Origin of the sequence: Silvimonas soli (genome assembly GCF_030035605.1) — a bacterium.
GTDB classification, from domain to species: Bacteria; Pseudomonadota; Gammaproteobacteria; order Burkholderiales; family Chitinibacteraceae; genus Silvimonas; species Silvimonas soli.
Map to the genome: position 1 here is coordinate 1,441,789 of NZ_CP106736.1, position 57,057 is coordinate 1,498,845.

The window sequence follows — 57,057 nt, forward strand, 5'->3', positions numbered from 1 at the left end:
CAATGTCATGCTGAAACTGTCGAGCGGCGGCGGTGGCCTGGTCCGGATCTTTATTGCCGATCATGAACACCAGGTGACGTTCACCCTGCGCGGCAAGCGAGCGCAACGCCGCTTCGGCCATCGGGTTGCGCTGGTCACGCGGCAATAGCGCAAACAGATCGGTATCGAGCCGGTGCGGCAGCGTATTGCGTTCCAGCAGCAAGGTACCAGCCAACGCCAGCACCACCAGCAACCAGATCGCAGCGAGCATCTTGCTTACGCGCATGCGGCACTCGCGCAGATCAACGTTGTGCCAGGCTTATTCAAAATACGCGCTCTCGGTCGGGGTCAGCGCGGGCGCGGTAGTGACGTCGTGCATGTCGATCTGCGTTACATCGCCGCTGGCTGCGTTCAGCTGGATATGTTCAACCGTGCCCGAACCTTGCAACTGGATACCGGAAATCAGCTTGCCCAGCGCAGCGTCTTTGGGCGTGAGCGAGAGTTTCCAGTTTTTGCCGGTCACACTGCCGTCGGCATTAAACAAGCGGCCCAGCGCGCCCACATCGCCCGAGAACAGCGAGAACAACAAACCGCTGACGGTTTTTACGGTCGGCTCTTTATCGCCCGACAGTTTCATCATCACCTGGTCGCCATTCTTTTGCAGAATCTCGCCACGGGTCACGCGCAAGGTGCTGGGGAAAGGTTTTTCAGCTTTCCAGATCACACCGCGCTGTTTGTCGACCAGGAACGAACCGGTCGAGGTCAGCGGTTTTTTCACACCAACCAGTTGCCGCGCCTGAGTGAACTGGCCATGAATAACCGGTGCGTCAATCAGTTTGCTCTGGATATTCTTGAACAGCACATCATCGGCGTGCGCCATGCCAGCGAGCAGGCACAAGCCAAAAAACAATGATTTCACGGGTGAGGTACTCCGAGTTTTTCAAACAGGATGGCGGGCGAGACAAAGCACATTTCACCACTGGTCATATTCACCGCCACTTGTACGGTGTGGCCGCGTGTCAGGCGTTCGCCACTAGCTACATCGCGGATTTCGTAGCGTACTTTCAGGCGGTTTTCCCACTCCACAATCGCGGCGTGGATTTCAATTTTTTGCTGGTAAACCAGCGGTCGGGCATAGCGCACGTTCAGTTCGATCACCGGCCAGGCAAACCCGGAATCGCGCATGGCAGGCACGTCGTAATCCAGTTGCTGAAACAGCGCGGTGCGGGCGTGTTCAAAGTAGCGGGCGTAGTTGCCGTGCCACACCACGTGCATCGGGTCCAGATCATGAAACGGGATGACCACGGTGACACTGGCGCTATGCAGCGGCTTAGTCATAGACGCTCCAGGCCTGATCGCTGATGCGCGTCAGCAGTTGTCGCAGCAATGGTTCGAGCGCGACATCTTCATCAATAAAGGCAATCTCCGCTCCCAGTTGCGCCACAAAACCGCTGGCTTGGGCCGACAACGCCACCGACGAGCCGCCGTCTCGTTCACGCAGCGCCACGCCCTGGCGCACGGTGATCAACATGGCCGCCAACACTTGTTCGGTCAGTTGAAGCACGCGCAAACAATCGCGCGCCGCAATCGTGCCCATGCTGACTTTGTCCTGATTGTGGCACTCGGTGGAACGCGAGAAAACGGAAGCGGGCATGGTCAGCTTGAGCGCTTCTGCCGTCCATGCCGAGACGCTGATCTGCAGCGCTTTCAAGCCATGGTTAATGGCGGCGCGCGGGCCAGTGGCACCGGACAGATTGGCTGGCAAGCCATGGTTGTAACGGGCATCGACCAGCAGCGCCATTTGCCGATCCAGCAAATCCGCCACGTTGGCGACCAGGTTCTTCAGGCTGTCCATGGCAAACGCGATATGGCCGCCGTAGAAGTGGCCGCCGTGCAGCAAGCGCTGTTCTTCCGGGTCGATCAACGGGTTGTCATTGGCGCTGTTGAGTTCGTTTTCGATGGTGGTGCGCAAAAACGGCAGCGTGTCTTCAAGCACGCCAATCACATGCGGCGCGCAACGCAAGGAATAGCGATCCTGCAAACGTTGTTCGCTGCCGATATCCGAGATATCGCCGCGAATCCGTGCGGCCACGCGCTGCTGCCCGGCGTGTGGTTTGGCAGCAAACAGCGCCTCATCAAAGTGGTACGCATTGCCGGCAGCCGTTGCCACTGCAAGGCTGGTGATACGCGTTGCCAGTTCGCTCACGTAATTGGCTTTATCCCACGCCAGACAGGCCAGCGCAGTCATGACCGCAGTGCCATTCATCATCGCCAGGCCTTCTTTGGGGCGCAGGCGCAGTGGGGTTAGCCCGGCGGCATTCAAAGCTGCGGCGGCAGTGAGTGTTTCGCTTTTGACGCGCGCCTCGCGCTCGCCACACATGACGGCGACCACATACGACAGTGGCGTCAGATCGCCACTGGCGCCCACTGAACCCTCTGCGGGCACCAACGGCAAGATGTCATGCGCAATCAGACCTTGCAGTTGCGCCAGCAAATCCCAGCTCACGCCGGAATAACCACGGGTGAGCGATGCCAGGCGGGTGGCAAGGATGGCACGGGTTTGCGGGGCGTCGAAATGTTCGCCCAGGCCGCAGCCGTGATAGGTATAAAGGTGATGCGGCAACTCGACGACCAGATCCATCGGAATGCCGACGGTGCAGGAGTCGCCATAACCGGTGGTCACGCCGTAAATCTCACCCTCTTCAGCCAGCAACCGATCCAGAAACTGCGCACCGGCGCTGATGCGCTGGGCAAACGCCGGGCTGGCATCAAGTTCAGCCACGGCCTGGCGCCGTGAAATCGCCACGATGTTTTCAATGGTCAACCGCGCCGGGCCGAAAGTGATTTTGTGCAAAGCGTCGCTCATCAGGCTTGGGCCTCGGTCATGCGGGCCTGCGCCCAGAATGGGAAGAAATTGAACCACTGTAATGGTGCGAGGTGACATTCAGCTGCCATGAGGTCGGCAAACTGTTGCGCCAGCAGTGTCGCTCCAGCTGTGCGGTCGGCCCGGGGCAGATGCACCGGGTCCGCCAGTTTGCGGATGGTGATGTGCGTATCGCGGCCGCGCTTGCTGGCAATGACGACCAGCAGCGGACATTTAAGGATACTGGCGATCAGATACGGCCCCATCGGCAGCAGCGTCGGACACCCTAGAAAGTCTACCGGCACCATGCGGCCTTGATCCGACACCGGCACCCGGTCACCGGCAATCACCACAAACTCACCGCGCTCGACCCGCTCGGACAACAACACGGCGGTGGCGGATGACAGGTCGGTGACCTGAATCAGATCAACCTGGCTATCTGGCGCCAGCTCGCGCATCAGCCGGTTGAATTGTTGCGCGTGGCGGGTGTGGGTAAAGATGGTCAGCTTGAGCGCGGAGCGGCGCTGTTTGGCCATCGCCCGGCAAAGCTCGAAATTGCCGATATGCGAGGCCACAATCACCCCGCCCTTGCCCTGTTCCAGCAGATCAATCAGTGGCTGGCCGCCATCAACATGCACGCCGCCGACACTTTCCGGTGCGCTCCACACCAGCAGCTTATCCAGCAAGGTTTCGGCAAAAGCGCCGAAATGCCGCAACACGCTCAGCAAGTTTGGTGCTGGTGAAGCACCCGCCGTATCTTGATGCAGCCGGGTCAGGTAATCACGCGAGGCAGCGCGGGCGTCCGGGCGCGTGGCCACATACCACGCCAGCACTGGATACAGCGCAGCGCGGAACGGCCAGCGGCCAAACCAGCGATAAACCGTGAACAGGATTTTCATACCGGAAACAAACCCGGCTTCGCCCACTTTGGACCAGTGAATGGCACGTTCCATCAGGCGCTCCGCATTCCGCCGTGACCGCGCAAAACGCGCCACAGCAATTTGGGCAAGCGCGGCAACATGCCGAGGAACAGCCGGGTGTGCATCAGGCTGATCAGCATGTTGTCGTGCCACAAATTGAAGTGCGAAACCCCATCAAGCGGGTAACGCACATGCGTAGGCACGTTGATGATCGGCACGCCGCGCCAGTCCAGCCGCACCAGGATTTCTGCGTCGAAATCCATGCGCCGGCCAATATGCACGCGATCGACCAAAGCCAGCGTGGCAGGCAGCGGGTAAATGCGAAAGCCGCACATCGAATCTTTAATGCGCAATGACAATGTGTTGATCCACACCCAGATATGCGTGGCGTAGCGGCCGTAGTAGCGGGATTTGGGTACTGATTCATCGTAGATCGGGTAGCCGGCGATCACTGCGTCCGGGTACGCCTGCGCTGTGGCGACGATATGTGGCAGATCACCAATGTCATGCTGTCCATCCGAATCAATCTGCAAGGCATGGGTATAACCCAGCTTGCCCGCCAGGCGCATGCCGGTAATCACCGCGCCGCCTTTACCCTGATTCTGCTCATGCCGGCTCAAGGTCACGCCCGGCCAGGTCGCCAGATCATCCAGCACGTGGGCGCAGGCGGCGGTGCTGCCGTCGTCGACCAGAATGACCGGTAAATTGTGGGCCTGCAGCGCCTGCACCACCTGACCAATCGCTTGTTCGTGGTTATAAACCGGGATGACCGCACACAGCTTCATGTCTCATCCCCAAAAACAATACGTCCGCTGGAATGCACGCGCTCGCCCGAGCTGTAGCTGAACGACAATTGCTGTTTGTCGGTGCGATAACGCAGCGTCAGGGCGACTTGCGCATCCGGCAGGATCACGTTCTGGAACTTGACTGCATCCATGCCTTTAAAGGCGGGCGGCATCTTGAACAGCGTGCGGCCAAAGTGAATGGCCCAGTGCAGTTGCGCCACGCCCGGTAGCACGCTGGCATGCGGGAAATGGCCATCAAAATGCGCCAGATCAGCCACGATGGCGAGTATCAACGTGGTTTCATCATCGTGCTGCTGCGTAGTCAGAATTTGTGGCAAACGCGGTCGCTCAAACAACATCCGTACATCCTGTTCCGGGGTTTTGCCCATACTGGTTTGCGGTAAGGCGTCGACAAAACGCCAGCGGCGCGGCAGCCCTACCCGTTCAAAGCTTTGCGCCAGGTGATCGCGCAGCCAGCGCGTCAGCGCCATACGCCCGTCGTTATGCAGACGGTCTGCGCCGACGCCGTTGAGCACCAGCACGGCACCCAACTCCACGCGGGCACCGTCCAGCACCACCACGCGAACTTCGGTCACGAGGCCGGTGGCCTGCAACGCTTGCTCCAGCGCGGTCAGCGAAATTCGTTTTTCTTCAATCTTGGCAATGCGGTCTGCCCGCCCCAGCAAGCGAAAGCGGCCATCGGCGAGGAACTCGGCGCGATCAGCCGTCTGGAACCAATCGGCACTGGGCAGATAAGGCGAACGCAGGCGCAGCAAGTCTTCTTCACCCGCTGCAATTTCAACACCTGGCAGCGGTTGCCACGCGGCATCCGGGTGATCACGCCAGGCAATGCCGCCCGTTTCCGAACTACCAAAGATTTCACGCACAGCCACGCCGGTACGTTCGCGCATGGCCAGAGAAGCAGCGGCGGGTAGCGGACCACCCGAAGAGAAAATCGCCCGGCAGCGGTGCGCCAGGCCAGACAGATTCATCTGTTCCGGCAGCCGCTTGAGAAAGGCCGGGCTGCTGACTAACACCAGCGGCTGCTGCCCGCTCAGATGCACCAGTTCTTCCGGAAAAGCCAGGGCTTTGGCGGCAAACGCGCGCCCGCTCACCAACGGCCAGACAATGCGGAACAACAAACCGTAGACATGTTGCTGCGATACCGTGGCCACGATACAGGCATTCGCGGGGATATCAGCCCCGAAGACGCTTTCCTGGGCGCGCATTTCGTCGTCCAGCTGCGCCAGCTTTTTGGGGATGCGGCCCGGTTCACCGGTTGAGCCAGAGGTAAAAACTTCGACCGCTCGCAAATCACCCGACAATGGGGCCAGCGTGCCGGTTCGAGCATGCTGCCAGTCGGTGACCGTGGGTTCGGCAAATTCACCGATCAGCGCGACAGACAATGCCCGCACGCGTTCAGTAGTGGTCGGCGTATTGTCGCCCGGCAAAATCACGCAACGCCCGGCGTGCCAAGCCGCCAGCAACCAGACACAGCAACGGTAGCAATCGGTCTCGAACAGCGCCACATCACCAGCGGGCAATGCGCCGATCACACTGGTGGCGCGAGCGACGTCATAACGCCATTGCGCGCGGGTAATGATCTGCTCACCAGCCATTGCCAGCGGTAAATGATTCGGGCCAGCCAGCGCCCCTTGCAGCAAACTGAAACACTCAGCCATGACGGCGCACCCGCTGGCGAATCAACCATTCGCCACCCAACATCAAGCCGATCAACACATAGGCAATCAGGCCGTTATAAATAGTCCAGACTCTGGCGTCGTTGTAGAGCACCGTCGCCAGTGCAATGCTGCCATTGATGGCAAAGAACAGGCACCAGGCAATGGTGACGCGACGCGTATAACGTACGCCGGATTCCGGCAGATCAGGTTCAGTGAGCCGAGCCATGCGTTCGATCATGGTTTGCGGTGCCTTGAGGCTCAACGCAAACACAATCAACATCGCCACGTTGACCAGCACCGGATACAAACGCACCGGCAAGTCCGAACGCATCAGCAGCGCCAGCACCCCAAACACCCCCGCCACCGGCGCCAGCCACGCCAGACCTGGCAGCGCGGCGCGTTTATGCCAGGCGAGCGGAATCAACACGATCCCGAGTAGCCAGAGCGGCCAGCCGAGATAATGAAAAAGCCAGAACAATGCGGGAATGATCAAGCCGGCAACGGCAGCAAGCCAGGCAGGCATTATGGTTGGATAGCCAGATGCATTACTGGTGAATCAAACCGTACACCGCTTCGACCACGTCGTTGATGGTGCGAACCGATTTGAAGGCTTCCGGCTGCAGACGCTTGCCGGTGACTTGCTTGAGCTTCACGATCAGGTCAACAGCGTCGATGCTGTCGATATCCAGGTCTTCATACAGGCGCGCTTCAGGTTTGATGCGTTCCGGGCTGATTTCAAACGAGTCGACCAGATCTTTGGCGATCCAGTTATAGATTTCATCTTTGGTCACACTTAAGCTCCTTACTTGGTGCGATTGGCGCCGACAAATGCCGCCAGTGCGCTGACCGAAGCAAAATGCCGCCGGGTTTCTTCCGAGTCCGCAGCAAAGCTCAGACCATAACGCTTTTGCAGCGTCACGCCCAATTCCAGCGCATCAATGGAATCCAGTCCCAGACCGTCCACAAACAAGGGCGCATCGGCATCGATATCGTCCGGCGTAATTTCTTCGAGATTCAGGCTGTCAATAATCAGCGTTTTGATCTCTGCGACCAGTGGGTCCATGTTGCGCAATCTCCCTGCTAAAAAATTGTTCCAGCCACGCCGTCAACCAGCGTGCCTGTAAGGCGGGCTCTCCCTTGCCCGTAATCAACGGCGCCACCGCCACATCATCCAGCACGTGAATGCTGAAGTGCGGCTTGGTGGGTGGCGGCCGATACCACTTGCTGCTCTTGGTCAGCGTTTTTTCTGAAACAGTGATCACTACCGGCGTAATGGCAATGTTGCCGCGCACCGCGATATTGGCAGCACCACGTTGAAAACTCATTTCACCCAGCGGCCCGGTACGCGTGCCTTCGGGAAAAACAATCAGATTGTTGCCACGGCCAATGGATTCGATAGCATCCGCCACCAGCCCCGGCCCGCTGGCGTTACTGATATAACCAGCCACACGCACCGGCCCGGCAGTAAACGGATTATTCCAGAGCGAGGCCTTGACCACGCAATCGGGCCGTTTGGTTAGCGCCATCAGGATCACTACATCAATCAAGGACGGGTGATTGGCCAGGATCAACAAACCAGGGCGATTGAGCTTTTCGGCACCATGCACTGTAAAGCGGATGGCGCCAGTGACTTTCATAAGCCAGACAAACGTCGCCATGGCGTGACTGATAAAGTTTTTGGCAAACTTTTCGCGTTCAATGCGGCGCGGCAACAGCAGCATGCCGGGAAACACAATGCCGCGAATGGCCAGGCCGCCCAGACCAAACATGGCAAAGCAAAAGCCAAAGGCAAACGTGCGCCAGGAACGCGACAACATATTCATGCTGGCCGCCTCGCAAGGCACCAGCCAGAAGTACTCAATGGCAAGCGGTTTTGCGCGGTCAGCATAAAGCGTAGCAACGCCATTGGATCAGCATCGCTCTGCGCTGGCGCAGACCATGAAATGTCGAACTCGTCACCGGGGACCAGCGTGAGCAAATAAGCAAAGGTCGGCGTCGAAGGTTCGCCATAACACTGATATTCGGCTGGCAATGGCTCGTCACAGATCACCAGTCGCACCCGCGGCGCACCGTCAGCCAGTTGCATGGCCGCTTCAAACAGACCGGCAAACGCCGTTTGCGTCCCAGCAGCCAGCGCCATCACATTGGCGCTCTCTTTGCGGGCAATGGTGTACAACCCGGCGATGGCGTTGTGCACCGACATACTGAATGCCTGCGGCGAAACGGTGCCGCTGGCCGCGAGTTCGTGCAACAACTGCGTGGACTGACCGATTTCGCCATAGCGCGAGGCAAAAACGATGGGAGATTGTGCGTCTGCGTCTTCTGCATACAGCACTTCCAGCGCCATACGCCCCAGCCGCTGGGCGCGACGACGCAGCATTGCCGGCATTTTTGCGACTGCTGGCTCAGGCCCGTCGGCCGAGCGCACGCCCGCCGCAGCCCAGCCCAGCCAGGCTTGCGGGGTCGTCAGGTCAGGCGCCCAGGCAGCCCAGCTTTCCAGGCGAAATCGCAAAGAGTTTACAACCGGTTCAATCATCTTTCCTGCTGACGCCCACTGGGCATCAGCTCCAAAAATCCATTTAAAAACAGAACACTGCCGCGAAAGGCCGCCCATGCTGCCATAGCCTTGAGGTCAACTCAATACTGTGGGCAATCTTGCCGTTTTCGCTGGCTGATCGCACGCAGTAAGTTGACAAGGGGACCAGTCATCAAAGTTGTGAGAAATGCCATCAAAACCAGCGCGGCAAAGACGGGTGCCGTCAGCAAGCCAAGGTCCATCCCGATATTCACAATCACCAGTTCCATCAGCCCCCGGGCGTTCATCAACACCGCAATCATGCAAGCATTGTGCATATCCACGCCGGTGAGACGGGCGCCACAGAAGGCGCCACCCGCTTTGCCAAGGCACGCAACAATAGTTACAGATGCAATCAGCCAGAAGTCAGCACTACCGGCAAAGTTCAGATGCGTACGCAAACCGGTGTAGGCAAAAAACAACGGTAACGCCCAGACCATCGGTTTGGCCAGTAGCGCTTGCAGACGGGCGCCAAGTTGTTCGTGCCGCGGCAAAATTACACCAGCCAGAAATGCACCCAACAACAAATGCAAGCCCAGATGATCAGCAATCCAGCTCGAGACCAGTAAGGTCAGCAGCGCCAGCAAGCAGTAGACCGTCAAGGATGTCCGCAATTGCAGCAGGCGGGACAGCAATGGGCGCACGGCCAGTAGCATGAATAACACCCAACCCAGACCAAGGATCATCGCGCCCAGACTGGAAGCCGCCGGCTTGCAGATGATCAGCACCACCGCCAGCAATATCCAGGTGCAGACATCGCTCAGCACCGCAGCTGCCATCGCCAGACTACCAATGGGTGTGGCCAGCAACTTTTGTTCGCGCAGGATGCGTGCCAGCACCGGCAGCGCGGTCATGCTCAAGGCGGTGCCAATAAATAACACGAACGACAGTTGCGGCACCTTGCCGGCGACGTAATGCGGAAAAAGGACAAACGCGAGCGCCGCGCCCAGCACAAATGGCAGCAAAATACCGCCCGCGCTCACTGCGATAACCGTCCATTTACGCTGGCGCAAGATCTGCGTGTCTTGCTCCAGGCCCAGCGTCAGCATGAATACGGCAATGGCGGCCTGGCTGATCCAGCCTGGCGCGGTCAGCCCTTGCGGCGGAAACACCAGCGCGCTCAAGTCAGGCGCGAGCGCCCCGAATACCGATGGCCCCAACAACAGGCCTGCCGCCATTTCGCCCACCACTTTGGCCTGGCCACATACCCGCGCCAGCATGCCTGCCAACTGGCAACAGGCAATGACCACAATAATTTGAAATAGCAGCTGAATAACCGGCATGACGTCGCGCGCAGAGGTTTCAAACGGCTCACAGGCGAACCGCAGGGCGGCGAGTATAGCAGAGCAACGCCCCATCCTGACGCGGTGCTTGCCAACCACATGATGAATGATTAGCTCGGCGGACGATTTTGCGGCCATGGTGCAGCAGGCTTACGCCCCGGTGCTGCCGCGCTATTCCGGTTGAGCCAGAATCTGCTCGATTCGCGCGATCTCGTCAGCAGAAAAATCCAGCCGCGCCAGCGCCACAGCGGAGATAGACGATCTTGTTATCAGAAATGCTTGCGGATACCGACGTGGTGGATTCCATTGAGATTGGATTTACAGTTCGCTGGCACCGGCAGCGGCCTGGCAAACGTAGGTTGTCGCGGGCAAACCGTTGGCATTACGATAGCTTGCAGCTACAGCCACGCGAACTGGTTCCACCAAGGCATGCGGCACCAGCGCGACCACGCAACCGCCAAAGCCGCCTCCCGTCATGCGCACGCCACCAGCCTCACCGATCACGCTTTTTACCGTGTCTACCAATTGATCAATCAGCGGTACGGTAATTTCAAAATCGTCCCGCATCGAGGCGTGCGATTCAGCCATCAACCTGGCAAGCAATGGCACGTCACCAGTGCTGAGCGCGGCGGCGGCATCCAGCGTGCGCTGGTTTTCGGTGACGATATGGCGCGCACGGCGGAACACCACCGGGTCCAGCTGAGCCTGCGCGGCCAGCAGTTGCGGCAACGTCACATCGCGCAACGCTTTTACGCCAAAGAATTTTGCGGCAGTTTCGCACTGCTGCCGACGCAGGTTGTATTCGCTACCAACCAGCCCGCGCTGAATATTGGAGTTCAGAATCAGCACCGATAAATCATCCGGCATCGCTACCGATTGGGTTTGCAGCGACCGGCAATCAATCAGCAAGGCGTGGCCCACCTCGCCTGAGGCCGAAATCAGCTGGTCCATAATCCCGCAGTGGCAACCGACAAATTCGTTTTCCGCCTTCTGCGCATTCAGCGCGTTTTGCGTGGGCGTCAGTTCAAGCTGATAGGTCGTTTTGATGGCCTGCCCCACCGCCACCATCAGTGAAGCAGACGAACTCAGCCCGGCGCCTTGCGGGATATCGCCACTGATCACCATGTCGATGCCGCCAAACACCAGCCCCTGCTTTTGCAGATACAGGATCGCGCCACGCACATAAGTGGCCCACAAAGCGTCGGGGTGCGGCACTACCGACTCGTCCAGCGAGAAAATATCGGCCTGGTTGGCATAATCGGCCGCCACCACACGCACGGTGCGATCTTTGCGGGGCGAACAGGCAATCGCTGTGAAATGGTTAATGGCGCACGGCAACACAAAGCCATCGTTGTAATCGGTATGTTCGCCGATCAAATTGACGCGGCCGGGCGCTTGAATAATGTGCTGCGGCAGCACGCCAAAGGTTTCAATAAACATTGCGTTTACGCGGTAGTCCGGGCCAGACATCACAACCCCTTTGTATTTTGCAAATAATGCACTTCGGATAATTGTTGCAGCCGTTCAGCCGCTTGCTCTGGGGTAATGTCGCGCTGGGTTTCGGCCATCATTTCATAGCCGACCATAAACTTGCGCACCGAGGCCGAACGCAGCAGCGGCGGATAGAAATGCGCGTGCAACTGCCAATGCTGGCCATCGTTGGCAGCGTGTGACGGTGCACCATGCCAGCCCATCGAATACGGAAACGAGGTGTTAAACAGATTGTCGTAACGCGTGGTCAGCTTTTTGATCACCACTGCCAAGTCCAGCTTTTGCGCCTCGTCCAGTTTGTCCAGATGCGTCACATGCGCTTTGGGCAACAGCAGCGTTTCAAATGGCCAGGATGCCCAATACGGCACCACGGCGATCCAGTGTTCGGTTTCTACTACCGTGCGGCCGCCATCGGCCTGCTCGCGCCGGGCGTAGTCGAGCAGCATGGGCGAACCGTGTTCGGCAAACCACGCGGCCTGGTGTTCATCTTCCAGCGCTACTTCGGTCGGCACAAAGTTGCTGGCCCACAATTGGCCATGCGGATGCGGATTGGAACACCCCATTGCCGCACCCTTGTTCTCGAAAACTTGCACCCATTCCCAGTCAGCCGAGAGTTCGCTGACCTGTTCGCACCACACGTCCACCACGTGCCCGAGCGCTTCGAGCGATAACTCCGGCAGCGTTTTGCTGTGATCGGGCGAGAAGCAAATAACGCGGGCGAGGCCTTGTGCGGCACCAGCCTGAAACAGCGGGTCCTGGTTAGCCGGGGGCGCCGGAGTGTCTGCCAGCAGCGCGGCAAAGTCGTTGGCGAACACCCAGGTGTTTTGGTAGTCCGGATTGCGCTCGCCGGTCACCCGATCATTGCCAGGGCACAAGAAACAAGTCGGATCATGTTTAGGCCGAGCCTCAGTGGCTGGCGCATCCAGCGCGCCCTGCCACGGCCGTTTGGCGCGATGCGGCGACACCAGAACCCAACGCCCGGTCAGCGGGTTATAGCGGCGATGCGGGTGATCTACGGGGTTGAACATCTGTACTCCTGAAGCTTTTATTAACCCTTGCGACCGGTTTCCCGGATGGATTGGCAAGGGCCGCAGAATTTTTGTTTGCACCGGCAAACAGCAGCGCGGATGGGCATTGTAGCGCCTAACGCTCAATCATAGATATTATTACTAATAAATTAGTTGTCGTCAGCGGATATCAAAACGTCCGTTCAAACTGGCACACCCGCATGACACCTGGCCGCTTGTGATAGATTGCTGCGATTGTTCATGCATGGCAAAACCTGATGAGTCTTTCACTCAAGAATGTCCGCTACTTCATTGCCGTGGCCGAGCCGTCATGTTCGCGCTGAAAACATTCCTGCTGTTTGCCCTGACTGCCCTGGCGGAAATCGTCGGTTGTTATCTGCCATGGTTATGGCTGCGCAAAGATGCGCCGATATGGTTATTGATCCCCGCCGCGTTCAGCCTGGCCTTGTTTGCATGGCTGCTGACCTTGCATCCGGCGGGCGCGGGCAGGACTTATGCTGCCTATGGCGGGGTGTATGTGGCAGCTGCCCTTGGCTGGATGTGGGCCGTAGAAGGTGTGCGGCCGGACCGTTGGGATTGCCTTGGTGCAGCAGTTACGCTGCTGGGGATGGCAATTATTTTCTTTGCGCCACGTGGGGCGTAAACCGCAACCGGATCAATTGTGCCGATGCGGGTGCATGTGCTCATGCTGGCAGGTGGCGCCGGTTGCCTGGCATTCATTGCAAAACGCTTTGACTTCCAGATGCTGAGGCACCGCGCCAAAGCCGTTTTCGCCCAACAAGCGGGTAAAGAAGAACTCGCAATCGTCGCCGCGCGCCTCGGCGACCTTGCCGCAACACGGGCAGATGATAAACAACGTCTGCGCCGCATGATCGTGCTGCTGGCAGGCAACGTAGCCATTGACCACTTCCAGCCGGTGCACCAGTCCTTCAGTTTCCAGAAATTCCAGCGCGCGATAGATGGTGGGCGGGGTGAGTGATGCAATGCCCGGGCGCAACGCTTCGAGCAAATCGTAGGCTTTGCTGTAGCCGGGTTGATCGGCAATGCGCTCCAGCACTTGCCGCCGGATAGTGGTCAAGCGAGTGCCATGCTCGCGGCAGCGATCTTCAGCGTAATCGAGAAATTCTTGTGTATTCATAGGCCTGCATTGGGGTGACAGCAGGCACAAGCAGTGCCCGCATGGGCTTGATTCTAACCCATCTAGTGGCCCACGACTGCGCTGGCGTACTCCGGTCATGGCGTTTCCCGGTCTATGCAGCCAAGAAAAAACGGCGCCTGTTGCGCCGTCTTTGGTCACCACTGCGCGCAGCGGTTTACTGCAATGGAATCACTTTGACGTCTGCATCCGCAGCAGCCGGTGCCGGAGTGGCGCTGGCCGGGCAATTTGCGCCAGCTTGGTTGCAGTTGACCAGAGTGAAGATATTCCAGTTGCGCGTTGCATCTTTAACCCGACCGCTGGCCCGCTGTATCTCACCAGTAGCAGGCGTATAGGCGATGCTCGATTGCTCGACAAACTGGATGCTGCCCTGTTTGGATGCCAGTTCCTGGCGTACTTTGATATCAAACCGCATGTCCTGCCCTGGCGGCACCAACCCTTGCGGCATGGCATGAAAACGCATTTGTGCCGGACCAGCGTCGTAGCCGTTCTTGCCGGTAAAGGTAATCACTTGCTCATTCTTCCAGTCTGGCTTGTCGCCCAGCACCTTCGGAAACATGGTCGGGGCCTGCATCGCCGAACGCGGGCCATCCAGCAAAAAAGTGGCGCAATCGTCGTCCGCCTGCCAACTCCAGTAACTACCGAGATCAACCTTGTGCAAGGTGATATAGCGGGTCGGGGCGGACTGGCCCGATACGGCGATATCACACTTCAAATGCTGATCACCCTCGGCGGCCCAGACGTGGGACAACGGCAACAATGCAAGCATTGCAATAAGGGGCAGATGGCGGGCGGTCATGACTTTTCCTTGTTATGGGGTGAGCTGGTTTTGCGCATTCTAGCCAGGCCCGGCGCACTTTGTGCAAACCGCAGCGCTGGTGTTTTTACAGGGCCGTGGCCCGTTTCGGCACAAATGTGAATGAAAGCCCTTTGAAAGACAATGGGATATCGCTAGACTGCCCGTTCGATCTTGATCCGGATCGAAGCACGCTCCGGACATCAATGGCAGGCGTTGCTATCAACAACCGGCGCAGCCGCAGCAATCAAAACAGGACAGCATGATCAATCCCAACAACAAACCCGTCGGCGTGGTGGATGACGTCGAAGCCCTGCGCATTGTTTCCGATGCCGTTCTCAAACTGTGGGACACCGTGGATGACCTCTCCCGCCTGCGCCCGGCTCACACTGATCAATACCACGTCACCATTTTTGGCTCGGCCCGCATTCAGGAAGACACGCCATCGTACGAAGCGGTGAAACAGTTGGCATCGCAACTGGCGGCAATGGGTTGTCGCATTGTTACCGGCGGCGGCCCTGGCCTGATGCAAGCGGCCAACGAAGGCGCGCGCCAGGCCAAGCCCGATGATCCGGAAGCCTCCGTTGGCATCCGCGTTGATCTGGATTTCGAACAACACGTGAATGACTTCGTGGGCCGCGTGTACGAGCACAAGACATTTTTCTCGCGCCTGCATCACTTCGTCGCCCGTTCCAACGCCTTCATCGTGACTGAAGGCGGCGTGGGGACGCTGCTGGAATTGTCGATGATCTGGCAGCTACTTCAAGTGCGCAAACTGTATGACACCCCGCTAATTCTCATCGGCGACATGTGGCACGGTCTGGTCGATTGGGCGCAGTTGAACATGGTGGACAACGGCGCTGCCCTGGCCAGCCCGCGTGATATGCAGATTCCGGTGGTGGTGGACAGCATTGAAGACGCCGTGCAGTTGATTCGTGAGCATCACGCCAAGTGGCTGGATGTGGGCAAGTCGCTGGAGCCGGTGACGGCGCGGCCATAAATCGCAAATAGAGTCGTAGCCCGGATGAGGCGTGAGCGAGAATCCGGGGTTGCGATGTCTCAATGAGCCACCGCGTTGGTCCTTCCCCATGCCGCGCCCCGGATTCTCACTTCGTTTCATCCGGGCTACGAATATTGCCTGCAGCACCAGAAAAAAACGGCCGCGAAATCAAATTCGCGACCGTTTTTTTACGTGCGGGTGATCCGCACACCAAGACTGCTTGCTGAGAGTTACATCTCTTCCAGCACATCAATCCCGAGCAAGCCCAAACCGGTCGACAAGGTTCTGGCCGTAGCCGCGCACAAGCGCAGACGACTGGCGCGAGTGGCGCCTTCGGATTTGAGCACCGGGCACGCATCGTAAAAACGCGAGAAGCGTGTCGCCAGCTGATAGAGATAAGCGCACAAGAAGTGTGGCGCGGTTTCGGCAGCCACTTGCTGCAGCAGTTCCGGGAATTGCGCCAGAGCCAGCGCCAGCGCGTGTTCGGCGGGTTCGGCCAGATGCAGTTCGGCGTTGGCATCTACCGTACCAGCCTGGCGGAAGATACTGGCGATCCGGGTGTAGGCATATTGCAGATACGGCGCGGTGTTGCCTTCAAAGCTGAGCATGCTTTCCCAGTCGAACACATAGTCGCTGGTGCGATGCTTGGCCAGATCGGCGTATTTGACGGCACCAATCCCCACTGTGCGGGCGATCTGGCGGCGGGTGGCTTCAGCCAGGTCCGGGTTCTTGCTGGTCACCAAGTCAAACGCGCGGCTTTCTGCTTCTTCCAGCAATTCAACCAGTTTGACCGTGCCGCCGGAGCGGGTTTTGAAGGGTTTGTTGTCCTTGCCCATCATTGTGCCGAACGGCACGTGTTCCAGCACGATATCGTCGCGCACGAACCCGGCTTTGCGCGCCACGGTAAACACTTGCTGGAAATGCAGACCCTGGCGAGCGTCCACCACGTACAACACGCGGTCCGCATGCAGCACATGGTCGCGATAACGCGCGGCCGCCAGATCGGTGGTGGAGTACAGATAACCACCATCGTTCTTTTGCACGATATACGCCGCGGGCTCGCCTTCCTTGTTGCGGAATTCGTCGAGGAACACCACTTGTGCACCCTGGCTTTCGGTCAGCAAACCCTTGGTACGCAGGTCAGTCACCACTTGCGCCAGATCGTCGTTATAGGCCGACTCGCCCATTACGTCGTCGTCGGTCAGCTTTACGCCCAGCTGTTTGTAAACCGCATTGCAATGCGCCAGTGAAATCTCGCGAAAGCGCTCCCACAACGCCAGCACACGCGTGTCGCCCGCTTGCAGGCGGACCACGTAATCACGTGCGGTATCCGCAAAGGCTGGGTCTTCATCGAAGCGGGTTTTGGCTTCGCGGTAGAAGGTTTCCAGATCATGCAGTGCGATTTCAGCCGGTTTGCTGGTTTCCTGTTCAAACAGGTATGCAGTCAGCATGCCGAATTGCGTGCCCCAGTCACCCACGTGATTCTGGCGGATAACCTTGTTGCCCATGAACTCGAACACCCGCGCCAGCGCGTCGCCAATGATGGTCGAACGCAAATGGCCGACGTGCATTTCTTTGGCCAGATTGGGGGACGACAAATCCACCACCACGGTTGCGGCGTGTGCAACGCCAGCGCCCAGGCGCAGGTCTTGTTGCCCGGCGATCACACGTTGGGCGAGGAATTCATCAGCCAGGGTGACGTTGATAAAACCAGGGCCGGCGATGTCCAGTTTGCTGGCAATGCCACGCAGATCCAGATGCTCCAGCACACGTGTGGCCAGCTCTCGCGGGTTCGCTTTTTGTGCCTTGGCGACGGCCATGACGCCGTTGATTTGATAGTCGCCAAATTCCGGCTTGGAGGCCGGCTGCACTGCCGGGTTTGCGTCCGGCACGCCAATGGCGGCGAACGCAGCACTGGCACGCTGCGCGATAAGCTGAAGCAAGGTCATTTACTGGTATCCGGGAAAAATAGAATCGCAAAACGCGTATTGTAGCAAACATGAAGCCATCAGCCGCGCCATGCAGGCTACGGCAGCCTGGCGGTGAGGTCGTCAGCCTGCCAGCGGGTGTTCGCCTTCCGGCGGGGCCGGTTGCTGGCGCGGCAGCGTAAAGCGAAAGCGCGCGCCACCCTCTTCACGATTGGCGGCAACAATCACCCCGCCATGCGCTTCGACGATTTCCCGACAAATCGCCAGACCCAAGCCAGAACTGCCTGGCGTGTTCAGGCCGCTACCCTGCACAAACTTCTCAAAGATGCGCTCCAGGTCATCTTGGGCAATGGCCGGGCCGTCGTTCTCTACCAGCGTCACCAGCAGATCACCCTCGGCGTAAACCGTCACGGCGATTTCGCCATCTTCCGGACTGAAGCGAATGGCATTGGAGACCAGATTGCGTAGCACCTGCGCCACGCGTGACGCATCGCAATCGAGCAGATCGTCTGGCGGCACGCGTGGCACCAGGCTGATCCGTTTACGGCTGGCCAGTGGCTCAAGTTCAGTGATCACGCCCTCGATAATCCGCCCCAACGCATGTTGCGACAGGTGGTAATCCATCTTGCCCGACTCCAGTTTGGCAATGTCGAGCAGGTCGTTCACCATGCCCAACAAACGCTCACCAGACTGGATGATATTGTCAAAATAACGGCGCAGTTTCTCGGGTTTGGCCGTTTCTGCCTTGTCCTGACCGATGCGGGCAAAGCTGAGAATGGCGTGCATCGGCGTGCGCAATTCATGCGAAATATTCGATACAAACTGGGTTTTGGCCCGATTGGCCGCATTGGCCCGATCCCGCGCACCGCGTAGATCGGCGGTCTGGGCGGCGACGATGTCTTGCAAGTGGTCGCGCGCGTTACGCAGTTCGCCCTCGGTGAGTTTCAGCGCAGTGATATCGCGCACCAGCCACAGCACGTGGGCGTTGTTCTGCTGCGGCAGCGGCAAGATCAGCGCCTCAAACCAGCGCTCACCTTCGACCAGTTCTGCCTCGTATACCATGCGCTGCGCCCGGCCCGATTGCAGCGCGATTTCCAGCGCCATGCGACCACCGTCGATTACGCTGTTGGGCATGGTATGAAAAATCGAGTGCCCGACCGGATCACCTTCAAACAAGCGCGTGGTGTTGCCAAAGGCATCCTGCACAACGCTATTGGCATCCACCACAAAGACCGGATCGGGCAGAATTTGCGACAGCCCGGCCAGGCGCGTGGCGGTGATACGGGCAGTCTCGGCCTCACGCGCCAGGTCTCCGGCCGCCTGGACCAGTTGCCGGTCACGCTCGCCCACGCGGCGCACCATCATTTCAAACCCACGCGCCACCCGGCCAAATTCATCATTGCGCTGAGTGCTTGGCAGCGAAATATCGTAGTTGCCATCAGCCACCCGCGCCTCAGCCACCGCCAGTTCAGACAGCGGCTCGGCCACCAGCTTGCGTAGCACGCTCCACAAAATCAGCAGTTCCACCAGCAACGACAAAGCGCCCAGAATCAGCACATACCGCGCATTGGCGCCGGCAATACTGGATAAACGGGATGACGGATAAACCACGATCAGCCGCCAGTCCGGGCCATGGATGCGCCCTACACCAAGCTGGAACTTGCCATCGGAGGTTTCTACCACCTGGGCGTTCGCGGTCACAGACAGCGCGGTGCGCACAATGCTTTGCAGTTCCGGATCATGCAGATGCGATACATCCAGCTTGCCGCCCGCCAGCTGGATTTCTTTGCCAAGGCGCGGATGGGCAATCAGTTGCCCGTCACTGCGCACGATCACGTTGTAGGTGCCGGCGAGGTGGTCATTCGCGGTGCGATGAACCAGATCATCAATCACGATATCCTGGCCCGCCGTACCCACCCAGCGCCCTTTGTAATCAGCAGGAGTGACGTGGGAGATCATCCATTTGTGCGCGCCATCATCGAAATAGACGGTGGTCCAGAACGGGCGGCGCGAAGGATTACTCTGTGCGGTGGATCGCCACACGGTTTCGTATTCATAGATATTGGTGGCGGGCGAGGTCGACTGGCTCCAGTCCACAAATGGCGCGTAATTGAGCGACATCTGTTCTGGCATATTGATAAAGCTGTCGAGAAAACGATTGGTGGTCAGCGGCCCCCATTCGGTCAACAACTGCCACGCGGTTACAACGCGGCGCTGGAACTCTGGCGTGAGGGGGACATCGTTGCGGATAAACAGCGTGGCTTTGTGCTGGTAGTCACTGACTTCGGGCCGCACCCGCACCACGCCATCTTTACCCGCCGCAAACAGGGCGTTGAACTGGGCTCGCGGGTCGGTATTTTCTGCCAGCGCCAACCGTCGCAGATACTCGTTGGCGATCATTTTTGTTTGCGTTTCCGCCAGCAAAAACTGTTCGCTTTCGCCATCGGCACGCGCTTGCACGTAGTTGCGCAAACCATCCCGCAAGCTGTCTTCCAGGCTGGCATAAAAATGCCAATACGCCGCCAGCGTAATCAACAAAATGACCGCAGCAATACGCAGGCCCATGCGAATGAGGGCGCGACGGGTGAGCGTTGTGCGCACCGGCTGCAGCGGCATTATGTCCTGCCTAAATGAGGGGTTAGGTGGATCAACATTTTTGTTTTGTTTGTAAACCAGGTTGTTATTATTAAAATCGTCTGTACGCGCTGCAAAAGCAACCGCTAATACGCAACAGACACAATGAGATACCTGCGGTCGAGGGGATATCTGGCTCAACCCTGGCCCGAGCTACCTTGCCGCTCCTACTTCTTTTATCGCTGTTTTCACCGGAACAGCCCCCGCCTGTGTTCCGTTTAAAGTCGCCAGCATTTAGTCTCGCTTGAACAGCGCCAGCGCCTGTGACCGTTGCAGGGCATGGTCAACCACGGGCTGCGGATAATCGATCCCCAGCCGCAAACCATTCAAGCTGCGCGCCAGCCATGGCGCATGGATATCCTTGTCACTCAGCGCGGCCAGCTCTGGGCAGTACTTCCGGATAAACCGCCCCTGCGGGTCGAATCTTTCCGATTGCGTGACCGGGTTGAATATCCGGAAATACGGTTGGGCATCGCATCCGGTACTGGCCGCCCACTGCCAACCACCATTATTGGCCGCCAAATCGTAATCAAGCAGTTTTTCCGAGAAATATCGCTCGCCCTTACGCCAGTCCACCAGCAAATCTTTGACCAGAAAACTCGCGACAATCATGCGCAGCCGGTTATGCATGTAGCCGGTGCGATTCAATTGGCGCATGGCCGCATCCACCAGCGGGTAACCGGTGCGCCCGTCGCACCACGCGGCAAACCAGTCCAGGTTATTGGGGAACGGCAGATGGTCGTATTCGGCCTTGAAACTGTGCTCAACCACATCCGGGCGATGCCAGAGAATTTGCTGATAAAACTCGCGCCAGATCAGCTCCGACAACCAGGTTTGCGCGCCCTCTGCGCCCACCGCGTGGGCATAGGCCGCCAGTTCGCGCACCGATACCGTACCAAAGCGCAGATGCGTAGACAGATACGATGGCCCTTTGACGCCCGGGAAATCGCGCGTTTCATGATAACGGTTGATCCGCTGTTTGAAGTCCTCAAACAATGCTTCACCACCACTCATGCCGGGCTGGACCGGTAAATCATCCAGCGCATTGTCATCAAAGCCCAGCGTGGCAAGCTCGGGCAAAGCCTGGCGCGACAATGGCGCCAGATTGTGCAGGTATCGCCGCACCGGATAAGGCTTGAGGAAAAAGTCATCAAGCCGCGCTAGCCAGGCACGTTTGTACGGGGTGAATACGCTAAACATGCCCCCGCTCTGGGTCAGGATTTCCTGCTGTTCAAAGATCACCTGATCCTTGAATGTACGCAATTTGACACCAGTTTCATTTAAAGCGCGGCCCACCGCCTCATCACGGCAGATCGCGGCCGGTTCGTAATCATGATTGGTGTAAACCGCCTGCACTTTGAATTCACGCGCCAGTTGCACGATGGCGTGCGCGGCGTTGGCATGGCGCACCACCAGATCGCTCCCGACTTCCCGCAGCGCGGCCTGCAATTCACGCAAGCTGGCATGAATAAAGGCCACGCGCCGATCATTGACGGGCAACGTATCCAGAATGGCGCGGTCGAACACAAAGACCGGCACGACCTGCTGGTTTTCTTTCAGGGCGTGATACAGCGCCGCGTGATCGAACAAACGCAAATCACGCCTGAACCACAGCAAGGCACGTTGAACCATTGATACTTTTCCAGGACGAATGCGGGCTATTCTACGAGAGGCAAGGCGCTTTCAGTACGTTGTCATGAAAAACTGCATGGCGCGCCCCGGCGCACCGTTACGAAGCTGCTTTATGCGATAATCGGAAACATGAACATGAACCTTTCGCGCCACTTCCTGATTGCCATGCCTAATCTGGTTGATCCGGTTTTTGAACGCACTCTCGCCTACATTTGCGACCACAACGACCGTGGCGCAATGGGCGTGATCGTCAACCGGCCCCTGGGTATGCCTTTATCCGCCTTGTTTGAACAAATCGACGTTGAGCTGCATCGTCCGGATGTCATTGAACTGCCGGTATATTTTGGCGGCCCGGTGCAGACCGATCGCGGCTTTGTGCTGCACCAGCCGTTGGGCGAATGGCAGTCCACTTTGACGGTGTCTGACGAAATCGGCCTGACCACCTCCAAAGACATTCTGCTGGCGGTGGGCGAAGGCGCTGGCCCGGAACAATTGTTTGTCACTCTCGGCTACGCTGGCTGGGAAGCTGGCCAGCTGGAAAACGAAATCGGCCAGAATGCGTGGATTTCGGTACAGGCTGATCCAAAAATCATTTTCGATTTGCCGGCGGAAGAACGCTACGAAGCCGCACTGGCGCTGATGGGCATTGATATCGCCATGCTCAGTAAAGAAGCTGGCCACGCCTGATGTTCCCGTTACCTGCTGAGTTTTACCCTGCCCCCCTTTGCACAGGGGGGTCTTTGTATCTACCTGCTGCCCGTGGAGTTCTGTGATGAGTAGCGCCCTGGCCTTTGATTTTGGCGAAGCGCGGATTGGCGTAGCCATTGGCTCGACCGAACTGGGCATCCCGCACCCGGTTTGCACCATTGCCGCCATCGACAACGACACCCGCTTTGCCCGCATCGCCGCGCTGATCAAGGAATGGCAGCCCGATACCCTGGTCGTGGGCATGCCGCTATCCATGGATGGCACACCGCACAAGATGAGCCAGCTGGCGCGCAAATTCGGCCAGCGTTTGCATGGTCGCTTTCAGTTACCGGTGGTGTATGTGGATGAGCGCCTCAGTTCTGCGGCGGCATCCGATGCGCTCAATGAAACCGGTGTACGCGGGCGCAAACAGAAACCGGCGCTGGATCAGGTGGCGGCCATGCAGATTCTGCAAGGCTGGTTTGATGGGGCCCTCATCGAACCGCCCGCTGATCCGGCCCGCGCGGCCAGCCCGGACGCCGCGCCCGACACTGAATAATCAGCATTTCGATCGTCCAGCAATTATCATAATCGCCATTCCCGGCTGACTTGCCGCCAGCCAGCACTCCGCTTACGTTTTCTCAGGACAATCTCGCGCATGCTCAACCCGCAACTGAACGCCAACAAAGAGCTGATCCACTTGCTCACCACTGAAGGATTGCCGCGCGCCATCCTGACGCAAATTCTGGATCGCGCTGCGACCTACGTGGCCGAAATGGAAAGCGGCAACAAGAAGTTTCCGGCGCTGGCGGGCAAGTCGGTGTTCAATCTGTTCTTCGAGAACTCCACCCGTACCCGCACCACATTCGAGATCGCCGCCAAGCGCTTGTCGGCGGATGTGATCAACCTGAACGTGAACGCCTCGTCCACCACCAAGGGTGAAACGCTGCTCGATACCATCCACAATCTGGAAGCAATGGGTGCGGATATGTTCGTGGTGCGCCATGCGCAGTCGGGCGCTGCACATTTGATCTCGCAGCACGTGAAGCCGGGCATTGCCATCGTCAACGCTGGTGACGGCCGCCACGCGCATCCCACGCAAGCGCTGCTGGACATGTACACCATCCGTCATTTCAAAGGCGACTTCACCGGCCTGCGCGTGGCCATTGTCGGCGATGTGCTGCATTCACGCGTGGCCCGCTCGCAGATTCATGCGCTCAGCACGCTGGGTTGCCCGGAAATCCGCGTCATCGCCCCCAAAACCTTGCTGCCCATTGGTGTGGAACATCTGGGCGTGCATGTTTATCACGATATGGCCGAAGGCCTGAAAGACGTGGATGTGGTCGCCATGCTGCGCTTGCAGAACGAACGCATGAGCGGCGCGTTTCTGCCGTCGACCCAGGAATTCTTCAAATATTACGGGCTGACTCCAGAAAAGCTAGCGCTGGCCAAACCCGACGCCATCGTGATGCATCCAGGCCCGATGAACCGCGGTGTGGAGATTGACTCCGCCGTAGCCGACGGCGCGCAAGCGGTGATTCTGCCGCAAGTGACTTTTGGCATCGCCGTGCGTATGGCAGTGATGGCTTTGGTCGCCGAAAACCAGGCCCGTCGCGTTTGAGCCGCAACACCGGATAAAGCTAAGGAAAAACAATGAAAAAAATCGCAATCCGTAATGGCCGCCTGGTAGACCCTGCACACGGCACCGACAAAATCGCTGATCTGTTCCTGGCTGACGGCAGCATCATCGCGGTTGGCGCCGCCCCGGCGGGCTTTACTGCGGACGAAACCATCGATGCCACTGGCCTGATGGTGATGCCCGGCCTGGTTGATCTGGCCGCTCGCTTGCGTGAACCGGGCTTTGAATACCGCGCCACGCTGGCATCGGAAATGGCTGCCGCCGTCGCGGGCGGCGTGACCAGCATCGTCTGCCCGCCCGATACCGATCCGCCACTGGACGAGCCTGGCCTGGTGACCATGCTGCGCCAACGCGCGCGCCATCTTGATCTGGCCCGTTTGTACCCTGTAGGCGCCCTCACCCGCGCCCTGGCGGGAAAAGACCTGACCGAAATGGCCGAGCTGCGTGACGCCGGTTGCGTGGCGTTCTCGCAAGGCGATCATCCGATTGGCGACTTGCAAGTGCTGTACCGCGCCATGCAATACGCCGCCACCTTCAATATCGGCCTGCGCTTGCGGGCGCAAGATGCCACGCTGGCGGGTAATGGCGTGGCGCATGATGGCGAATATGCCTCGCGCCTTGGGTTGACCGGCATTCCGGTCATCGCCGAGACAGTCGCCATTGCCACCATTCTGGAACTGATGCGCGCGACCGGTGCCAAGGTGCATCTCTGCCGCGTTTCCAGCGCCGCCGGTCTGGCCATGGTGCGCGCCGCCAAGCGTGAAGGTCTGCCGCTGACTTGCGATGTATCGATCAACCACGTGCATCTGGCCGATATCGATATTGGCTACTTTGACAGCAACTACCGCTTCAACCCGCCGCTACGCAGCATCCGCGACCGTGAAGCGATCCAGACCGGTTTGTTCGATGGCACCATTGACGTAATCTGCTCCGATCACAGCCCGGTCGACGAAGATGCCAAACTGCTACCCTTTGCCGAAGCCGAACCCGGCGCGACCGGGCTGGAATTGCTGCTGCCATTGACCCTGGCTTGGGCTGAAAAAGCACACGTACCACTAACCATGGCACTGACCAAAATCACCAGCGCTCCGGCCAGCATGCTCGGCTTTACCGCCGGACTCACCGCAGGCTGCCGCGCCGATCTGGCACTGGTCGACCCGCAAGCGACATGGCGCGTCACGTCAGACGTCCTCAAAAGCCAGGGCAAGAACACGCCGTTCACCGGTTATGAAATGCGTGGGAAGGTGATGTACACCCTGGTGAAGGGCAAGCTGGTTTATTCCGCTCACGCCTGAAACAAACGGCTCGTTACGATAAGCCCGTCAACAAAAAGCCCGGAAAAATCATCCGGGCTTTTTGTTTCAAAAGACTGTGCGCGCTGGCTACAGAGCTTTGATTTTGCCGATGAAATCGCGATACGGGCCTTTGATGTCTTCAAACAAAGGATGATCGCGGTTCAGCAACATCACTTCACCCAGCAGCTTTAAACCCAGCGCCAATGAGGCCGAGGTATCTGCGTCAAAGGCCTGCTTGCCCTGAATCCGCTCGATAATGGCAAACAAGTCATCATGATTGGTGGCCGCGAACGATAGCGGCGTTTCATGCACCGGCTCACCCGGTTTGGATGGTGCAATATGTTCGAGGGTGACGCGATATTGATGCGAGCGCATGGCTGGATTCCTGGGAAGTTATCTCATTCAAATGAGAACAACTCTCAAATAATCAAGTCCACCAAAAGAAAAACGCAGGCAAGCCTGCGTTTTTTTATTTCCACCTGACCAATAACCTCAAGCCAGTTTTTTCTTCAGCAATTCAGTCAATACGCCCGGATTACCCTTGCCCTTGCTGGCCTTCATGCATTGGCCAACCAGCGCGTTCAGGGCTTTCTCTTTGCCGGACTTGAACTCTTCCACCGACTTGGCGTTGTTGGCGATGACTTCATCGACAATCGCTTCCAGCGCGCCGGTGTCGGTTTCCTGCTTCAGACCATCGCGCTCGATGATGGTGTCGGCGGCATCACCGGTTTCCCACATCTTCTTGAGCACGTCTTTGGCGGTTTTGTTGTTGATGGTGCTATCCGAAACGCGCTTGATCAACGCCGCCAGCGCTTGCGGGTTCACCGGTGACTGGCTGATGTCTTTCTCTTCGCGGTTCAGCGTGGCGGAGATATCACCCATCAGCCAGTTGGCCGCCAGCTTGGCATCGGCACCGGCAGCAACGGTCGCTTCAAAGAATGCGGCCAGGTCTTTGCTAGCGGTGAGCGTGCCGGCGTCATAGGCGGAAATGCCGTACTGCTGCGAGAAGCGTGCCTGCATGGCTTCCGGCAGTTCTGGCAATTCGCTACGCACGCGTTCGATCCACTCTTCCGAAATCACCAACGGCGGCAGATCCGGATCGGGGAAGTAACGGTAATCGTGCGCGTCTTCCTTGCTACGCATCATGCGGGTTTCGCCGGTGTCCGGGTCGAACAGCACGGTGGCTTGCTGGATTTTGCCGCCATCTTCAATGGTTTCAATCTGCCATTGCACTTCGGCTTTCACGGCTTGCTCAATGAACTTGAAGCTGTTCAGGTTCTTGATCTCGCGGCGAGTGCCAAATTCTTTCTGGCCTTCCGGACGCACGGACACGTTCACGTCACAACGAAAACTGCCTTCCTGCATATTGCCGTCGCAAATGCCGATCCACGTCACCAGGCTGTACAGCGCTTTGGCATACGCCACGGCTTCAGCGGCGGAGCGCATTTCCGGCTCGGAGACGATTTCCAGCAACGGCGTACCAGCACGATTCAAATCGATACCGCTCTGGCCTTGGAAGTCTTCATGCACCGACTTCCCGGCGTCTTCTTCCAGGTGGGCACGCGTCAGATTAATGACCTTGTCGACGCCATCCACGTTAATGGTGATCTGGCCGCCTTCAACCACCGGCAGTTCAAACTGGCTGATCTGGTAGCCCTTGGGCAGATCAGGATAAAAGTAGTTTTTGCGGGCAAACACCGAGCGGCGGTTGACCTTGGCGCCAATGGCCAGGCCAAACTGGATGGCTTTCTCGACCACTGCCTTGTTCATCACCGGCAAGGCACCGGGCAAGGCGATATCGACCACTGCCGTCTGGGTGTTCGGCGCCGCGCCAAATGCGGTGCTGGCGGGCGAGAAAATCTTGGATTTCGTGGTGAGCTGGGTATGGATTTCCAGCCCGATTACTACTTCCCATTTCATGGTCAGTCTCTCTTGTTTAAGCTCTGGCCGCGCGTTGGCGGTACCAGTAACGATATTGCTCGACATAGCCAAAACCTGCGTACAGCTTCACGGCAGCGGCGTTGGCAGCAACCACCTGCAACAAGCCATGCGTGGCGCCGGTTTCGATGCCCCAAGCCAGTAATGAAGCCACCAGACGGCGGCCATAACCTTGGCCGCGCTGCGCCGGGTCGGTGCAGATATCAAACATCAACATGTAACCATGCTGGCGCACGGCAAACCCGCAAGCCACGATCTGACCGTTTTCGACCAGTGCTGCAAAGGTGGTCGGTGCGGCGTACAGCGCCAGCATCCGTTCGGCAATCGCCCGCTGCGCGGCGGTCAAACCGTTGATGCGGGTAAATGCATCCATCCACACCACTTCTGGCTGACGCCACAGTGTTACCGCCTGATCGACGCGGCAATCTACTTCGCGCAGATCAGCGATTTGCACGCTGGAAATATCAATCTGCTCGTAGCCGCGTTTAGCCAGCGTGGCATCCAGTACGGCGTTTTGCGCGGTCAGCTTGAAGATGCTGGGCAAGCCCGCAGCCGCAAACCGTTGCTCGCAATACGCCAGCTTTTCCGGCTCAGCCAGCACGCCTTCATATAACGGCGTCACCGAATTCGCCCGCTTGGTATAACCATCAGCAAAACGTAGCAGCCAGCCATCGAACAGTTCGGTCGAAATGGCGGGCCAGGCGCTTTGCGTAATGCCTTCAAGCAAGGCGATCTGCGTTGTCATTTACAGCGCCGGAGCCTTGGTGTGCCAGTCGGTGACTTGTTGATACTGATGCGCGGCATTCAACAGTTTGGCTTCAGCAAAATAGTTGCCAATCAGCTGCATGCCAATCGGGCGACCATTGGCCGCAAACCCCACCGGGTGGCTAATGCCGGGCAAACCCGCCAGGTTCACGCCCAATGTGTAGATATCGGCCAGATACATGGCGACGGGATCATCCGACTTTTCACCCAGATTCCACGCTGCAGTTGGTGCGACTGGCGCGGCGATCACATCGCATTGCGTCAGGCCACGCTGGAAGTCGTCCGCCAGCAAGCGGCGAATTTTCTGCGCTTGCAGGTAGTAAGCATCGTAATAACCGTGGCTGAGCACATAAGCGCCAGTCAGAATCCGGCGTTTGACTTCCCAGCCAAAACCTTCGGCACGGCTCTTTTCGTACATTTCGGTCAGGCCGTCATACTGCGCCGCACGGTGACCGTAACGCACGCCGTCAAAGCGACTCAGGTTGCTCGATGCCTCAGCCGGGGCGATCACGTAATACGCCGGGATCGCCATGCGCGTGTTCGGCAGCGAAATCTCGACGATGGTTGCGCCCAGCTTTTTGTATTCGGCAATGGCGGCGTCAATAGCACCGGCGACATCTGCAGCCAGCCCTTCGGCAAAGTATTCTTTGGGCAGGCCAATCTTCAAACCGGCCAATGGCTGGTTCAGTTCGCGAGCGTAGTCTTCTTTCGGGCGATCCAGGCTGGTGGCGTCGCGCTCGTCAAAGCCGGACATCACGTTCAGCAGCAGCGCGCAGTCCTCTGCCGATTTGCCGATAGGGCCGCCTTGATCCAGCGAGGAGGCAAACGCCACCATGCCGAAGCGACTAACCACACCGTAAGTCGGCTTGATACCGGTTACGCCGCAGAACGCCGCCGGTTGGCGAATAGAGCCGCCGGTATCGGTCGCGGTAGCAATCGGCGCCAGCCGTGCGGCAACCGCAGCAGCCGAGCCACCGGACGAGCCACCGGGCACGGCCAGTTTGTCCCACGGATTTTTCACCGCGCCAAAAAAGCTGTTCTCGTTGGAAGAGCCCATGGCGAACTCATCCATATTGGTGCGGCCCAGCGTCACCAGACCGGCTTTCTCACACAGTTCGACCACGTGGGCGGAATACGGAGACACAAAGTCCTCCAGCATTTTCGAGCCGCAAGTGGTCAGCCAGCCTTCCTGACAGAAGATATCTTTGTGTGCCAGCGGAATACCGGTCAGCAAACCGGCATTACCGGCAGCGCGCGTGGCATCAGCCGCTTTGGCCTGTGCCAGGGTTTTGTCTTCATCGAGCGTGATGAAGGCATTGAGCTCGCCGTTATAGGCCTTGGCGCGCTTGAGGTATTCACCTGCCAATTCAACGGCAGAAAATTCGCCGGCCGCCAGCGAGGCAGCCAGTTGCTTGATACTTTTTTCAAACATGGTCTGGACCTATCTAATCAAGCTTTCTCGTCAACGTAGCCCATGCCACATTCAACAAGGTCGATCAGGGTGTGGATGACTTTGATATGGATTTCCTGGATGCGGTCTGCATAGCCAAAGTGCGGCACGATGATTTCTACATCGGCCACGCCTTTGAGTTTCCCGCCATCCTTGCCCATCAACAGCAGCACTTTCATGCCGCGAGATTTCGCTTCGTCTACGGCGCGGATGATATTGGCCGAGTTACCGCTGGTGGTAATGCCAACCAGCAGATCGCCTTTCTGACCAAATGCCGCTACGTAGCGGGCAAAAATCTCGTTAAAGCCGTAATCGTTGGCCACGCAGGTAATGTGCGAAGGGTCAGACACGGCCATCGCGGGCAAAGCCGGGCGATCACCGCGATAGCGGCCAGACAGTTCTTCGGCAAAGTGCATAGCGTCGCAGTGCGAGCCGCCATTGCCGCAAGAAATCGCCTTGCCACCGGCCTTGAATGTTTGCACCAGCAAGTCGCCCGCGGCATCGATAGACGCCAGCAAGGCCTCGTCAGCACAGACTTTGGCGAGGACTTCGGCGGCTTCGTTGAAATGTTGCGCTACCCGAGAGACGCTCATTCGAGCACCTTTGGCACCAGATACAAGCCGTTTTCAACGGCAGGAGCAATGGACTGGAAGGCCTCGCGGCGGTTAGCGGCGGTCGCCACATCTTCACGCAGGCGCAAATGCACATCCTGGGCATGAGCCATGGGCTCAATGCCGCTGGTATCTATGGCGCGCATCTCTTCGATTAGTCCGAGGATACGGTTAAGCTGCGTCTGCGTAGCCACCGCCTCGTCGTCGGTCACGGCCACGCGCGCCAGCCGCGCGATGCGCCTTACGTCGTCTAGCGAAAGGGACATGGTATTAGCCTTCATTAACATCAACGCAATAGGGTATCATACCGGCCTTGATTCACCGAAGCGCGCAGGCTACAAGAAGACGCCACTTGACAGTGGCATAGAACAAGCCAGTGAGCCTTATACATCTTGCTTTTCCGCATACCCCAAGCCGGAACTTTTGCCGGTGACAAGTGCCGGATTCGCATAACAAAATTCGCGGCTGCCTGTGAGTGTCACAGGTACCTTTTCCGATAGAACCCGATTTTAGATTGAGAGCACACGATGTTTGGCCTCCTCTCCGGCTATTTTGCCAACGATATTGCCATTGACCTGGGCACTGCCAACACCCTGATTTACATGCAAGGCAAGGGCATTGTGCTCGACGAACCCTCTGTGGTTGCCATTCAGCAAGAAGGCGGCCCATCCGGCAAGAAGACCATTCTCGCCGTTGGTGCAGAAGCCAAAAAAATGCTGGGCCGTACACCGGGCAGCATTACCGCCATCCGCCCGATGAAAGACGGCGTGATTGCCGACTTCACCATCACCGAACAAATGCTCAAGCAGTTCATCAAAAAAGTGAACCCGAGCCGTCTGTTCTCCAGCCCTCCGCGCATCGTGATTTGCGTGCCGTGTGGTTCTACCCAGGTAGAACGCCGCGCCATTCGTGAATCGGCGCTGGGTGCTGGCGCACGCAAGGTTGAACTGATTGAAGAACCGATGGCTGCCGCTATCGGTGCTGATCTGCCAGTTGAAGAAGCTACCGGTTCGATGGTGGTGGATATCGGCGGCGGTACGACCGAAGTGGGCGTGATCTCGCTGGGCGGCATCGTTTATGCATCCAGCGTGCGCGTCGGCGGCGACAAGTTTGACGAGTCGATCATCAATTACATCCGTCGCAACTACGGCATGCTGATTGGTGAAACCACTGCGGAAGAAATCAAGAAGCGCATCGGTTCAGCCTTCCCGGGCGCCGAAGTACGCGAGATGGAAGTCAAAGGCCGCAATCTGGCTGAGGGCATTCCGCGCTCGTTCACCATCTCTTCCAACGAAATTCTGGAAGCGCTGACCGAACCGCTGAACCAGATCGTTTCTGCCGTGAAACAAGCGCTGGAACAAACCCCGCCAGAACTGGGTGCCGACATTGCCGAAAAGGGCATGGTGCTGACCGGCGGTGGCGCATTGCTGCGCGATCTGGATCGTTTGCTGATGGAAGAAACCGGCCTGCCGGTTATCGTTGCCGAAGACCCGCTCACCTGCGTGGTGCGTGGTTCCGGCAAGGCACTGGAAAAGCTCGACAAGGGCGGCGTGGTGATCTTCACCAACGACTGATCGACGGTAATAGTCGTTGGTCTATTGTTCGATTTTCCGGGAAAAGCAGCGGGCTGCCAGTTAACAATGCAGCCCGTTTGCTGGTTCTCGTCGCAACGGCGACACGATGCAAGCAACTCAACCAGCCTTTTTCAAGCAAGGCCCAAAGCCGCTGACGCGGCTTTTGATATTTTCAGTGTTATCGCTCGGCCTCGTGGTGGCCGATGCTCGTTTCCAGATGCTGGGACGAGTGCGCGAAGAAGTTTCTGTGGTGCTTTATCCGCTGCAATGGGCGGCCACCGCGCCGTTTGAAGCAGCGCGTAACGCCAGCAACTTTTTGAGTCGTCAGGCCGAATTGCTGGCCGAAAACCGCAAGCTGAACGACGCTCAACTGGTGGCCCAGGCGCAGGCCATGAAGATGCATGCGCTGGAAGCTGAAAACATCCGTTTGCGGCAGCTGACCGAGCGCCAGTCGTCGTTTGGCTCGCCGTCGCAACTGGTCGAGATTCTCTATAACGGTCGTGACCCGTTTACTGCGCGGCTGATTGTGGATCGCGGCGATGCTTCCGGCATCGAGCCGGGTCAGGCGGTGATCGACACGGTCGGCGTCATCGGCCAGATCATTCGCGTCCAGCCACTGACGTCTGAAGTGCGCCTGATCAGTGATCGCGACCAGATGATCCCGGTGATGGTCGAGCGCAACCAGCTGCGCACGGTGGTTTATGGCATGGGCCGCAACCAGCCGCTGGAAGTACGCAATATGGCCCCAAACGTGGATATCCAGAACGGCGATACGCTGGTGACCTCCGGCATTGACGGCATCTACCCAGCCGGTTTGCCGGTCGCCAAAGTGGTGAAAGTCGACCGTTCTGCCAGCAGTGCCTTTGCCCACATCACTTGCGCGCCGCTTGCGCAGGTTGATCAGCATCGCTTCTTGCTGGTGCTCAATACCACCCGCAAGCTCCCCCCCTACCCGGAAGCGCCCGTCGCGCCGGAACCTAAAAAGAAACGGGGTCGCTGATGCCAGTCTCGCGCCAATTGCTGCGCCCGGTGCGTGGCACGCTGATTGCCTTTACCTTCTTGTTCGCACTGATTATCAATCTGCTGCCCTGGCAGGTAGGGCTGGCCAACTTCACGCCTGATTTTGTTGCGCTGTTTATCGTGTACTGGTCGCTCAACCAGCCGCGCCGCGTCGGCATTGCCTGGGCTTTTGTGCTGGGCATTCTGATGGACGTGGGCGATGGCAACGTATTGGGTCAGCACGCATTCGCCTATGTGGTGATTTCGTACCTGACGCTGGCCCGCCAGCGTCAACTCAACATCTTCCCGTTCTGGCAGCAAGCTTTTGTGGCGCTGGGTTTTTTGTGGCTGTCGCAACTGCTGATGATCTTGATCCGTCTGGCTTTGGGCAGCCCGTTTGTTGGCTGGGGCTATTTTGCCGGTAGCGTATTGTCCGCGCTGCTATGGACTCCGCTCTCCAACATCCTGATGATGTACCAACGCAAGCCCAAGTCTGAATCGATATGAGTCGTCGTAGCGAGCTTAAGAATCAACTGGCGGAGCGTTATGCGTTCCAGCTTCGCCTTGCCGCAGCGGCACTGTTTGTCCTGGTCCTGTTCGGCATTCTGGTAGCGCGGTTTTCCTGGCTGCAGGTGATGCAACATGCCCGCTACCAAACACTAGCCGAGCAGAACCGGATTTCGCTGGTGCCGATCGTGCCACCGCGCGGCATTATCTATGACCGCAATGGCGTGATACTTGCGCACAATTTCTCGGCGTACACGCTGGAAATCACCCCATCCAAAGTCGGCCCGCTGGATGACTGCATTAACCGGCTCTCGAAAATCATCGACATCACGCCCAAGGATCGCCGTCGCTTCAAAAAGCTGATGGAAGATACCAAGGACTTTGAGTCGTTGCCGATCAAGACCCGGCTGAACGATGTAGAAGTCGCCAAGTTCGCCGCCAATAGTTATCAATTCCCCGGCGTTGAAGTCAAAGCGCGGCTGTTCCGCCAGTATCCGCTGGGCGAAGTGGCATCGCATCTGATTGGTTATATTGGCCGGATCAACGATGCCGATGTACAAGACCTGGATGACGCGGGCGAACTGCCCAACTATCGCGGCACCGATCACATCGGCAAGGTCGGCATCGAGCAAAGTTACGAACAAGAACTACACGGCACCACCGGCTTTGAAGAAGTCGAGATTGATGCCGGTGGCCGGGCGATTCGCACGCTCAAGCGTACCGCGCCAACGCCGGGCAAGAACCTGGTGCTGTCGGTCGATATCAAACTGCAGCAGATTGCTGAAGATGCCTTTGGTGATCGCAAGGGCGCACTGGTCGCCATCGACCCCAAAACCGGCGGCGTGCTGGCGTTTGTGTCCAAGCCGGGGTTTGATCCCAACCTGTTTGTGGATGGCATTGACCCGCAAAGCTGGAATGATCTGAATACCAGTCCGGACAAACCACTCAACAACCGGGCGTTGCGCGGCACCTATCCGCCAGGCTCCACGTTCAAACCGTTTATGGCGCTAGGCGCGCTGGAAGGCGGTTATCGCTCGGCCAACGCCACCATCAACGATACCGGGGCGTTCAGCTTTGGCGGTCACTCGTTCCGCGACGATAAAGTCGGCGGCCACGGTATTGTGGATATGTATCGCTCCATCGTGGTGTCATGCGACGTGTATTACTACTCGCTGGCCAACGTGATGGGCATTGATGCCATTTCCAAGTTCATGGGCAGCATGGATTTCGGCAGCCCGACCGGTATTGATATCAATGGTGAAGTCGGCGGCGTGTTGCCGTCGCAAGAGTGGAAGCGCAAGCGCTTTCGCACTCCGGCTACCCAGAAATGGTATGCCGGTGAAACGATCTCGATCGGTATTGGTCAGGGCTACAACGCTTATACGCCGCTGCAAATGGCGCATGCGACCGCCACGATTGCCAACTCGGGTGTGATGTACCACCCGCACCTGGTCCAGTTTATTGTGGATGGCACCAACGGTGCGCGCACCCAGGTTGAGCCCAAGCCGGAAAAAATCCTGCCGTGGAAGCAAGCCAACGTCGATGTGGTCAAACACGCGATGGAAGGCGTGATCAAGGAAGGGACCGGCGCCAAGGCCTTTGCTGGCGCGCAATACACCGCGGCCGGTAAAACCGGTACGGCGCAGGTTTATAGTTTGAAAGGCGGCAAATATTCTGAGAGCGGCACCAAGGCCCACTTGCGTGACCATGCCTGGTTTATTGCTTACGCCCCGGCCGAAGACCCCAAGATTGCGCTGGCCGTGCTGGTCGAAAACGGGGGTTGGGGCGCGGCTGCAGCGGCACCTATCGCCCGTCAGGTACTCGATTACTATCTCACTGGCAAACAGCCAACGCAGGCGGCATCGGAAGTGGAGAGCAGCGACAGTGATTAAGGAATATTTCCGGCGCTTTATCCGCCCTATTGATCCGTGGCTGCTGCTGTTTACCTTTCTGGTGTTCTTGCTGTCCACCATCGTGCTGTATTCGGCATCCAACCAGGACATGGACAAGATCAGCGACAAGTTCACCTTTCTGGGTGTGGCGCTGTGTGTGATGTGGGTGTTGGCCAGCATGCCGCTGCAAGTGCTGATGCGACTGGCTTTACCCATGTATGTATTTGGCGTGTTGCTGCTGATTGCCGTGGCGCTGTTTGGCTCATCCAGCCATGGCGCCAAACGCTGGCTCAATATCGGCGTCACCAAGATCCAGCCGTCCGAATTGATGAAGATGGCGCTGCCGCTGATGCTGGCCTGGTATTTCCATCAATTTGAAGCGCATCTGAACTGGAAGCACTTTATCTCGGCCGCGTTGATGATCGTGCTGCCGGTCGGGCTCATCATGAAACAGCCCGACTTGGGCACCAGTTTGCTGATCGCCGCTGCCGGTTTTTATGTGCTGTTCTTTGCCGGTTTGTCGTGGAAGCTGATTGGCGTGATGGTCATGGCGGGCGGCGGTCTGGCCTATGTGGTCACTCACTGGCCGTTATGTATTCATATCCTGCGCGAATACCAATGCCAGCGCGTCGCCACCATGCTCGATCCAATGCAGGATCCGCTGGGTGCGGGTTATCACATTATTCAGGGCACCATTGCCATTGGCTCGGGTGGCATGTTTGGCAAGGGCTGGCTTAACGGCACGCAGACCCACCTGGATTTCATTCCAGAACGCACCACCGACTTTATTTTTGCCGTGTTCGGCGAAGAGTTCGGTCTGGCCGGCAATATCGTATTGGTGTTGCTGTATCTCATGCTGATCGGCCGTGGTCTGACCATTGCCAACAATGCCTCTACCCTGTTTGGCCGCTTGCTAGCCGGCTCGCTGACCCTGACCTTTTTCACCTATGCCTTCGTCAATATGGGCATGGTGTCCGGCATTCTGCCGGTGGTGGGCGTGCCGCTGCCGCTGGTGTCGTATGGCGGCACTTCCATGGTGTCGCTAATGGCCGCCTTCGGTATTCTGATGAGTGTGGGCAAAGATCGTAAATTGATGAAAGTGTAGGTGCGTGAGCTCACTGCGTTCGCACCTGTGCATGCGTCGCTGAGCGTACAAACCCTGCGTTGGGTACGGGAGAAAATGTGAAGAAATGGTTCAAGCGCGCTGCCGTTTGCGGCGGCGCCGTCTTGCTGGTGGCCTGCGGTAGCGCTCCGCGCAAACCCGCTCCCACCGCACCTGCCACCCCGTCTGGCGAAGCACCGCCCGCACAGCTCTCCGGCACTCCCTCTCCGTATCATTGCGCGTATACCGCCGGAGCCCAAGGCAGCGGCGGGTTTTATCTGGATGACGGTCCGCACGACACTTTGCCACCGTGGATCGACCTGGTGCCAGAACCCGTCCCGCGCTGGGAGCCACTCAATCGCTTCGCCAATAATCCGTACACGGTATTGGGCCAGAGTTTTACTCCGCTCAAGAGCCCTGGCAGCCTGAAACAACAAGGCACGGCATCGTGGTATGGCCGCAAGTTCCATGGGCAGAAAACCTCCAGCGGCGAGGTTTATGACATGTACACCATGACGGCGGCCTCACCGATTCTGCCGATTCCGAGCTATGCGCGGGTTACCAACACCAAAAATGGCCGCAGCATCATTGTGCGAGTCAATGATCGTGGTCCGTTCAAGAAAGGCCGGGTGATGGATTTATCCTTCCTCGCCGCCTGCCGTCTGGGTTATGCCATGAACGGTAGCACCGACGTGGTGGTGGAAAGCCTGGCGCCCGGCCAGCCGATTCCCACCGATACGCCGCAACTGGCTACAGCCCCCGCCGCAGTTGTAACCACCCCGCTGGCTGATGCAGGTGCCACAACCACCAGCCAACCACTGCCCGCTGCGCCGGTCGTTGCAGAAAAACCGGAACCCGTCCCGGTGACGGTTTCAGCCGCCGGAGTATATCTGCAGCTCGGCGCATTCAGTTCATTGGGAAACGCCGAGAATTTCCGTGACCATTGGGCGCGTGATCTGGAAGGCGATGCCGCCAAACTCGGCATCCAGTCCAGCGGCAATATCCACCGCGTGCGTCTGGGGCCATACCCGGATCGCCAGGCCGCGCTGGCTGCCGCCGAACGCCTCACCGGCGACCATAACCTGCAAGCGGTGATCTCCCGCTGACAGCAGGATTTGTCGAGCCAGGCTGACGAAAAGCGGTTGCCGGGTACGAAGTGTCTCTTCTGCCCGACGCCGCGTTGCCAAGGCCGCTGCTTTACTCAAAAATGAGCATCCATATTTTTGAGAGTAGCAATGGTGCAGCAGCCCCGGTCTTCGCAAGAGCAGGATGCGGGTCACTCTTTTAGCCAGATCCGCAAGATCCTGATTTCACTGTTTCTGCTGGTTTTGCTATTTGCACTTGGCGTCATTGCCTGGTCGATTTATCGCAGCTACCTGGATCGTGTTGCCGCCGCCGAACAGCAGATGCTGACGCTGGCACGTTCGCTGGACGAGCACGTGGGGCGCACTCTCGACGCCTCGGTCGAATCGCTCTACACCTTGCGCAATGATGAAAAATTGCGAGCTTGCCTGACCAGCACGGATCGCGACTGTCTGCACGAGATTCTCAAGAAAACGGCCAGCCGCTTTACCCAGGTCAGCAGTTACTCTGTCATCAGCGCCAATGGCGATTTGCTCGCCTCCTCCACTGACGGCCCCTTACCGGATCGGAATCTCGCGCAAACCCGGTATTTCCGCGTCGCCAGCGCCCAACCCAATCTGCCCTGGTATGTGGGTGAACAGCAAAGCGACCCGGCCAGCGATGCAAGCATCATTCCGGTTGCTGCCAATATTAGTGACCAACACGGCGGCACCCTGGGTGTCTTGGTTGCAGGCTTAAGCCCAGGCTACTTCTACCGGTTTTATGAATCTATCGACCGCAGCAACCAGCTGACAATTCGCCTGTTTCGCGACGATGGCATTCTGCTGTTGCGGTACCCGCGCGCGGACGACGAAATCGGTCGCGATATCTCGTTCATGCATTTTTTTGACAGCGTGTTCAGCCATGGCACTGCGGGCGTTGCCACCGAAACCAGCGAGGTCGACCAACAAACCCGCATCTTTGGCTGGCGCCGGATCCAGGGATGGCCGCTAGGCGTTGCGGTGGGGGTAAATCGCGCCGACGTGCTGGCCGCCTGGCAACGCTCAATTGTCATAAATGCCGGCATCGTGCTGTTGATGATCCTGGCCGGCGGCCTGCTGCTGGTGTACGTGCTGCGCCAGCTCAAACGGCTCGAGAAAGCGGAATCTGATCTTTATCTCACCAAAGCAGCGGTAGAACGCGGTGCTGACATGGCGCTCTGGCTGGATCGGGACGGCCGTGTCTGTTATGCCAACGCCATTGCCTGCCAGCGTCTGGGTTATACCGAGCAAGCACTCTGTGCCATGCGTTTGCGCGATCTGAACCCGAACTTTCGCAGCGATACCTGGCCCAGGTTCTGGAACCGGCTGCAGCTGCGCAAGCATCTGGTTGATGAAAGCATGCTGAGAACCCGTGACGGCAAGTCGTTTCCGGTTGAGGTGTATTCCAATTACATCGTTTACAACGGCGAGGAATACAACTGCGCGGTAGCACGTGACATCTCGGAGCGTCACCTGGCGCAAGAGGCCATTGTGCGCAGCGAGCAGCAATTGCGGCTGGCTCTGGAGGCATCCAGCACCGGCCTGTTTGACATGCCACTGGAAGGCCGCACGCCCGCCGTAACCAGTCCCGAGTACGACCGGTTGCTGGGCTATGAACCCGGCGAGATGACCGAAACGTTCGAGAAATGGAAAAACCAACTCCACGCGGATGACCGCGACGAAGTGCTCAACGCGTTGCGCAGTTATTACACCGGTGCCGCCGCGCAATTCACCATCGAATATCGCCGGCGCACCCGCCACGGTCAGTTTCACTGGTTCCAGTGCCGTGGCCGGCTGGTTGAAGTCGATAACGATGGCCGCCCGACGCGCCTGATCGGCACCGTCACCGACATTACCGAACGCAAACAGGCACAAGACCGTATTACTGAACTGGCCAATTTTGACCCGGTTACCCGGCTGGCCAATCGCAACTTGCTGCGTGACGAACTGCGTTTATCCATTGCCAGCGCCGAGCGCCGTGGTCACGCCTTGGCGGTGCTGTTTCTGGATCTGGACCGCTTTAAAACCGTCAACGACTCGCTCGGTCACGCGGCAGGTGATGAGGTGCTCAAACAGGTTGCGCAACGTCTGCGTGGAGCAGTGCGCAAATCCGACATTCTGGCGCGCCTGGGCGGTGACGAGTTCGTGGTGGTGCTTACCGAAATCCAGAGCATGGTGCAGGCGGCGGATGTGGCATCGCATATCCTGGCGGTATTTGCCGAGCCGTTCGAGCTGGAAGTGGGCAGCTTTGCAACGTCGACTTCAATCGGCATCAGTATTTATCCGGACGACAATGAGCATCCAGATACGCTGATTCGCAACGCTGATGTGGCGATGTATCAGGCCAAAGCCAGCGGGCGCAACAACTTCCAGTTTTTTACCGCCGACCTGAACGCGCGCGCGTCCGAGCGGCTGCAACTGGAAACCAGCATGCGCCTGGCGCTGACCAATCAGGAATTCGTACTGCATTACCAGCCGCAGGTGAGTGTGCCGGGCAATCGCATTATTGGTGCCGAGGCGTTGATCCGCTGGCAGCACCCCGAACAAGGTTTGATTCCGCCGTCGCGGTTTATTCCCATTGCCGAAGATTCGCGCATGATTGTCGCCATCGGCACCTGGGTCTTGCAGACCGCCTGCCGTCAGGCCGGGAAATGGCAAGCGGCGGGACTTGCGCCCATGACCATTGCCGTGAATCTGTCGCCGCTGCAATTGCACCAGCCCAATCTGCCCGAGATCGTCGCCGAGGCCTTGGCCGATTCTGGTCTGGATGCGCAGTATCTGGAACTGGAGATCACCGAGTCGGTCATCATGCAAGAAGGCGAGCAGGTAACGCTGGTGCTGCACCGGCTGAAAAAACTCGGCGTAAAACTGTCGATTGATGATTTTGGTACCGGCTACTCCAGTCTGTCTTACCTCAAGCGTTTTGCCTTCGACAAACTCAAGGTTGACCAAAGCTTTGTGCGCGACCTGACCACCGATCCCAACGATGAGGCCATCGTGCTGGCGATTATCGGTCTGGGCAAAACGCTGGGTATGGCGGTGCTGGCCGAAGGCGTGGAAACCGCCGAGCAACTGGCGTTTTTGAAGCTGGCCGGCATTGACTCGGTGCAGGGTTATTTGCTGAGCCGCCCCATCACCGCCGAAACGTTTGAAGCACTGGTTACTCCCGCCCTGCCTCTCAGCCAGCAATTCCCCACTCCGGGCGCTACGGTGTAAACCCGATCACCGCTCACCCGGTCTGGCGCGGATAATGCGCAATAATGCGTGCGGGCCAACGACTGGCTTGGCAGCCCTTTACTCGATCTGACTGGAAAGACTGGCAATGAATCCGAAATTCGTCGTATTTGGTGAAGCGCTCACCGACTTTATCTTTGAAGGTGACGGACTCTGGCGCGCGGTGCCGGGTGGCTCATGCTGGAATGTGGCACGCGTTTCGGCGCGTCTGAGTCTGGCCACCGCTTACGCGGGCGCGGTCAGCACCGATAATTTTGGCGATGACTTGACCCGCCTGGCGCGTGAAGCCGGGCTGGACATGCGCTTTATGCAGCAAGTGGCGCGCCCGCCGCTGCTGGCCATGGTGCCGTCCAAAACTCCGCCGCAGTATTTCTTTATCGGCAATGACAGCGCCGACCAGCATTTTGACGTCGACCAACTGCCGCAAGGCTGGGTGGATGATCTGGAGATCGCCCACTTTGGTTGTATCAGTCTGGTCCGCCAGCCGCTGGCAGCCAAGCTGGTGCAGATTGCCGAACGCATCAAGGCCGCTGGCAAGCGCATCTGCTTTGATCCCAACTACCGCAACCTGATGCAAGACCCGGCGTATCGCGCCACCTTGCAGCGCATGAGCGAACTGGCCGATTACATCAAGGTGTCCGATGAAGATCTGGAACATCTGTTCCCCGGTGAAACGCTGGCGGGCGCGCTGGGCGTCTTGCGGCAATGGGCGCCAAAGGCCTGGGTGTTGCTGACTCGCGGTGGTGACGGCATGACGCTGATTACGCCACAGGACGAAGTCAGTCGTGGCGTATACAAAGTAGAAGTGGCCGATACTGTCGGCGCCGGTGATGCCAGCATGGGCGGCTGGATTGCCAGCCTGTTGAACAATCCGGATGCGCCGCTGGAAAAGCATCTGAATTACGCCGCAGCCGCAGCCGCAACCGTGTGCCGTCAGCACGGCGCGTATGCGCCAACGATGGCGGAAGTGGAAGCATTGATCAACGCCTGATCGGGGCCGTGGCGTGGCTTGGCCTTCCTGGTTGCCGCGCCACGCATTCTCATCATGCTTAATCTGGGCCAAACCCGCCCTGCCGTTGCACGCATGGTGATTAATTTCTCCGCCAATCTGTCCCGTCACCACCCGCTTCGTCCGAGCCGTTGTGATGGCTGAAAAGTCATCACGCGCGCAGGGCTGTGAGCGTGCCGCCAACGTGTAGTCCGTCCTGGCTGGGGCGAAATATTCCGCAGCTTCGAGAAGGTCATTGATCACCAGAGGCCGCGCCCAAGCCAAAGGCTGCGCCCGGAATTGCGATAAATGGTCTTGCCGATGCTGCACTTGAACTCAGGAGAATGCCGTGGTCGTCAGTGACATTGATCTTCGTTTGTTGCGGGTTTTTCGTGCGGTGGTCGAGGCAGGTGGTTTTTCGAATGCGCAGGCCTTGCTCAATATCAGCCAGTCGACCATCAGCACGCAGATGTCACAACTGGAAACGCGCCTTGGCTTCACGCTGTGTCATCGTGGGCGCAGCGGCTTTCGGCTGACGGAACAGGGCGACCAGATGTACCGGCAAGTGGTCCAGCTCTTCCAGTCGCTGCAGCAGTTTCAGTTACAGGCAGAAGAGTTGAAAGGCGGGCTTTGCGGACATCTGCGCATCGGCATTATCGACAGCATCATTACTGATCCGGCCTGCCCGGTCAGCCGGGTGCTGGCAGAGTTCGCACGCAAACCAAACAACGCGGTCCGTATCTCATTGCAGGTAATGGCGCCGCAAGAGCTGGAAACGCAGCTGCTCGACAACCGCATTGATGTGGCATTCGGCATTTTCTGCAGCCCGCTTTCGGGCCTGACCTACAAGCCGCTTTACCAGGAGCGTGATGTGCTGGTCTGCCATCGCACTCATCCGCTGGCCGCCCTGCCTCAAGGATCGGCCCTGACCAGCGAGATCAGTCGCGCGCGCAAAGTCATCCGGACTTTTCTGGGCACGCAGGAACTGGTCCCGCTGGATACCGACGCGGACACCATTTTTGCCACGGTCACCAATATCGAGGCGGCAGCGCTGCTGATCCAGAGTGGCGCGTACATCGGCTTTTTGCCTGAGCACTATGCGCAACACTGGATTGATCGCGGCGACATGGTCGCCTTGCTGCCCGGGCAATGCACTCGCCATTCGGATTTTTCTCTGGTGACCCGGACACATCAGTCTGCGCCGTCCCGTTCATTGGCAAGTTTTTTGCAATGCGTGGACAGTGTGCTCGCCAAGTTGGACACACCCGCTGCGGACCCCCACGATAATCCGCGCCAGACTCACTTCGCTCCAGCCGATGTCAACATTGATCCTTCGTTATTGAACGTCCGTTGAGCGCTGCATAGGATGAGCTTACAAATTCATCCCCGCGCGACAGTCGTCCAGCGGCAACATAAACGAGTTGGAGTTATTCATGCGAAAAGTCAGCAAGACTCTTTCCAAAGCAGCGGTGCCCAGCCGGAAATCTTTGTTGGGCGTGGCAGTGTTACTGGCTGTCGGGCTCGCCAGCCCGCTGACGCAAGCCGCCGAAAAACTGAAAATCGGTTACAACAATTGGGTCGGCTCTGCCGGCGTTTTCGTCGCGCAGGAAAAGGGCTTTTTTAAAGAGGCTGGCCTTGATGTCGAGTTCGTGCCGTTCAAGGGACCAAGTGATGCCATTCCACCGCTGGTGGCCGGACATATTGATCTGGCATTAACGACCGCTGACAACGTGGTCCTCGCGAATGCCAGAAGCGGCGCTGATCTGAAGATTATTTTTGCGACGGATACATCCAACGGTGCCGACGCTGTTGTATCGAAGAAGTCCTTGGGTAGCCTTGCCGATCTCAAGGGCAAGACCGTCGCCGTCACCCAAGGTGAGGTCAACGAGTTGCTGTTGCTGAAAGGTCTTGAAAAAGCAGGCATGAAGCCCGGCGACATCAAAAGCCTGAACATGGACCCGGACAGCGCAGGCGCGGCCTTTATTGCTGGCAAGGTGGATGCCGCTGTGACTTGGGAGCCGTGGATTTCGCAAGCCGTAGCTAGTGGTGGCAAGGTGGTGTTTTCCAGCTCGCAAATCCCCAACCTGATTCTGGATGTCGTGACCGTCACCCCTGCGACCATCAAGGCCAAACCCAAAGCTATCGCCGCATTCCTGGCTGCGGTGAACAAGGGGACGGCGTTTGTCAGATCCAATCCGGACGAGGCCATGCCGTTCGTGGCCAAGAAGCTCGAAGTAAAACCCGGTGAAGTCAAAGACATGCTGGTGGGCGTGAAGCTCTATGACATGGCCGACAACGCCAAGCTGCTGCACGACAACGTTTCGGCCCAAACGCTGGACAATATCTCGGCGTTCTACACCAACCGCAAGACCATTCCGAAAGCCATCAAGGGCGCCGGGATGGTCGATGGGTCCTTCATTCAGACTCATTGAGAGAACGAAGATGATTTCGATCTCCTGCCAATACAATCGACGTTTTGATTTGGACCCGCAGCACACGGCCTTGATTGTGATTGATATGCAGCGCGACTTCCTGGCACCGGAAGGTGCCAGCGGAGTTAGCGGGTTCGACCTGAGCCCGCTGCGCGCCATCATTCCCCGTATGCAAAACCTGCTGAGTGCAGCACGCGAGCACGGCGTGAGCGTTTTCCATACCCGCGAAGGGCATCGTACCGACCTGGCGGACTTGCCCGAGACAAAACAGCAACGCTCGCTGCAGGCTGGCGCGCAAATCGGCGCGCCAGGCCCCTTGGGGCGTTTTCTGGTGCGCGGCGAATTCGGGCATGACTTTATCGATGAGTTGCAGCCCATACCTGGCGAGCCAATTATTGACAAACCCGGATATGGCGCGTTTTATGCCACCGATCTGGAGCACATGCTCCGCCGCAAGGGCATCACCCATGTGCTGCTGACCGGTGTCACAACGCAGTGCTGCGTGAATTCGACTTTGCGTGAGGCGGTAGATCGGGGATTTTTCTGCCTGACGCTGGCCGATTGCTGCGCGAGTTTCGAGCCCGCGTTACACGACGCAACGCTGCAAATCATCGCGAGCGAAGCACATCTATTCGGCTGGATTGCGAACGGTGAAAACGTGATTTGTGCCCTGGAGAAACACACCTTCGATGAACGCAATCGTGCAATCGAGCAAACCGCATGAATACACCATCTGAGTTCAGCGCCGAACGTCAGGCTTGGGGCACAAACAGACCGTATCCGGTCGCACAGCGCTGGTACGAACGCCTTGATCTGGAAAATGGCGTCACTCGCTTCTGGGAGCCGCATGTGCATCCGCTGGAGCAGGCCAATTTCTGGCATATCCGGGGCAGTGAAAGAGATTTGCTGATCGATAGCGGCATGGGCATCGTGCCGTTGCGTCCGAGCTTTCCGGACCTGTTCGGCGACAAGGAAGTCATCGCATTGGCAACGCACACGCATATCGATCATATCGGCGCGATCCACGAATTCGAGCATCGCTGGGTGCACGCTGCCGAGGCCCGGCAGATGGCGCATCCATCCGGCGTGGTAACGCTGGTTTGCGCGGATATCCATCCTCAGCTGAGTAAACTGTTTGTCGAAGCGGGTTACCCACCATTCGACGAATTGCTCATCGACGCCATGCCGTACGAAGGCTACGACCCGCGCCAATACCGTTTGCGCGGTGCCGTGCCGACGCATCTCGTCCATGACAAAGACACCATTGACCTGGGCGACCGGCGTTTCGAGATCATCCAGTTACCCGGCCACTCTCCCGGCAGCATTTGTATTTGGGAGGAGGCGACAGGGACGCTGTATTCGGGGGATCTCATCTACGACGGGCCATTGGTTTACGAAGGGCCGGGCATGGATCTGGAGGTTTACGCGCAGTCGCTGCGCCGCTTGAAAGCCATGCCGATCCAGGTGGTCCATGCGGGGCACGACCCCAGTTTCGGCCGCGCCAGATTGATCGAAATCATCGACACCTATCTGCGGCGCTGGGGCATGGGCGATTAGTCACCGTGACCAAACACGCCAGGCCGTTGCCGCTTCATGACCCCAGGGTGGATTCGCGAAGCAATCCACTCTACCCAGCCGACTGGCTCTGCCGCCGGTCCCGCCGGTTAGCGAGCAAAGAATGCAACCCGGCCAGCACAATCAACACTGCAGCGACCCCGCCCGTTGCGGCATCCGGCACCTCAAGCACCGGCGCCAGCAACATCACCACAGCCAGCGCGCCAATCGCCCAGAACGCGCCATGCTCCAGATAACGCAGCTCGGAGAGCGTGCCTTTTTCCACCAGCATCAGCGTGAAGCTACGCACAAACATGGCGCCGATCCCGAGGCCAATGGCGATCAGGAAAATATTGCGGGTGAGAGCAAACGCGCCCAGCACGCCATCAAATGAGAACGATGCGTCCAGCAGTTCCAGATACAAAAAGCCGCCCCAGCTGGCGCGCACCACACTGCCATCTGACCCCATCAAGGCGCTAATGCCGTTGACTATCGTATACGCCACCAACCCCCAACTCCCCGCCAGCAGCAGCTTGTAGGCTTGCGGCTGAGGCAAGAACGCGGCAATGGCCAGCAACACCAGCAAGGTCAGCACCACGCCCGCCATCTCCAGTCGCCCGAGTTGCTGCATGGCGCGCTCGATGGGGCGCAACCAGTAGCCTTCCTTGTTCTGGTTCAAAAAGAAGTGCCAGAACACCTGCAGCAAAAAGGTGCCACCAAAGGCCATCACTTCAATATGTGCGGATTGCAAAGTGGCGGCATAACGCTGCGGCGCCACAATGGCCATGGTCAGCACGTCGCTGGCGGGCCAGTGGCCGCTGCTCAACCATTCATAGATGGAGAATGGCCCCGGCAACGGCGCGGCATGCGCGATGACCGCCACAATCAGCAGCGGAAACAGCACCCGCATGCCAAATACCGCCACCAGCATGCCCCACAGCAAAAAGCGTTGCTGCCAGCGCTTGTCCCAATGGCGCAGGATGCTGGCGTTGACCACGGCGTTATCAAAGCTGAGGCTGGTCTCCAGCAGGGCCAGATTGAAGGCGGCCCACAGGCCCGCGCTGCCGCCGAGCACGGCCGCCAGCGCCAGCCCGGCAACGCTGACCCATAAGGCATGGCGGAAATATCGCAGTGTCTGCATCTATCAATAATCGATCAAAAACCAGCATTATGCCCATTTCGCTCGGGCAGATTGACTTTGAGCGCTCCCGGCGGAACGCCTATACTCAAGGCTGTTACGCTGCTCATGACTGATTTGCAGGTGCCTCAGGCGTATCACAGGTCAGCTCAGGAGCACGAGGCAAAACGAAACCAAACGGCAAAGGATGGAAAAATAAATGAGCCAGGCTTACCTCGAACTCGTCAAAGCGCATGATGCTTTGCTGCAAAAAAAAGATGCACCTCTGTATAGCTCGCGGACTGGCCTGAATCCGGCCAAACCGCAAGCAGCGGCCAACGCGCCGGTGGTCATGATCTTTGCACCGCATCCCGATGACGAATGCATTATCGGCGCCCTGCCATTGCGCTTGCTGCGCGAAGCCGGTTATCGCGTGGTCAACATTGCGGTCACGCAAGGCTCCAATGCCGCACGCAAGCAGCCGCGCTGGGAAGAACTCTCCAACGCCTGCCATTACCTGGGTTTTGAGTTGCGTGAAACCATCCCTGGTGGCTTGCCCAATGTCACAACCAAAACCCGTGATGGCGTGCCAGCAGAATGGGCAGAAAAGGTCGCCGTGATCGCCGCATTGATCAGCGAATACAAACCTGCGGTTTGTGTGTTCCCGAACGACAACGACTATCACTCGGCGCATATCGGTACGCATTACCTGACGATGGATGCACTGGCAAAAACCGGGCACGCCTGCCATGTGGCCAATAGTGAATTCTGGCGCCAGATGGATAAACCCAACGCGTTGATCGAAACCAATCTGCAAGACACCGCCGACCTGATTACCGCACTGGCTTGCCATGTGGGCGAAGTGGAACGCAATCCGTACCATCTGCGTCTGCCGGGCTGGATGGCCGACAATGTGCGCCGTGGTGCAGAAGTGGTCGGTGGCCAAGGTGAAGCGGCGCCTAGCTTCTCGTTTGGTACGCTGTACCGCATGGAATACTTTGACGGTAAAGCCATCGCGCCGAACGACAAGAAATATGTAGTCTCCGCCGGTGACGACATCAAAAAACTGTTTGCCTGATCTTTGGCTTGCCGCCATTGCAGTGAAAAAAAGCGACCTCAGGGTCGCTTTTTTATTCACGAATGGTGGCGACTGGATCGGCTAACGCCAGCCACCACCGCCATAACCATAACCGTGATGGCCATAGCCAAACACCGGCACCGGAACTACTACGCAGCCGCCAAGCGCGGCCAGCAGCAGAGCACATATCAATATTCGCATCATCAATTCTCCTTTGAGCGCTACAGCGCGTTACCAACGGCGCCAGCAACACGGACCAGGCGCGACATAAACGGGCGCGGGGGCGACCACCACAGCTGGACGGATATACGCAACCCGCGGTGGTGGTCCGGCAGGCACCACCACGCAACCCGTCAGGTTCGCCACCAACAGCATCAATAACAGGGGTTTCATCGGCCTCTCCTTACGCGGTACATATACGAATAACGCCCTACCCTCTTTCGCGCGGACCAACCCTTGTTACGGCATGCACCAAAGCGTGATCTGTATCACCGTCCACAAAATGTTACGGAACCCGTTTCAAACAGCACGTATTCCCGTTATGCCTAAAAAAACCAGCTAGTATTTCATTGCTATTGCCGCGAACAGATGTAAGAAAAACAACAAGCCACGCAAGCCATCTCGTCCGGAGGGGACACATTGCCAGGAACCAAGCGAGTCACGTCGGCCGAGCGCTGGACCTATCTCAAGCGCATGCTGCCGATTGCCTGGCCATTCATTCTGATCGTCACCTTGCTGGTGCTGCTGCAATGGGCATGCCTGGACATGCTTTCGGCCGGCCGCGCCTTTGTCGGCGGCGAAAGCATGTGGTCCAAAGGGCAAAAAGACGCCATCTATTACCTGGAGCGTTACGCCTCGACCCTGGACGAGCGCGAATACCAGGCTTATGAAAATGCCATCAGCGTGCCATTGGGCGATCAACGCGCCCGCCGGGCGCTGGATATGACCGAAGCCGACTTGTACACCGCACGCGAAGGTCTGCTGGCGGGCGGCAATATGCCCGAAGACGTTCCGGGCATGATCCGGCTGTACCGCAATTTCCGGCATATCGGCTTTATCAACGAAGCCATTGATTTGTGGGCGCAAGCAGACGAGCACATCGCCCACTTGCAGCGCCTGGCCGATGAGTTGCACAACCGCGCTGGCCAGAAAGATGTCGAGCCCGCCCGCATTGTGGCAATCCGCGCAGAAATCCAGCAAATCAATGAACGGCTGACCCCTATCGAAAACGGTTTTTCTACCACCGTTGCCAAGGGTTTGCGCCAGACCAGCATCTGGATTGCCTACACCTATCTGATCGCCGCCATTGCCCTGATCGCGTTGGCATTGCGCCGCACCGGCAAACTGATGCATCAGCGCAGCCAGTCCGAAGATGCCTTGCGCGCCAGCGAGGCCCGGTTTCAGCGGGCGGTTGGCGGCAGCAATGACGGCATCTGGGATTGGGATCTGCTCACCGGGCATTCGTGGTTTTCACCGCGTTTCCGGCATTTGCTGGGTGTCACCGAAGAAGAGCTACCTAACCGCGCCGACGCCTGGCTGGCGCGGGTGCATCCGGAAGACAAGACCATCATTCTGAACGCGCACCGCCGCCACTTTAATGACGGCGAGCCGCACGATATCGAATATCGCGTGCGTACCGGTCATGCGGGCGATGGCGCTTATCGCTGGTTTCGGGTTCGTGGCCGCGCCTTCTTTGACGAGGCGGGCAATCCGGTACGCATGGCCGGATCATTTACCGACGTCACCCGCAGCAAGGCGGCCGAAGCGGCATTGCACCGCGAGAAAGAAAAAGCCCAGGTCACGCTCGCATCCATTGGCGACGCAGTCATTACTACCGATACCGTGGGCCGGGTGGAATACATGAATCCGGCAGCGGAGCGGATGATCCTGACGCAGTGGGATCAGGCAATGCAGCAACCGCTGGACAGCCTGTTCAAAGCCATGGACCCGGGGCATGAAAATGCCGCGGTGTCGTTACTGGGCGAGATTCGGCATTACGAAGCCGCACCGATGGATCGCGACCTGAATTTGGTACGCAACGATGGCTCTGAGATATCGGTCAACCGTGCCATCGCGCCGGTGCATGACCGCGACGGCCGGGTAACCGGCGTGGTGCTGGTGCTGCATGACGTCACGCGTGAGCGGCAATACGCCGCCAGCCTGTCCTGGCAAGCCAGCCACGATGCCCTCACCGGGCTGGTGAACCGGCGCGAGTTCGAGCGGCGCTTATCGGCCTTGCATGCGCGCCTGGTGCAACGTGCCGCCGAGCACGCGCTGATGTTTATGGATCTGGACCAGTTCAAGATCGTCAACGATACCTGTGGACATGCCGCCGGCGACGAATTGCTACGGCAGCTTAGCGGGGTGTTGCAGCAGCATCTGCGCCAATCCGACACGCTGGCTCGCATCGGTGGCGATGAATTTGGCGTATTGCTGGAAAACTGCTCCATCGATGCCGCTACCCGCATCGCTGAAACGCTACGGCAAACGGTGCTGGACTTCCCGTTCTCCTTCGGTAGTCAGTCATTCACGGTGGGCGTGAGTATCGGTCTCGTCGAAATGGCCGATGCCTCGATGACACCGGAAGAAGCACTGCGCGCCGCCGACGCCGCCTGTTATATGGCCAAGGAAAAAGGCCGTAATCGCATGCAGCTGTATTCGCCACAAGACAGCGAAGTCAGTCAGCGTCACGGCGAGATGGAATGGGTTAACCGCTTGCGCCGGGCACTCGAGAAAAACCAGTTTCGGCTGTATGCGCAGGAAATCGTCAGCCTCAAGGGCGAACAAGGCAGACGTCATGTGGAAGTGCTGCTGCGCTTAAGCGATGACCAAGGCCAGATGATCCCGCCGATGGCGTTCATCCCTGCCGCAGAGCGCTACAACCTGATGCCGGAGATCGACCGCTGGGTGTTGCGCAATACGCTGGAAACGCTCAGCGCCCGCGACCGCGCCGGGCTGGAACCGCTGGCAATCTGTGCCATCAATCTGTCGGGCACTTCCATTGGCGACGAACATTTCCTCGGTTACGTGCTGGACCAGATCAAACGCAGCGGCGTGGACGCCTCACGCTTGTGTTTCGAGCTCACCGAAACCAGCGCCATCGCCAGCCTGACGCGCGCCACCCATTTCATGCAGCAACTGTCTGAGTTGGGCTGCAAGTTTGCGCTGGATGATTTTGGCGCGGGCATGTCGTCGTTCGGCTATCTCAAGCATCTGCCGGTGGATTACCTGAAAATTGACGGTGGCTTTGTCAAAGACATGCTGAGTGACCCGATCGACCGCGCCATGGTCGGTGCCATTAACGAGATTGGCCATTTGATGGGCAAAAAGACAGTCGCCGAATTTGTGGAAAACCAGGCCATTGCCGACACCCTGCGCGACATGGGCGTGGATTATGCGCAAGGCTATGGCGTAGCACCGCCGGAGCCGTTCCGGTTATTGCGCAGCGATGTCAGCCCCAGCTGGCAAGCCTGACCACGTTAAACCAGCGGTACCACCCGAAAGCGCCCACGCTTGATTTCGGTCTGGATCAACTTGAAGGTATCAATATCAAACGCCGGGCGCGGATTGGCGACCAGCTCGGCCAGTTCACTGACATCCTGCACCGTGCCCAGCCAGCACCAGTGATCCACCACCTGCATCACTTCGCTCTCGCCCTTGCCTTCTACCAGCCCAACCGGCCCGGCATAAGGCCACAGCGCCAGCTTGTGTTTGGCCAGCGCGGCCAGAATGCGGGCGTTATGTAGCGACAGCGGATCTTTGCCCACGCAGGCACCACGGCATTGACGCAACTGATTGCCAAAGCACGGGCCAGAACCGGATTTGGGTTTGCCTTCCAGCCCCAGCAATTGGCGGCATAAGCCGTGTGCATCAGCGATCTTGGTCAGTGTGTTCTGCGCCTCGCGCTTGCTGCGAAATGGCCCAAAGATAAACTGCTGACGCAAACTTTCGCTGGCCAGATCAAGCTCATCCATCGCCACCAGTTTGGGTAGCAGCGAGCCATCAACCTCAGTCAGGTGCCAGGCACACAGCTCGCGGGTGCGGCGTAATTGCTGGTTAAAGAGCGGCAGCCGGGTTTTGATCAGCTGCATTTCCAGTAACAGCGCACCGAGTTCACCCGCGGTTTCCTGCCAGTCAATCCGGCGGATTTGCTGACCAATCTGCAATTCTTTATTGGCCCGATGATCCGACGAAAAATGGCTTAATACCCGTTTGCGAATACTCGTGCTTTTGCCGACATACAGCAGCGCGTCGTTCTCGCCATAAAACAGGTAAACGCCGGGTGTTTCGGGGATGTCATCGATCACGCTCGGGTCAATGGCAGGTGGCAATGCCGGTTGCCGCGTCAGGTCGGCAATCGCCTCGCGCACTACGGGCGCGCCGTGGTCGCGCTGGGCGGCATCCAGAAATTGTTGCAACAGAATGGCATCGGTCAGCGCGCGGTGTCGGTCACCTTCAATCAGCAGACCGTGCCGGGCGACCAAGGTATCCAGACTGTGTTTGTGCTCTGCAGGATACAGCTTGCGCGAGAGCTTTACCGTGCACAGCACGCGCGAGCGAAACGGCAAGCCCAGGCGTTTGAATTCGTTTTTGAGAAAGCCGTAATCAAAGCGCGCATTGTGTGCCACAAACACCCGACCATGCAGCTTGAGCAGGACTTCTTCGGCGATTTCGGCAAAGGTAGGGGCGTTGGCCACCATCTCGTCGTTAATCCCGGTCAGGCTCTGGATAAATGGTGGGATAGTGCGCTGCGGATTGACGAGGCTGGCCCAGACGCGGGCGCCACGCTCGTCGATCTGCACGATACCGACTTCGGTGATGCGATCAAACGCGGCATTGGCGCCGGTGGTTTCCAGATCGACCAGCACCAGCGGTTCGTCGAAATACGGATTGTTCATTCACAACTCAGATGGTAACAAGCCTTGTAGCCCGGATGGAGCATGACGGGAATCCGGGACGCGATATTGGCAAATCCAGATGCGGATTGCCGGTTAATGCATTGCGATCCCGGATTCCCGCCCTGCGGGCTCCATCCGGGCTACGAAACTGTTTATGACGGATTACCCCCGCCCTACCGGTTACCCGATCAAGCCAGTTGCTTTTGGGCAAAGGCAACCGCATCGGCCAGCGCCACTTTCTGCATTTCGCCACCAGCACGCGCTACGTATTCGACCATGCCATCAGCCAGACCCTTGTCACCAATGGTGATGCGATGCGGGATGCCAATGAGTTCCATGTCGGCAAACATCGAACCCGGGCGCTCGTTGCGATCATCCAGCAGCACATCTACGCCAGCGGCTTGCAGATCGGCATACAGTTGGTCAGCCGCCGCTTTCACAGCTTCGGAACGGTGATAACCAACCGCCACCACGGCAATGCTGAACGGCGCCATGGCTTGGGTAAAGATAATGCCGCGATCGTCGTAGTTCTGTTCAATGGCCGCCGCCACAATGCGCGATACGCCAATGCCGTAGCAGCCCATTTCAAAGAACTTGGCCTGACCGTCTTCACCGACAAAAGTCGCGTTCATGGCTTCGGAATATTTGGTGCGCAACTGGAAGATATGGCCGACTTCAATACCACGGCACAGTTCCAGCTTGCCTTGGCCATCTGGCGAAGGATCACCCGAAATCACGTTGCGAACGTCGGCAACAATGTGTGGCTCTGGCAGATCACGCCCAAAGTTGACGCCAGCCAAGTGGAACTTGGGCTTGTTGGCGCCGCAAACAAAGTCGCTCATGACCGCAACGGTACGGTCGGCAATCACTTTGATATCCGCATCGATATTCACCGGACCAAGGAAACCGGGCGGGCAATTGAAACGAGCGCGGATTTCTTCTTCGGTGGCAAAGCGGAACTCGCCGATGCCCTCAACCTTGCCCAGTTTGACTTCGTTCAGCGAATGATCGCCACGCAGCAGCACGATCACGAACTGGCCTTCAGTAGTGACCAGCGCGATCAGTTTGACAGTGCGCTCAATGCCGATCTCCAGCAGTTGGGCCACAGCTTCGCACGTGGTTTGCTTGGGCGTATCGACGTCACGCATGGTTTCTGCGGCAACGGCACGTGGTGTAGTCGGCGCCAGCGCTTCAGCCAGTTCGACGTTGGCGGCGTATTGCGAATCCGGATTGTAGGCCAGCAAGTCTTCACCAGCGTCGGCCAGCACCTGGAATTCATGGCTGCCATCGCCACCAATCGCGCCAGAATCCGCCGCCACGGCACGGAACTTCAGGCCCAAACGGTTAAAGACGTTGGAGTACGCGGTGTACATTTTTTGATAGCTGACTTGCAGCGCATCGAAATCGGCATCGAACGAATATGCATCTTTCATCACGAATTCACGCGCGCGCATCACGCCAAAACGCGGGCGGATTTCGTCGCGGAACTTCACCTGCACCTGGTACAGATTCAGCGGCAATTGTTTGTAAGAGCGCACTTCGGAGCGAGCGATGTCGGTAATGACTTCTTCATGCGTCGGGCCGTAACAAAAATCGCGATCATGCCGGTCTTTAATCTTGAGCATTTGTGGGCCAAACACCGCCCAGCGGCCGGTTTCGTGCCACAACTCGGCGGGCTGGATGGTTGGCATCAGCATTTCTTGCGCGCCGGCCTTGTTCATCTCGTCGCGCACGATGGTTTCCACCTTGCGCAGCGCGCGCAGGCCCAGCGGCATCCAGGTATACAGGCCCGAGCCCAGCTTCTTGATCAAGCCAGCACGCACCATCAGTTTGTGCGAAGTCAGTTCCGCCTCGGAAGGCGCTTCTTTCAGGGTATTGAGATAAAACTGGGAGGTACGCATGGTTGGGTCGGTATGTTGGAATCAGCAAACCGCCAATTGTAGCTGGAGTGAGAGAGGAGGTGTGAGGTGGCTTCGGTGGTAAGTGCCTGCGGACTGGGCATATCCCTTATTTCGTTGTTCTCGACCTGGGCGGCCCCCTGGTCGGGAATGACGATGTAAAGGTTGGGCGAGAGTCGGCAGAACTTACAGGCTCCCCCTTCGCCCTCCTCCACCATTTACTTTTTCATGCACTCACCCAAAGCCGCAATCACCGCATCGGCAATCTTGTTGCGGGTCACGGTCTGGTCCAGCGTTTTGGCCTCGACGCGATTCACGATCACGCCAGACTCCAGCAGAATCGCCGGCATGGTGGTGGCACGCAGCACCACAAAATCAGCGGCATATACACCCGCCGATTGATCTACCCACTCCCGGCTCTCGCCTTCGAGCTTGTCGGCGTGGCTGGTGTTTACCTCAAAGCCGCCCGCTTTCATCTGCTTGCCCACGGCCCGAGCGCAGTCCACGCTACGGTCGTACTTGGGATTGAGCTTGCTGACGAACACGGAGAACCCGTGCGTGCGATCAGAATATTTGTGCTTCTCGCCGTCGACTTCCCACTCCTGCAAAAACTGGGGCTGGGTAGAGTCATGATGTAGCGAGATAAACACATCGGTGCCTTCTGCAGCCTTGGCACGTTTTTGCAGGTCTTTGCTGGCGCCGTCATCACCGATCAACCGTACCGTGTAACCAGCCAGCAGCATGCGCTCGGTGAGTACATCGGCCAGTTTGCTGTTGTAGGTAAATTCGGTCACGCCATAGGCACTGGTTGCGCCGGGCGCATCCAGATAATGGCCGACATCAATGGCCACGGTGAGTGCATGAGCGGGGGCTATGGCGGCGAAGGCCAGCGCAAAACCTGCAAACAACTTATTCATTGGCAGCATCACTGACCGGCGCGGCAGCCGCAAGCTGGGCGCGGCGGGCGCCAATCTTGTTGCGCAGCAGATTCATCATCACCGTATCGCGCAGCCAGATCAGCAAAAACAGCCAGACCAGCAAAATCGCCATATACGGCAGTGAGCTATTGCTAACACCTGGCACAAACTGATGCACCAGCGGGTTAACCAGGAATTCGACCGAAGCCAGCACGATCAGCAGCAATACCACGGTGGAAATCAGCCGTTCTTTAACGAAGGTACCACGCAGCAGTACGCGCTGTTCCCAGCGAGTCAGGCCTTGCAATTCTGGTACGTCGTCGGGGCGAAAATAAAAAGCCATTGCATTGCATCCATTTCGATCACATCAGAGCGCGCCAGTGTCGCCCGCCCAACGCCAAAAATCAAGGAACCTGGCGGGCATTCCTGGGCTTGCATACTCAGGTTATGATGAGCCTCGAGGTTTGCAGGAACAATCATCAAAACAAACGGATACGCCGCGCGTACGGCGACGGCTTCCGGCACAAGACGGATGGATCCACCATGGGGTATCGCTTTATCGTTCTGTTCAGCGTACTGCTTGCCGGCCCGGTGCTGGCAGATACGCCCAAAGTACCGCTATCTGAGTTGACGCTGAGTTTGTTCAATGACGTCGCCATGCCGGCCCAGCGCGCGCTGGCGAATAACACCGCGCAATTGGGTCAGCGCATGACCGAGCTGTGCGCCAGTCCGGATCAAACCACCCTGCAAGCCGCGCAAGTGGCCTGGAAAGACACCAGCAATACGTGGAATCGCATCGCACCGCTGCACTTGGGCCCGAATCGGCAAACTGCCGTGCAAGCGTTGTTTGAAGGCGGCCCGGTGGATGAGGCCATTATGAAAAAGGCCATCCTCACCACGCCGGATGACCCCGCCACACCCAAAGCCATTTTCGAGACCGCAGGCATTGCGCTCGGTGCCAGCGGCTTGCCCGCGCTGGAACAGTTGCTGTTTGGCGACGGCAAAGTGTCCCCTTTACCTGCGCTGCAGCGGGGCAAGACGTGCCAGTTCGGGCGCTGGATTGCTTTGGGACTGGCGCGCCGTGGCCAGACGCTGATTTACGAGTGGAACTCACTGCACGACGGATTGACACAGAATCCCGCCTACCACACGCCGTACCTCACCGAAGCAATCAGCCACGCCGCCAGCGGTGCGCGCGTTATTGCCGACCATCAACTGGCAGCAGGCGAACTTGATCCACCGCCAGCGGACTTTCCTGGTTGGCGCTCGGACACCAGTAAGGCGGGTATTGCGGCCAGTATTGACGGTATCGAATACGTGCTGTTCGGCTCGCCGTCCGGAATCGGCTTTGATGACCTGCTGGCTTCGCGCGGCCAGAGTGCCGTGGTCGATGCCTTGCACGATCAACTGGTCAATACCCGCCTGGCGTTGACTGCGTTACCGGAGAGCTTTGCACGCAACCCGGGCGCCAGTCGCGGCGAAATCGTGGCCCTGCAACGACGGCTGAACGAGCTGGCCGACTATATCAATGGCCCACTCACTGATGCGCTCGGCGTGCCGTTCAAGCACTAAGGCACTTTCAACATCTTCAGGCCCGATGCCGCCCTGGCAGCGGGCCTGACTTTGC

54 protein-coding genes (1 of these 54 only partly in view) are annotated in these 57,057 nt (G+C 58.2%); 21 read left to right on the forward strand and 33 right to left on the reverse strand.

The genetic code is table 11. From position 1 onward, the window contains the following. From N7220_RS06565 to galT, 15 genes are all read right to left on the reverse strand, one after another. Positions 1–265: the beginning of an MMPL family transporter gene (locus N7220_RS06565; protein WP_283150661.1), read on the reverse strand. It extends 2,072 nt beyond the left edge of the window; 265 of the gene's 2,337 nt are visible here — the first part of the coding sequence; the start codon lies at positions 263–265; the stop codon falls past the left edge of the window. 33 nt (positions 266–298) lie between these two features. Then, positions 299–898, reverse strand: a complete 600-nt coding sequence (locus N7220_RS06570; protein WP_283150662.1) for an outer membrane lipoprotein carrier protein LolA — start codon at positions 896–898, stop codon at positions 299–301. Continuing rightward, positions 895–1,317, reverse strand: a complete 423-nt coding sequence (locus N7220_RS06575) for an acyl-CoA thioesterase (protein ID WP_283150663.1) — start codon at positions 1,315–1,317, stop codon at positions 895–897. Before N7220_RS06575 ends, N7220_RS06570 begins: the two co-directional genes overlap by 4 nt. After that, positions 1,310–2,845 (reverse strand): HAL/PAL/TAL family ammonia-lyase, encoded by a 1,536-nt coding sequence (locus N7220_RS06580; protein WP_283150664.1) that lies wholly within the window; start codon positions 2,843–2,845, stop codon positions 1,310–1,312. The genes N7220_RS06575 and N7220_RS06580 overlap by 8 nt, the downstream gene beginning before the upstream one ends. Beyond that, positions 2,845–3,795: a lysophospholipid acyltransferase family protein gene (locus N7220_RS06585; RefSeq protein WP_283150665.1), complete on the reverse strand. Its 951-nt coding sequence runs from the start codon at positions 3,793–3,795 to the stop codon at positions 2,845–2,847. Before N7220_RS06585 ends, N7220_RS06580 begins: the two co-directional genes overlap by 1 nt. Next, entirely contained in the window at positions 3,795–4,547 is a 753-nt protein-coding gene (locus N7220_RS06590) for a glycosyltransferase family 2 protein (protein WP_283150666.1), read from the reverse strand. Before N7220_RS06590 ends, N7220_RS06585 begins: the two co-directional genes overlap by 1 nt. After that, complete coding sequence (locus tag N7220_RS06595; protein ID WP_283150667.1) at positions 4,544–6,229, reverse strand: ApeI family dehydratase; 1,686 nt, start codon at positions 6,227–6,229, stop codon at positions 4,544–4,546. Before N7220_RS06595 ends, N7220_RS06590 begins: the two co-directional genes overlap by 4 nt. Beyond that, complete coding sequence (locus tag N7220_RS06600; protein WP_283150668.1) at positions 6,222–6,752, reverse strand: COG4648 family protein; 531 nt, start codon at positions 6,750–6,752, stop codon at positions 6,222–6,224. The genes N7220_RS06595 and N7220_RS06600 overlap by 8 nt, the downstream gene beginning before the upstream one ends. Before the next feature lie 22 nt (positions 6,753–6,774). Beyond that, positions 6,775–7,020, reverse strand: coding sequence for an acyl carrier protein (locus tag N7220_RS06605; protein WP_283150669.1), 246 nt, complete (start codon positions 7,018–7,020; stop codon positions 6,775–6,777). An 11-nt stretch (positions 7,021–7,031) separates the two neighbouring features. Continuing rightward, positions 7,032–7,292, reverse strand: a complete 261-nt coding sequence (locus N7220_RS06610; RefSeq protein WP_283150670.1) for a phosphopantetheine-binding protein — start codon at positions 7,290–7,292, stop codon at positions 7,032–7,034. Further along, positions 7,252–8,052 carry a 1-acyl-sn-glycerol-3-phosphate acyltransferase gene (locus N7220_RS06615; RefSeq protein ID WP_283150671.1) on the reverse strand — a complete coding sequence of 267 codons (801 nt, stop codon included), beginning with the start codon at positions 8,050–8,052 and terminating at the stop codon, positions 7,252–7,254. Before N7220_RS06615 ends, N7220_RS06610 begins: the two co-directional genes overlap by 41 nt. Further along, entirely contained in the window at positions 8,049–8,765 is a 717-nt protein-coding gene (locus N7220_RS06620) for a beta-ketoacyl synthase chain length factor (RefSeq protein WP_283150672.1), read from the reverse strand. The genes N7220_RS06615 and N7220_RS06620 overlap by 4 nt, the downstream gene beginning before the upstream one ends. Positions 8,766–8,866: 101 nt before the next feature. After that, on the reverse strand, positions 8,867–10,087 hold the full coding sequence (locus N7220_RS06625) for a cation:proton antiporter domain-containing protein (protein WP_283150673.1): 1,221 nt from the start codon (positions 10,085–10,087) through the stop codon (positions 8,867–8,869). 318 nt (positions 10,088–10,405) lie between these two features. After that, entirely contained in the window at positions 10,406–11,557 is a 1,152-nt protein-coding gene (gene galK / locus N7220_RS06630) for a galactokinase (protein ID WP_283150674.1), read from the reverse strand. Next, entirely contained in the window at positions 11,557–12,606 is a 1,050-nt protein-coding gene (galT, locus tag N7220_RS06635; RefSeq protein ID WP_283150675.1) for a galactose-1-phosphate uridylyltransferase, read from the reverse strand. Before galT ends, galK begins: the two co-directional genes overlap by 1 nt. Before the next feature lie 310 nt (positions 12,607–12,916). Between galT and N7220_RS06640 the strand changes: the two genes are divergently transcribed. After that, on the forward strand, positions 12,917–13,249 hold the full coding sequence (locus tag N7220_RS06640; RefSeq protein ID WP_283150676.1) for a YnfA family protein: 333 nt from the start codon (positions 12,917–12,919) through the stop codon (positions 13,247–13,249). Positions 13,250–13,261: 12 nt separating this feature from the next. Here the strand turns inward: N7220_RS06640 and N7220_RS06645 are convergent, their stop codons facing one another. Both N7220_RS06645 and N7220_RS06650 read right to left on the reverse strand, forming a co-directional pair. Then, positions 13,262–13,744: a transcriptional repressor gene (locus N7220_RS06645; protein WP_283150677.1), complete on the reverse strand. Its 483-nt coding sequence runs from the start codon at positions 13,742–13,744 to the stop codon at positions 13,262–13,264. A 175-nt stretch (positions 13,745–13,919) separates the two neighbouring features. Beyond that, the gene (locus N7220_RS06650; RefSeq protein ID WP_283150678.1) at positions 13,920–14,561 is read right to left on the reverse strand and encodes a hypothetical protein; all 642 of its coding nucleotides are present in this window, start codon (positions 14,559–14,561) and stop codon (positions 13,920–13,922) included. 259 nt (positions 14,562–14,820) lie between these two features. On the opposite strand from N7220_RS06650, the gene N7220_RS06655 reads away from it, so the two are divergent. Beyond that, complete coding sequence (locus N7220_RS06655; protein WP_283150679.1) at positions 14,821–15,558, forward strand: LOG family protein; 738 nt, start codon at positions 14,821–14,823, stop codon at positions 15,556–15,558. A gap of 230 nt (positions 15,559–15,788) precedes the next feature. Here N7220_RS06655 and argS read toward each other — a convergent pair whose 3' ends face one another. The 3 genes from argS to N7220_RS06670 form a co-directional block, all read right to left on the reverse strand. Continuing rightward, positions 15,789–17,507, reverse strand: coding sequence for an arginine--tRNA ligase (argS, locus tag N7220_RS06660; RefSeq protein WP_283150680.1), 1,719 nt, complete (start codon positions 17,505–17,507; stop codon positions 15,789–15,791). A 102-nt stretch (positions 17,508–17,609) separates the two neighbouring features. Beyond that, positions 17,610–20,102: a sensor histidine kinase gene (locus N7220_RS06665; RefSeq protein ID WP_283150681.1), complete on the reverse strand. Its 2,493-nt coding sequence runs from the start codon at positions 20,100–20,102 to the stop codon at positions 17,610–17,612. A gap of 252 nt (positions 20,103–20,354) precedes the next feature. Beyond that, complete coding sequence (locus tag N7220_RS06670) at positions 20,355–21,752, reverse strand: cryptochrome/photolyase family protein (RefSeq protein ID WP_283150682.1); 1,398 nt, start codon at positions 21,750–21,752, stop codon at positions 20,355–20,357. Between the two features lie 135 nt (positions 21,753–21,887). On the opposite strand from N7220_RS06670, the gene N7220_RS06675 reads away from it, so the two are divergent. The 4 genes from N7220_RS06675 to N7220_RS06690 all read left to right on the forward strand — a co-directional run bounded on the left by N7220_RS06675 (position 21,888) and on the right by N7220_RS06690 (position 25,373). Then, positions 21,888–22,439, forward strand: coding sequence for a YqgE/AlgH family protein (locus N7220_RS06675; RefSeq protein WP_313790888.1), 552 nt, complete (start codon positions 21,888–21,890; stop codon positions 22,437–22,439). Positions 22,440–22,524: 85 nt separating this feature from the next. Further along, positions 22,525–22,998 carry a Holliday junction resolvase RuvX gene (gene ruvX / locus N7220_RS06680; RefSeq protein WP_283150684.1) on the forward strand — a complete coding sequence of 158 codons (474 nt, stop codon included), beginning with the start codon at positions 22,525–22,527 and terminating at the stop codon, positions 22,996–22,998. A 99-nt stretch (positions 22,999–23,097) separates the two neighbouring features. Further along, on the forward strand, positions 23,098–24,060 hold the full coding sequence (locus N7220_RS06685; RefSeq protein ID WP_283150685.1) for an aspartate carbamoyltransferase catalytic subunit: 963 nt from the start codon (positions 23,098–23,100) through the stop codon (positions 24,058–24,060). 32 nt (positions 24,061–24,092) lie between these two features. After that, the gene (locus N7220_RS06690) at positions 24,093–25,373 is read left to right on the forward strand and encodes a dihydroorotase (RefSeq protein WP_283150686.1); all 1,281 of its coding nucleotides are present in this window, start codon (positions 24,093–24,095) and stop codon (positions 25,371–25,373) included. Positions 25,374–25,460: 87 nt separating this feature from the next. On the opposite strand, the gene N7220_RS06695 is transcribed toward N7220_RS06690, so the two are convergent. The 6 genes from N7220_RS06695 to gatC all read right to left on the reverse strand — a co-directional run bounded on the left by N7220_RS06695 (position 25,461) and on the right by gatC (position 30,403). After that, the gene (locus N7220_RS06695; protein WP_283150687.1) at positions 25,461–25,748 is read right to left on the reverse strand and encodes a DUF3861 domain-containing protein; all 288 of its coding nucleotides are present in this window, start codon (positions 25,746–25,748) and stop codon (positions 25,461–25,463) included. Between the two features lie 117 nt (positions 25,749–25,865). Next, positions 25,866–27,293 carry an Asp-tRNA(Asn)/Glu-tRNA(Gln) amidotransferase subunit GatB gene (gatB, locus tag N7220_RS06700; RefSeq protein ID WP_283150688.1) on the reverse strand — a complete coding sequence of 476 codons (1,428 nt, stop codon included), beginning with the start codon at positions 27,291–27,293 and terminating at the stop codon, positions 25,866–25,868. Positions 27,294–27,309: 16 nt separating this feature from the next. Further along, complete coding sequence (locus tag N7220_RS06705; RefSeq protein WP_283150689.1) at positions 27,310–28,056, reverse strand: GNAT family N-acetyltransferase; 747 nt, start codon at positions 28,054–28,056, stop codon at positions 27,310–27,312. After that, positions 28,057–29,508 (reverse strand): Asp-tRNA(Asn)/Glu-tRNA(Gln) amidotransferase subunit GatA, encoded by a 1,452-nt coding sequence (gene gatA, locus N7220_RS06710; protein WP_283150690.1) that lies wholly within the window; start codon positions 29,506–29,508, stop codon positions 28,057–28,059. Between the two features lie 17 nt (positions 29,509–29,525). Next, positions 29,526–30,119, reverse strand: a complete 594-nt coding sequence (lpcA, locus tag N7220_RS06715) for a D-sedoheptulose 7-phosphate isomerase (protein WP_283150691.1) — start codon at positions 30,117–30,119, stop codon at positions 29,526–29,528. After that, positions 30,116–30,403 (reverse strand): Asp-tRNA(Asn)/Glu-tRNA(Gln) amidotransferase subunit GatC, encoded by a 288-nt coding sequence (gatC, locus tag N7220_RS06720; protein WP_283150692.1) that lies wholly within the window; start codon positions 30,401–30,403, stop codon positions 30,116–30,118. Before gatC ends, lpcA begins: the two co-directional genes overlap by 4 nt. 261 nt (positions 30,404–30,664) lie before the next feature. Here gatC and N7220_RS06725 point away from each other — a divergent pair, with 261 nt between their 5' ends. The 12 genes from N7220_RS06725 (at position 30,665) to N7220_RS06780 (ending at position 45,525) form a co-directional block, all read left to right on the forward strand. Beyond that, positions 30,665–31,711 carry a rod shape-determining protein gene (locus N7220_RS06725; protein WP_184100051.1) on the forward strand — a complete coding sequence of 349 codons (1,047 nt, stop codon included), beginning with the start codon at positions 30,665–30,667 and terminating at the stop codon, positions 31,709–31,711. A gap of 106 nt (positions 31,712–31,817) precedes the next feature. After that, positions 31,818–32,711, forward strand: coding sequence for a rod shape-determining protein MreC (gene mreC, locus N7220_RS06730; protein WP_283150693.1), 894 nt, complete (start codon positions 31,818–31,820; stop codon positions 32,709–32,711). Next, positions 32,711–33,217, forward strand: coding sequence for a rod shape-determining protein MreD (mreD, locus tag N7220_RS06735; RefSeq protein ID WP_283150694.1), 507 nt, complete (start codon positions 32,711–32,713; stop codon positions 33,215–33,217). The genes mreC and mreD overlap by 1 nt, the downstream gene beginning before the upstream one ends. Beyond that, positions 33,214–35,109, forward strand: coding sequence for a penicillin-binding protein 2 (gene mrdA, locus N7220_RS06740; RefSeq protein ID WP_283150695.1), 1,896 nt, complete (start codon positions 33,214–33,216; stop codon positions 35,107–35,109). The genes mreD and mrdA overlap by 4 nt, the downstream gene beginning before the upstream one ends. Beyond that, positions 35,102–36,214, forward strand: a complete 1,113-nt coding sequence (gene rodA, locus N7220_RS06745; RefSeq protein ID WP_283150696.1) for a rod shape-determining protein RodA — start codon at positions 35,102–35,104, stop codon at positions 36,212–36,214. The genes mrdA and rodA overlap by 8 nt, the downstream gene beginning before the upstream one ends. 77 nt (positions 36,215–36,291) lie before the next feature. Next, a complete protein-coding gene (locus N7220_RS06750; protein ID WP_283150697.1) occupies positions 36,292–37,317 on the forward strand; it encodes a septal ring lytic transglycosylase RlpA family protein in 1,026 nt (341 codons plus the stop codon). Between the two features lie 129 nt (positions 37,318–37,446). Beyond that, complete coding sequence (locus N7220_RS06755) at positions 37,447–40,530, forward strand: bifunctional diguanylate cyclase/phosphodiesterase (protein WP_283150698.1); 3,084 nt, start codon at positions 37,447–37,449, stop codon at positions 40,528–40,530. A 106-nt stretch (positions 40,531–40,636) separates the two neighbouring features. Then, positions 40,637–41,539 (forward strand): carbohydrate kinase family protein, encoded by a 903-nt coding sequence (locus tag N7220_RS06760; RefSeq protein ID WP_283150699.1) that lies wholly within the window; start codon positions 40,637–40,639, stop codon positions 41,537–41,539. A 346-nt stretch (positions 41,540–41,885) separates the two neighbouring features. Then, positions 41,886–42,890 (forward strand): LysR family transcriptional regulator, encoded by a 1,005-nt coding sequence (locus N7220_RS06765; protein WP_283150700.1) that lies wholly within the window; start codon positions 41,886–41,888, stop codon positions 42,888–42,890. Positions 42,891–42,969: 79 nt separating this feature from the next. Continuing rightward, the gene (locus N7220_RS06770; protein ID WP_283150701.1) at positions 42,970–43,968 is read left to right on the forward strand and encodes an aliphatic sulfonate ABC transporter substrate-binding protein; all 999 of its coding nucleotides are present in this window, start codon (positions 42,970–42,972) and stop codon (positions 43,966–43,968) included. A 10-nt stretch (positions 43,969–43,978) separates the two neighbouring features. Next, entirely contained in the window at positions 43,979–44,692 is a 714-nt protein-coding gene (locus N7220_RS06775) for a cysteine hydrolase family protein (protein WP_283150702.1), read from the forward strand. Further along, complete coding sequence (locus N7220_RS06780) at positions 44,689–45,525, forward strand: MBL fold metallo-hydrolase (RefSeq protein WP_283150703.1); 837 nt, start codon at positions 44,689–44,691, stop codon at positions 45,523–45,525. The genes N7220_RS06775 and N7220_RS06780 overlap by 4 nt, the downstream gene beginning before the upstream one ends. Positions 45,526–45,595: 70 nt before the next feature. On the opposite strand, the gene N7220_RS06785 is transcribed toward N7220_RS06780, so the two are convergent. Next, complete coding sequence (locus N7220_RS06785; protein ID WP_283150704.1) at positions 45,596–46,663, reverse strand: DUF475 domain-containing protein; 1,068 nt, start codon at positions 46,661–46,663, stop codon at positions 45,596–45,598. Between the two features lie 196 nt (positions 46,664–46,859). Here N7220_RS06785 and N7220_RS06790 point away from each other — a divergent pair, with 196 nt between their 5' ends. Continuing rightward, positions 46,860–47,717, forward strand: coding sequence for a PIG-L deacetylase family protein (locus N7220_RS06790; RefSeq protein ID WP_283150705.1), 858 nt, complete (start codon positions 46,860–46,862; stop codon positions 47,715–47,717). An 81-nt stretch (positions 47,718–47,798) separates the two neighbouring features. On the opposite strand, the gene N7220_RS06795 is transcribed toward N7220_RS06790, so the two are convergent. Both N7220_RS06795 and N7220_RS06800 read right to left on the reverse strand, forming a co-directional pair. Beyond that, on the reverse strand, positions 47,799–47,921 hold the full coding sequence (locus N7220_RS06795; protein WP_283150706.1) for a hypothetical protein: 123 nt from the start codon (positions 47,919–47,921) through the stop codon (positions 47,799–47,801). A gap of 27 nt (positions 47,922–47,948) precedes the next feature. Beyond that, entirely contained in the window at positions 47,949–48,110 is a 162-nt protein-coding gene (locus N7220_RS06800) for a hypothetical protein (protein WP_283150707.1), read from the reverse strand. A gap of 246 nt (positions 48,111–48,356) precedes the next feature. Between N7220_RS06800 and N7220_RS06805 the strand changes: the two genes are divergently transcribed. Continuing rightward, positions 48,357–51,191, forward strand: a complete 2,835-nt coding sequence (locus tag N7220_RS06805) for an EAL domain-containing protein (protein ID WP_283150708.1) — start codon at positions 48,357–48,359, stop codon at positions 51,189–51,191. 5 nt (positions 51,192–51,196) lie between these two features. On the opposite strand, the gene N7220_RS06810 is transcribed toward N7220_RS06805, so the two are convergent. From N7220_RS06810 to N7220_RS06825, 4 genes are all read right to left on the reverse strand, one after another. Next, positions 51,197–52,615, reverse strand: a complete 1,419-nt coding sequence (locus N7220_RS06810; protein ID WP_283150709.1) for a 3'-5' exonuclease family protein — start codon at positions 52,613–52,615, stop codon at positions 51,197–51,199. Between the two features lie 188 nt (positions 52,616–52,803). Further along, positions 52,804–54,516, reverse strand: coding sequence for a proline--tRNA ligase (locus N7220_RS06815; protein ID WP_283150710.1), 1,713 nt, complete (start codon positions 54,514–54,516; stop codon positions 52,804–52,806). Positions 54,517–54,731: 215 nt separating this feature from the next. Continuing rightward, positions 54,732–55,430 carry an N-acetylmuramoyl-L-alanine amidase gene (locus N7220_RS06820; protein ID WP_283150711.1) on the reverse strand — a complete coding sequence of 233 codons (699 nt, stop codon included), beginning with the start codon at positions 55,428–55,430 and terminating at the stop codon, positions 54,732–54,734. Then, positions 55,423–55,773, reverse strand: a complete 351-nt coding sequence (locus N7220_RS06825) for a hypothetical protein (protein ID WP_283150712.1) — start codon at positions 55,771–55,773, stop codon at positions 55,423–55,425. The genes N7220_RS06820 and N7220_RS06825 overlap by 8 nt, the downstream gene beginning before the upstream one ends. A gap of 200 nt (positions 55,774–55,973) precedes the next feature. On the opposite strand from N7220_RS06825, the gene N7220_RS06830 reads away from it, so the two are divergent. After that, entirely contained in the window at positions 55,974–57,002 is a 1,029-nt protein-coding gene (locus N7220_RS06830) for an imelysin family protein (RefSeq protein WP_283150713.1), read from the forward strand. Positions 57,003–57,057: the final 55 nt, after the last annotated feature.

What these genes read in the sequence shown, in the direction of transcription:
- N7220_RS06575 (WP_283150663.1), bottom strand. Translation starts at nt 1,317, where the DNA reads ATGACTAAGCCGCTGCATAGCGCCAGTGTCACCGTGGTCATCCCGTTT.
- N7220_RS06580 (WP_283150664.1), bottom strand. Translation starts at nt 2,845, where the DNA reads ATGAGCGACGCTTTGCACAAAATCACTTTCGGCCCGGCGCGGTTGACC.
- N7220_RS06585 (WP_283150665.1), bottom strand. Translation starts at nt 3,795, where the DNA reads ATGGAACGTGCCATTCACTGGTCCAAAGTGGGCGAAGCCGGGTTTGTT.
- N7220_RS06590 (WP_283150666.1), bottom strand. Translation starts at nt 4,547, where the DNA reads ATGAAGCTGTGTGCGGTCATCCCGGTTTATAACCACGAACAAGCGATT.
- N7220_RS06595 (WP_283150667.1), bottom strand. Translation starts at nt 6,229, where the DNA reads ATGGCTGAGTGTTTCAGTTTGCTGCAAGGGGCGCTGGCTGGCCCGAAT.
- N7220_RS06600 (WP_283150668.1), bottom strand. Translation starts at nt 6,752, where the DNA reads ATGCCTGCCTGGCTTGCTGCCGTTGCCGGCTTGATCATTCCCGCATTG.
- N7220_RS06610 (WP_283150670.1), bottom strand. Translation starts at nt 7,292, where the DNA reads ATGGACCCACTGGTCGCAGAGATCAAAACGCTGATTATTGACAGCCTG.
- N7220_RS06615 (WP_283150671.1), bottom strand. Translation starts at nt 8,052, where the DNA reads ATGAATATGTTGTCGCGTTCCTGGCGCACGTTTGCCTTTGGCTTTTGC.
- N7220_RS06620 (WP_283150672.1), bottom strand. Translation starts at nt 8,765, where the DNA reads ATGATTGAACCGGTTGTAAACTCTTTGCGATTTCGCCTGGAAAGCTGG.
- N7220_RS06625 (WP_283150673.1), bottom strand. Translation starts at nt 10,087, where the DNA reads ATGCCGGTTATTCAGCTGCTATTTCAAATTATTGTGGTCATTGCCTGT.
- galK (WP_283150674.1), bottom strand. Translation starts at nt 11,557, where the DNA reads ATGTCTGGCCCGGACTACCGCGTAAACGCAATGTTTATTGAAACCTTT.
- galT (WP_283150675.1), bottom strand. Translation starts at nt 12,606, where the DNA reads ATGTTCAACCCCGTAGATCACCCGCATCGCCGCTATAACCCGCTGACC.
- N7220_RS06640 (WP_283150676.1), top strand. Translation starts at nt 12,917, where the DNA reads ATGTTCGCGCTGAAAACATTCCTGCTGTTTGCCCTGACTGCCCTGGCG.
- N7220_RS06645 (WP_283150677.1), bottom strand. Translation starts at nt 13,744, where the DNA reads ATGAATACACAAGAATTTCTCGATTACGCTGAAGATCGCTGCCGCGAG.
- N7220_RS06650 (WP_283150678.1), bottom strand. Translation starts at nt 14,561, where the DNA reads ATGACCGCCCGCCATCTGCCCCTTATTGCAATGCTTGCATTGTTGCCG.
- N7220_RS06655 (WP_283150679.1), top strand. Translation starts at nt 14,821, where the DNA reads ATGATCAATCCCAACAACAAACCCGTCGGCGTGGTGGATGACGTCGAA.
- argS (WP_283150680.1), bottom strand. Translation starts at nt 17,507, where the DNA reads ATGACCTTGCTTCAGCTTATCGCGCAGCGTGCCAGTGCTGCGTTCGCC.
- N7220_RS06665 (WP_283150681.1), bottom strand. Translation starts at nt 20,102, where the DNA reads ATGCCGCTGCAGCCGGTGCGCACAACGCTCACCCGTCGCGCCCTCATT.
- N7220_RS06670 (WP_283150682.1), bottom strand. Translation starts at nt 21,752, where the DNA reads ATGGTTCAACGTGCCTTGCTGTGGTTCAGGCGTGATTTGCGTTTGTTC.
- N7220_RS06675 (WP_313790888.1), top strand. Translation starts at nt 21,888, where the DNA reads ATGAACCTTTCGCGCCACTTCCTGATTGCCATGCCTAATCTGGTTGAT.
- ruvX (WP_283150684.1), top strand. Translation starts at nt 22,525, where the DNA reads ATGAGTAGCGCCCTGGCCTTTGATTTTGGCGAAGCGCGGATTGGCGTA.
- N7220_RS06685 (WP_283150685.1), top strand. Translation starts at nt 23,098, where the DNA reads ATGCTCAACCCGCAACTGAACGCCAACAAAGAGCTGATCCACTTGCTC.
- N7220_RS06690 (WP_283150686.1), top strand. Translation starts at nt 24,093, where the DNA reads ATGAAAAAAATCGCAATCCGTAATGGCCGCCTGGTAGACCCTGCACAC.
- N7220_RS06695 (WP_283150687.1), bottom strand. Translation starts at nt 25,748, where the DNA reads ATGCGCTCGCATCAATATCGCGTCACCCTCGAACATATTGCACCATCC.
- gatB (WP_283150688.1), bottom strand. Translation starts at nt 27,293, where the DNA reads ATGAAATGGGAAGTAGTAATCGGGCTGGAAATCCATACCCAGCTCACC.
- N7220_RS06705 (WP_283150689.1), bottom strand. Translation starts at nt 28,056, where the DNA reads ATGACAACGCAGATCGCCTTGCTTGAAGGCATTACGCAAAGCGCCTGG.
- gatA (WP_283150690.1), bottom strand. Translation starts at nt 29,508, where the DNA reads ATGTTTGAAAAAAGTATCAAGCAACTGGCTGCCTCGCTGGCGGCCGGC.
- lpcA (WP_283150691.1), bottom strand. Translation starts at nt 30,119, where the DNA reads ATGAGCGTCTCTCGGGTAGCGCAACATTTCAACGAAGCCGCCGAAGTC.
- gatC (WP_283150692.1), bottom strand. Translation starts at nt 30,403, where the DNA reads ATGTCCCTTTCGCTAGACGACGTAAGGCGCATCGCGCGGCTGGCGCGC.
- N7220_RS06725 (WP_184100051.1), top strand. Translation starts at nt 30,665, where the DNA reads ATGTTTGGCCTCCTCTCCGGCTATTTTGCCAACGATATTGCCATTGAC.
- mreC (WP_283150693.1), top strand. Translation starts at nt 31,818, where the DNA reads ATGCAAGCAACTCAACCAGCCTTTTTCAAGCAAGGCCCAAAGCCGCTG.
- mreD (WP_283150694.1), top strand. Translation starts at nt 32,711, where the DNA reads ATGCCAGTCTCGCGCCAATTGCTGCGCCCGGTGCGTGGCACGCTGATT.
- mrdA (WP_283150695.1), top strand. Translation starts at nt 33,214, where the DNA reads ATGAGTCGTCGTAGCGAGCTTAAGAATCAACTGGCGGAGCGTTATGCG.
- N7220_RS06755 (WP_283150698.1), top strand. Translation starts at nt 37,447, where the DNA reads ATGGTGCAGCAGCCCCGGTCTTCGCAAGAGCAGGATGCGGGTCACTCT.
- N7220_RS06760 (WP_283150699.1), top strand. Translation starts at nt 40,637, where the DNA reads ATGAATCCGAAATTCGTCGTATTTGGTGAAGCGCTCACCGACTTTATC.
- N7220_RS06770 (WP_283150701.1), top strand. Translation starts at nt 42,970, where the DNA reads ATGCGAAAAGTCAGCAAGACTCTTTCCAAAGCAGCGGTGCCCAGCCGG.
- N7220_RS06775 (WP_283150702.1), top strand. Translation starts at nt 43,979, where the DNA reads ATGATTTCGATCTCCTGCCAATACAATCGACGTTTTGATTTGGACCCG.
- N7220_RS06780 (WP_283150703.1), top strand. Translation starts at nt 44,689, where the DNA reads ATGAATACACCATCTGAGTTCAGCGCCGAACGTCAGGCTTGGGGCACA.
- N7220_RS06785 (WP_283150704.1), bottom strand. Translation starts at nt 46,663, where the DNA reads ATGCAGACACTGCGATATTTCCGCCATGCCTTATGGGTCAGCGTTGCC.
- N7220_RS06790 (WP_283150705.1), top strand. Translation starts at nt 46,860, where the DNA reads ATGAGCCAGGCTTACCTCGAACTCGTCAAAGCGCATGATGCTTTGCTG.
- N7220_RS06795 (WP_283150706.1), bottom strand. Translation starts at nt 47,921, where the DNA reads ATGATGCGAATATTGATATGTGCTCTGCTGCTGGCCGCGCTTGGCGGC.
- N7220_RS06800 (WP_283150707.1), bottom strand. Translation starts at nt 48,110, where the DNA reads ATGAAACCCCTGTTATTGATGCTGTTGGTGGCGAACCTGACGGGTTGC.
- N7220_RS06810 (WP_283150709.1), bottom strand. Translation starts at nt 52,615, where the DNA reads ATGAACAATCCGTATTTCGACGAACCGCTGGTGCTGGTCGATCTGGAA.
- N7220_RS06815 (WP_283150710.1), bottom strand. Translation starts at nt 54,516, where the DNA reads ATGCGTACCTCCCAGTTTTATCTCAATACCCTGAAAGAAGCGCCTTCC.
- N7220_RS06820 (WP_283150711.1), bottom strand. Translation starts at nt 55,430, where the DNA reads ATGAATAAGTTGTTTGCAGGTTTTGCGCTGGCCTTCGCCGCCATAGCC.
- N7220_RS06825 (WP_283150712.1), bottom strand. Translation starts at nt 55,773, where the DNA reads ATGGCTTTTTATTTTCGCCCCGACGACGTACCAGAATTGCAAGGCCTG.
- N7220_RS06830 (WP_283150713.1), top strand. Translation starts at nt 55,974, where the DNA reads ATGGGGTATCGCTTTATCGTTCTGTTCAGCGTACTGCTTGCCGGCCCG.